We start from the raw sequence: 55,646 nt of genomic DNA on the forward strand, positions 1-55,646 counted from the left end.
GACCAGGCCAGGAAGCGGCACCTTCGTGGCCGAGCGCGCGATCGCGCCCGGCGCCGCCGACCGCAGCTGGCAGAACGCCGCGCTCGGCGAGCGCCGCGTCGACGCCTCCGGGGTCGCCCTCGGGCTGGTGCCCGTCCCCGACGGGGTCGTGCCCCTCGTCGGCGGCTACCTGCCCGAAGGGCTGCGGCCCTCCCGCGCGCTGGCGGCGGCGAGCGCACGGGCCGGGCGGCGGCCCCAGGCCTGGACGGCTCCCCCTCCCGAGGGCCTCCCCGAGCTGCGCGCCTGGTTCGCCGGCCTGACCGGCTGCGCCCCCGAGGACGTCCTCGTCTCCGGAGGCGGCCAGGCGGCCCTCTGGCTCGCGCTCCGCGCGATCGTGCCGCCCGGCGAGCCCGTCCTCGTGGAGTCGCCGACCTACCCCGGGGCCATCGCCGCGGCCCGCGCGGCGGGGCTCGCGCCCGTCCCGGTCCCGGTGGACTCCGGCGGAGTGCGCCCCGACCTCCTCGCCGAGGCCTTCGCCCGCACCGGCGCCCGCGCGTTCTTCTGCCAGCCGACCTTCCACAACCCGACCGGCGCGGTCCTGGCCGCCGACCGCAGGGCCGAGGTCCTGAAGATCGCCCGCGCGGCGGGCGCGTTCATCGTCGAGGACGACTTCGCCCGGCACCTGTCCATGGGCTCCGCCCCCGCCCCCCTCGTCGCCGGGGACGCCGCCGGAACCGTCGTGCACATCGCGTCCCTCACCAAGGCGACGGCGCCGTCCCTGCGGATCTCCGGGATCGTCGCGCGGGGCCCGGTCGCCGAGCGGATCAGGACGGCCCAGCTCGTGGAGACCTTCTTCCCGGCGAGGCCGCTCCAGGAGACCGCTCTGGAGTTCGTCTCCTCCCCCGCCTGGCCGCGCCACCTGCGGGCCGTGTCGGCGGAGCTGAGGCGCCGCCGCGACGTGCTGGCCGCCGCCCTCGCCGAGCACCTCCCGGAAGTGAAGATCCCCTTGCTGCCGTCCGGCGGGCTCTACCTGTGGGGCCGGCTCCCCGACGGCGTCGACGACGTCGCCCTCGCCGAGGCGGCCAAGGCCCACGGGGTGGCCATCGCCCCCGGCAGGCCGTACTTCCCCGCCGAGCCTCCCGCGCCGCACCTGCGCCTCAGCTTCAGCGCCGCCCCCGACATCGAGGCCCTCCCCGAGGGGGTCCGGCGGCTCGCCTCCGCCCTGCGCTCCACGCGGTAGCGTGACCGCCCATGACGGACGTCGGCGTAAGGGACACGAGACTCGGTGACACTCCAGCGGTGGCCGAGATCCAGGTGAGGGCTTGGCAGGCCGCCTACCAGGGCTTCATGCCCGCCGAACCGCTGGCGGAGATGACGGCGTCGGCGGAGGTGTGGCGGGAGCGCTGGGCCGAGGCGGTGACCTCGCCTCCCTCGGCGAGGCACCGGGTGCTCTCCGCGGTCGCGGACGGGGTCGTGGTCGGTTTCGCCGCCTATGCCCCGGCCGCGGACCCCGACCAGGACGCCGAGGCCGCCGAGCTGATCACCCTGGCCGTCGATCCGACGCGGGCCCGCGAAGGGCACGGCAGCCGCCTCCTGGCCGCCGTCGCCGACCAGTGGCGCGAGCACGGCTTCAAGACCGCCGTGACCTGGGTCTTCGCCGACGACACCGCCCAGCGCGCCTTCCTGGAGCCCGCCGGATGGGCTCCCGACGGCGCCACCCGCACCCTCGACCTCGGCCGCCCCATCACGATGCTCCGCCTGCACACGTCACTCGTGTGACGCCCCCGCGAAGCACCGTTTCCGACTCGTGACCGAAGATCTCCCGAGATCCGGGTAACGCCCGAATCGGCACGCGCGATAGCGGGATAGACGTCGTTTCGATCCGCGTACCCCCGAGCGTGGATCGAAACGGCGTCTCCTTCGCCCAGGACCTCACGCTTCCCGTGTGGGTCGCCGCGCGGGGTACGGTTCGGTGCATGGCACCCAGCACAACACCCGACGTCCCGTTCGGCCGGATGCTCACCGCGATGATCACCCCGATGCACGCCGACGGCGCCGTGGACGCCGACGGCGCCGCCGAGCTCGCCGCCCGGCTGGTCGACGAGCGCCGGCACGACGGCCTGGTGATCAACGGCACCACCGGTGAGTCCCCCACCACCGACGACGCGGAGAAAGAGCGCGTCCTGCGCGCGGTCGTGGAGGCCGTCGGAGACCGGGCGGCCATCGTGTTCGGAGCCGGGAGCAACGACACCCGCCACAGCATCCACCTGGCGAAGATGGCCGAGCGGGCCGGCGCGGACGGGCTCCTCACCGTCTGCCCGTACTACAACAAGCCTCCCCAGGAGGGCATCTACCGTCACATGACGGCGATCGCCGACTCCACCGGCCTCCCCGTGATGCTCTATGACATCCCGGGCCGGGCAGGCGTGCCCATCGCCTCCGAGACCCTGATCCGGCTGGCCGACCACCCCAGGATCGTCGCCGTCAAGGACGCCAAGGCCGACCTCTTCGCCTCGTCCCAGGTGATGGCGGCCACCGACCTCGCCTACTACTCCGGCGACGACAACCTGAACCTCGCCTGGCTGTCCCAGGGCGCGGTCGGGTTCGTCAGCGTCGTGGGGCACGTGGCGGGCACCGAACTGCATGAGATGATTGACCTCTACAGGTCCGGTGACGTCACCGGGGCGCTGGCGATCCACCGTCGGCTGCTTCCCGTCGTCGCCGCGATCATGACCAGGACACAGGGGGTCATCGCGGTCAAGGCCGCGCTCGCCCTCCAGGGATTGCCCAGCGGGACGGTGCGCGCCCCGCTGGTCGACGCAGGCGCCGAGTTCACGGCGCGACTGCGCGAAGACTTGATCACAGGGGGTATCAAAGTGGAGGCCGCTGAGTGAGTTTGACCATCTATGAGGGCGCCGTATGAGTCACCCGCATCCCGAACTGGGCCTGCCGCCCGTCCTTCCGCAGGGAGCCCTGCGGATCGTCGCGCTGGGCGGGCTCGGTGAGATCGGCCGCAACATGGCCGTCTTCGAGTACGACGGGCGCCTGCTCATCGTCGACTGCGGCGTGCTCTTCCCCGAGGAGGAGCAGCCCGGAGTCGACCTGATCCTGCCCGACTTCGACTACATCCGCGACAGGCTCGACCTGATCGAGGCCGTGGTCCTCACGCACGGGCACGAGGACCACATCGGCGCGGTCCCGTATCTGCTGCGTGAGCGGCCCGACATCCCCCTCGTCGGCTCCCGCCTGACGCTTGCGCTGGTCGAGGCCAAGCTGTCGGAGCACCGGATCAAACCGAGGCTCCAGGTCGTCGCCGACGGCGAGCGCCGCTCGCTCGGACCGTTCGACTGCGAGTTCCTCGCGGTCAACCACTCCATCCCCGACGCGATGGCGGTGGGCATCCGGACCCCGGCCGGGCTCGTGGTCCACACCGGCGACTTCAAGATGGACCAGCTCCCCCTCGACGGGCGGCTCACCGACCTCGGCTCGTTCGCGCGCCTGGGGGCCGAGGGCATCGACCTGCTGATGTCGGACTCGACCAACGCCGAGGTCCCCGGCTTCGTCACCAGCGAGCGCGACATCTCCGGCGCGATCGACAACGTGTTCCGCACCGCCCAGGAGCGGATCATCGTCGCGTGCTTCGCCTCGCACGTGCACCGCGTCCAGCAGGTCCTGAACGCCGCTGTGAAGGCCGACCGCAAGGTCGCCTTCGTGGGGCGCTCAATGGTCCGCAACATGGGCGTGGCGCGCGAACTGGGCTATCTGGAGGTCCCTGAGGGCCTCCTGGTCGACCCCAAGGCGCTCGACGAGCTGCCGCCCGAGAAGATCGTCCTGGTCTGCACGGGTTCGCAGGGCGAGCCGATGTCGGCGCTGTCCCGGATGGCCAACCGCGACCACCACCAGATCCGGATCACCGAGCGCGACACGGTGATGCTGGCGTCGTCGCTCATCCCGGGCAACGAGAACTCGGTCAACCGGGTGATCAACGGCCTCACCCGGTGGGGCGCGCGGGTCGTGCACAAGGGCAACGCCCTCGTCCACGTCTCCGGCCACTCCTCGGCGGGCGAGCTGCTGTTCCTGCTCAACCTGACCAAGCCGTCGAACTTCATGCCGGTGCACGGCGAGTGGCGGCACCTGCGGGCGCACGCGAAGCTCGCGTCGCTGACGGGCGTGCCCGACGAGAACATCGTCATCGCCGAGGACGGCGTCGTCGTCGACCTCGTCGAGGGCCACGCGCAGATCGCCGGCGCGGTCCCGGCCGGCTACGTCTACGTGGACGGCTCCAGCGTCGGCGAGATCACCGAGACCTCCCTCAAGGACCGCCGCATCCTCGGCGAGGAGGGCTTCGTCTCGGTCGTCGTGGTCGTCGACTCCTCCACCGGCAAGGTCATCGCCGGGCCGGAGATCCACGCGCGCGGCGCGGGCATCGGCGACCAGGACTTCCGGGAGGTCCTCGACCGCATCGACGCCGCGATCTCCGAGTCCGCGGCCGACGGTGTGGCCGACGTCCACCAGCTCCGGCAGAAGATGCGCCGGACGGTCGGCAAGTGGGTCAGCGAGTCCTACCGCCGCCGCCCGATGATCGTCCCGGTCGTCATCGAGGCCTGAGGCCAGGCCGGTGTTCCTTCCGGCGCCCCCGCGGGGGCGCCGGAAGGAACCCGATCCGTCACGAGATCGAACAAGCGCCCTGTCCGGGGCGCTTTCGCCTAGAGTCCCGTCCATGGGCCAATCCCTCGGACCAGAAGACCCCGCGACCCTCGGGCCCTACCGGCTCACCGCGCGCCTCGGCGCGGGCGGCATGGGCACGGTCTACCTCGCCTCCGGCCCCGCCGGGGACCGGGTCGCGCTGAAGGTGATCCACCGCGAGTCGGCGGGCGATCCCGCCTTCCGCGACAGGTTCCGGCGCGAGGTCGCCGCCGCCCGACGGGTGCGCAGGTTCTGCACCGCCCCCGTCCTCGACGCCTCGGTGGACACCGAGCCGTTCTACGTCGTCACCGAGTACGTCGCCGGGCCCACCCTCGCCGAGGCGGTCCGCGACGGAGGGCCGCTGCGCGGCGCGGACCTGGAGGGCCTCGCGGTCGGCATCGCCACCGCCCTGGGCGCCATCCACGACGCGGGCCTGGTGCACCGTGACCTCAAACCCGCGAACGTCCTGCTGTCGGCGGTCGGCCCCCGGGTGATCGACTTCGGAATCGCCCGCGCGCTCGACGCGCGCACCGGGGTGACCCACACGGGTCAGCTCATCGGCACCCCCGCCTACATGGCCCCCGAGCAGGCCACGGGAGCCGCGGTCACGCCCGCGACCGACGTGTTCGCGTGGGCCGCCGTCCTCGCCTTCGCCGCGACCGCGCGCGCCCCCTTCGAGGGCCGCACGATCCCGGAGGTCCTCTACCGCGTCGCGCACGAACCCCCGAACCTTGGCGGCGTCGACCCCGCCCTGCTGCCCCTGCTGGCCGCCGCTCTCGACAAGGACCCGGAGCGCAGGCCCACCGTCCCGGCCCTGCTCTCTGCCCTCACCGGCGGCTCCTCCCCGTCCGCCGCGGGCACGGCGCCGCTCCCTCCGCCTGCCGCAGGCCCCGTCCAGCCCCCTCCCCCCGCCGCCGGATGGTCGCCCTCGACGCAGCCCGGCGTCCGGCCCGCCAGGGGGCACTGGTACGCGGTGGCGGCCGCGCTCGCCGCCGTGGCCGCGGTGGCCGCCCTGTTCGTGCTCAGGCCCGACGGGCCCGACCGGGCCGCGCCGAACGCGACCTCGACGCCGACCGCGACGGCCACCGGAGAAGCCGCCGCCGACGGCCCCGCGGCCCCCTCCTGGACCACCGCGGGCGCATCCGTCCCCGAGGCCATGATCGGCACGTGGACGGGCGTGGTCGACCAGACCGGGGCGAAGGCCAACACCTACACCGTCACGGTCACGCTCTTCCATGGCGGCCACTCCGAGGTGGTCGGCCGCACGAGCTACAGCCTTCCGTGCGAGGGCGAACTCGTCCTGGAAGGGGTCTCCGGGCAGTCCGCCACCTTCGGCGAGACGATTCTGTCCGGCGGCTGCTCGCCCGCGTCCGACCTTGTGCTGACGCTCGTCGGCGACGGCCTCCGCCTCACCTTCGCCGACTCCGGCGGCAACGTCGGCAGGGCGCTCCTCGAACGCTGACCGGCGGCGACGGAACGCCGCCTTCGCCGCGTGGCGCGGTGGCCGCCGAAACGGTCTCGGAGGGTTACCGGAGGCCGCTCGCCCCGACGTGGCGTCGGTCACGTTCGGAGGTTGGGGGAGATCCGTTCGCTTTGCCGGGAGTCCGCGGGGTAAAGGTCTGGTCATGACCCACCCCCTGCGCCCGGACGATCCGGACACGGTCGGCCCCTACCGGCTGACCGGACGGCTGGGCGCCGGCGGCATGGGCACCGTGTACCTCGGCGCCGACGACGCGGGGCGCTCCGTCGCGGTGAAGGTGATCAATCCGGGCGCGGCGGGGGACCCGCAGTTCCGGGCGCGGTTCCGGCACGAGGTCGAGGCCGCGCGGCTGGTCCGCCGGTTCTGCACCGCTCCTGTCCTCGACGCCCAGGTGCACGACGAGCCGCTCTACATCGTCACCGAGCACGTGGCGGGGCCGACGCTGGAGGAGGCCGTCGTGCGCGGCGGCCCGCTGCGCGGAGCCGATCTGGAGGCCCTGGCCGTGGGCACCGCGACGGCCCTCGCGGCAGTCCACGACGCGGGCCTGGTGCACCGCGACCTCAAGCCGGCCAACGTGCTCCTGTCGGCGCTCGGCCCGCGCGTCATCGACTTCGGCATCGCCCGCGCGCTCGACTCCGGCGGCGGCGTCACCCGGGCTGGGCAGCTCGTCGGGACGCCCTCCTACATGGCTCCCGAGATCGTCCGCGGCGGCGAGCCCTCCCCGGCGTCGGACGTCTTCTCCTGGGGCTGCGTCATCGCCTTCGCGGGCACCGGACGAGGCCCGTTCGAGGGCGGCACCATGCCGGAGATCCTCTACCGGATCGCCCACGACCCGCCCGTGCTCGACGGCCTCGACGCCGCCCTGCTGCCGCTGGTCTCGCGCGCGCTGGCCAAGGATCCGGGCCGCAGGCCGACGGTCGGCGAGATCCTGGGCTCCTTCACGGGCGCCCCGGCCGCAGGGAGCGAGGAGACGCTCGCCTCCGCCGAAGCCGTCCCGCCGCTCGACGTCCCACCGCCTGACGTCCCCCTGGCCGCCGAACCCCTGGCCGCAGAACCGCTGCCCGCCGAACCGCCCCCGGCCCCCGCCGCAGCCATGCGCGGGTCGGACGGCTCCCCGTTCATCGCCGTCGACGAGGACGGGGCGCCGCTCATCGGCCCGGTGCCCGAGCCGCCGACGCCCCCGGCCCCGACCGTCTCCCCTTCCCGCGCGACGACCGGCGCGGGCGGCGCGACCGGCCCCGACCTGCCCGAGGAGGCGGCGACGATCCCGCCCGACGGCATCGTGGTGACGCGCGCGGGCCTGCGGGCCGGCATCGTGATCGGCGCCATCGCGAGCCTGCTGGTGGTGCCCCTGCTGGTGGGGCTGGCGTGGCTGGTGGCCGACGGCGCCGGAGCCGAAGGGGCGGACCCCGGGCCACGGCGCAGCAGCCTGCTCGCCGTGCCCGAGGGCTTCCTGGGCCAGTGGCAGGGGCGGGTCGTGCGCAGCGGGACCAAGGGCGTGGGCCGGCCGGTGACGGTCTCCCTCACCGAGGGCGGGCTCGGCGAGAAGATCGGCACGAGCGCCTACCCGGGCTGCACCAAGGACCTCACTTTGACCAGGGCGGACGCGGTGGAGCTCCTCGTCCTGGAGTCCGGGACGGGGCCGGGCTGCGCGGGCGCGGTCTCCTCGCTCACCCTCTCGCTCACCGACGAGGGGCTGGTCTACGGCCTTGAGGACGGGGGCGCCGCCGCGGTGGGCACGCTCACCAGGTGATCTCCGCCTGGCCGGAGTCGGCGAGCGCCTTGTTGGCCTTGCTGAAGGGCTGGGTGCCGAAGAAGGCGCGGGCGCTCAATGGGCTCGGGTGGGCCGACTCGTGGACCACGTGCTGCGGGTTCGTCACCAGGGCGGCCTTCTTGCGGGCGTAGGCGCCCCACAGGATGAACACGACGCGCTCGGACTTGGCGTTGAGGGCGCGGATCGCGGCGTCGGTGAACTCCTCCCAGCCCTTCTTGGCGTGCGAGCCCGCCTCGCCCGCCCGGACCGTCAGGACCGCGTTGAGCAGCAGGACTCCCTGGTCGGCCCAGCGGGTGAGGTCGCCGCTCGCCGCGGGGGCCACGTCGAGGTCGGTGGCCAGCTCCTTGTAGATGTTGCGCAGCGATGGCGGCAGCTTCACGCCTTCGCGGACGCTGAAGCTCAGCCCGTGCGCCTGGCCCGGACCGTGGTACGGGTCCTGGCCGAGGATGAGCACGCGCGCGTCGGCGAGGGTGGTGCGCCGGAAGGCGTTGAGGAGGTCCTCGCGCGGCGGGTACACGGTGGCCGCGGCGTACTCGCCCTCGACGAAGGAGCCCAGGGCGGCGGTGGCGAGGGGATCGAGGTCCATGGCGTCGCGCCAGTCCCCCGGAAGCTGCTCGATCAAGTCCATGCCCAGACCCTAACGAGCCCCGCTGACAGAACGCGGGCTTACGGCGTATCTGGCGCTACCGGACGCGAGGGGTGCTTGATCCTAATATCGTCTTGGGCATGCGCGCCCTGGTGATCGCCCTCGTGATGCTCGCGTCCACCGGGTGCGCCGCCGGCTCCGGCGGGCCGGTGACGCTGCGGGTCCTCGCGGGCTCCTCGATGACGGAGGTCCTGTCGGACCTCACCGCCGTCTACCACCAGCGCGTGCCGCACGTGCGCTTCCGGCTCGACTTCCGCGGCGCGCAGGAGCTGGCCGACGAGGTCGACCGGGCGGACGTGGTCGCGGCGGGCGACGTCGCCGCACTGGAGGACCTCCGGGACGATCTCGGCACCCCCTACATCGTCGCCGCGGACTCGCTGACCATCGCGGTCGCCCCCGGCAACCCGCTCGGCCTCACCGGCGTCCGGTCGCTGGAGCGCGCGAAGCTGCGGATCGTCCTCGGCACCTCCATCGGACCGCTCGGCCGCTACTCGCAGCAGGTCCTCACCAAGGCGGGGGTGCCGGTCGCGCTGAAGTCGGAGGAGGTCGACTCCCGCGACGTGCTGGACCTCGTCAGGTCGGGGCGGGCGGACGCGGGCCTGGTCTACCTCACCGACATGAAGACCGCCGGGGCTGCGGCGAGCAGCGTCGCCATCCCGGCGGCCTTCAACATCAAGGCCGAGTTCCCGGCCGCGCCCGTGGCCGAGTCCGACCACCTGCCGGAGGCCAAGGCCTTCGTCGAGTGGCTGGCCGGGGACGAGGCGCGGGCCCTGTTCCACAAATACGGCTTCCAGGCCCCGTAGGACGGCCCGTCAGCCGAGGTCGGAGGGAAGTCCTCCGGCGGCGACCGAGGAGCTGTCCTCGGCCTCCTGGAGCGCGCGCAGCACCGACGGGAGCGGCTCGGCGAAGACCTGGGGATAGGTCTCCTCCCCCGCTTCGGCGTCCGGGTGGTAGGCGAGGATGTCCTCCTCGGCCGAGAACCACGTGCGCAGTCCCGGGCGGTCGCCGCGCGGGTCGAGCCGGATCCAGTCGTCGCCGAGCTGCACCACGGCGAAGCCGTGCAGCACGAACCCGCCCTTGCCGTCCGACAGGCGCTGGTAGCCGAAGCCCGAAGGGATGCCGGCCAAGCGCAGCAGGGCCACGTACAGGTGGCTCTTGGCGTAGCAGAAGCCGGTGCCCTGTGCCAGGACGTCCGTGGCCCGCCAGGGCACCCGGGGGTCCTCGGCGTCCATGCAGTGGGTGATCTCGTCGCGGACGAAGTCGAAGGCCGCCTGCGCGTAGGCGAGGTCCCCGTCGGGGAACCGCGACGACAGCGCCTGGATCGACTCGTGGTCGAAGTCGACGGCCTCGGAGGCCCCGAGGAAGTCCCAGGGCTCCCCGACGAACTCCATGCCCGTCACAGGCCCAGCAGCGGTTCGAGGCCGACGGTGACGGCGTCGGGCAGGCCGGCGACCTTCCGCACGCCCAGCAGGACGCCCGGCATGAACGACTCGCGGTTCATCGAGTCGTGCCGCAGCGTGAAGATCTCGCCGTGCCCGCCGAGCAGCACCTCCTGGTGGGCCACGAGCCCGGCCAGGCGCACCGAGTGGATCCGAACGTCCTCGACGCTCGCGCCGCGGGCCCCGTCGATCTCGGTGGTGGTCGCGTCCGGCATGGCGGCGCAGCCGGCTTCGCGGCGCGCCTCGGCGATGAGCTCGGCGGTCCGGTAGGCGGTGCCGCTGGGCGCGTCGGCCTTGTTCGGGTGGTGCAGCTCGACCACCTCGACGGACTCGAAGAACGGCGCGGCCCGGCGCGCGAAGTCCATCATCAGCACCGCGCCGACGCCGAAGTTCGGGGCGATCAGCACCTTGGCCCCCGGCTGCGTCTGCCCGGCGTTCTCCGACTGCCAGCGCCGGATCTGCTCGACCCGCTCCGGCTCGAACCCGCTGGTCCCGACGACGGCGTGGATGCCGTGGCCGATCAGGTACTCCAGGTTCCCCATGACGACGCCCGGGTGGGTGAAGTCGACGACCACCTCGGCGCCCTGCAGCGCGTCCAGGGAGTCGCCCTGGTCCACGACCGCGACCAGCTCCATGTCGGCCGCCCCCTCGACCGCCTTGACGACCTCGGCGCCCATCCTGCCGCGTCCGCCCAGCACTCCGACCTTGATCATGGAACCCTCCGAGCTTTACAAATCCCTCAAAAAGTGCACACTTACTGAAGCGGGAACCGGGTCAACGCGCCGACCCGGCTCCCGCACTACCCGTCAGACGGGGAACTCCCGGTCCTCGAACGGGCCGATCACCGTCAGGGTCGGCCGCTGCTCCAGCAGCTCGGCCGCCAGGGCGTTGACCTCGTCGAGGGTGACGCCGTCGATGCGCGACAGCACCTCGTCCACCGGCATCAGCCTGTCGTAGACGAGCTCCGCCTTGCCGATCCGGCTCATCCGCGACCCGGTGTCCTCCAGGCCCAGCACGGTCGAACCGCGCAGCTGCCCCTTGCCCCGCTCCAGCTCCTCAAGGGTGAGCCCGCCAGAGGCCGCCTTGGCGAGCTCCTCCTGGCAGATCTTCAGCACCTCGTCGACCTTGGCCGGCTGGCATCCCGCGTACAGGCCGAACGAACCCGTGTCGGCGTGCTGGGAGGTGTAGCTGTAGACCGAGTAGGCCAGGCCGCGCTTCTCCCGGACCTCCTGGAAGATCCGCGAGGACATGCCGCCGCCGAACGCCGCGTTCAGAACGCCGAGCGCGAACCGCCGCTCGTCGGTGCGGGCCAGCGCCGGGACGCCCAGCACGAGGTGGGCCTGCTCGGTGTCGTCGACGATCAGCCGGGTGCCGCCGCCCAGCGTCGGGGTCGGCTCGCCGCCGATCCGCGCCGGGGTCGGCCTGTCCGCGCCGCTGAGCCGGCCCGCGAAGGCCTTCTCGACCAGCGCCACGACCTTCGCGTGGTCGACGTTCCCGGCGACCGCCACGACGAGGTTCGGCGCGTTGTAGTGCGAGTGGTAGTACCGGGCGATGCCGTCCCGCTGGAGCGCGTTGATCGTCTCGACGGTGCCGAGGATCGGCCGGCCCAGGGGCGCGTCGCCGTACAGGGCGATGGAGAACTCGTCGTGGATGAGGTCCGACGGGTCGTCGTCGCGCATCGAGATCTCTTCGAGGATGACGCCGCGCTCGGCCTCCACGTCGGCCTCCTCGATAACTGAGGAGGTCAGCATGTCGGAGACCACGTCCACCGCGAGCGGCAGGTCGGAGTCGAGCACCCGCGCGTAGTAGCAGGTGTACTCCTTGGCGGTGAAGGCGTTGAGGTCGCCGCCGACCGCGTCCATCGCCGCGGAGATCTCCAGCGCCGACCGGCGGGAGGTCCCCTTGAACAGCAGGTGCTCCAGGTAGTGGGTCGCGCCCGCGTCGGCGAGGTCCTCGTCGCGCGAGCCGATACCGGCCCAGATCCCGAACGCCACCGAGCGGACCGTCGGCATGGTCTCGGTGACGACCCGCAGCCCGCCGGGCAGCACGGTGCGCTGCACCACGCCGACCCCGTCGGCGCCGGGATGGAGGATGACGGTGCTGCCTGGCTCCTGCTCGACCGCTGGGATGCTCAACTCAGGTTCTCTTTTCCGGTCGCCGGTTGCGGATGGGCCGCGCTGGCGGCCGTGTCGGATGAGCCGCGTGAGCGGCCGGGGGGACAAGCACGAACCGACCGGTCCGCCCGAAGGCGGAACCGGTCGGTCTGCATGGCGTGTCCGATGCGGATCAGGAGTTGCGGTCGCGCTCGCCGCCGCGGTCACCGCGGTCGGACGAGGCCGGCCGGCGGGTGCGGGTGCGCCGCTGCGGACGGGAGTCGCCGCCCTCGGCGGACGCCGCGCCGTCGGCGGACTCGGCGGGGGCCTCGCCGGAAGCCGCCCCGGCGGCCTCCTTCTCGATGACCTCGACCGGGACCAGCGACAGCTTGCCGCGCGGGTCGATCTCGGTGACCTCGACCTGGATCTTCTCGCCGACCTTGATGAAGTCCTCGACGTTCTCGATCCGGACGCCGCCGTGCAGCTTGCGCAGCTGCGAGACGTGCAGGAGGCCGTCCTTGCCCGGCATGAGGGAGACGAACGCGCCGAAGGTCGTGGTCTTGACGACCGTGCCCAGGTAACGCTCACCGATCTCCGGCATGTGCGGGTTGGCGATCGAGTTGATCGCCTGGCGCGCGGCCTCGGCGGAGGGGCCGTTCGTCGCGCCGACGTAGATGGTGCCGTCGTCCTCGATGGTGATCTCGGCACCGGTGTCCGCCTGGATCGAGTTGATCATCTTGCCCTTCGGGCCGATGACCTCGCCGATCTTGTCCACGGGCACCTTGATGGTGATGATCCGCGGCGCGTACTCGCTCATCTCGGCGGTGCCCTCGATGGCGTCCTGCATGACGTCGAGGATGGCCAGGCGGGCGCCCCGGGCCTGCCGCAGCGCGGCGGCCAGGACCTCGGCGGGGATGCCGTCGAGCTTGGTGTCGAGCTGGAGCGCGGTGATGAGCTCCTTGGTGCCGGCGACCTTGAAGTCCATGTCGCCGAACGCGTCCTCGGCGCCGAGGATGTCGGTCAGGGTGACGTACTCGCCGCCCTCGTGGATGAGGCCCATCGCGATGCCCGCGACCGGCGCCTTCAGCGGCACGCCCGCGTCCAGCAGCGACATCGTGGACGCGCAGACCGAGCCCATCGAGGTCGAGCCGTTCGAGCCGAGCGCCTCGGACACCTGGCGGATCGCGTAGGGGAACTCCTCGCGGGTCGGCAGCACCGGCAGCAGGGCGCGCTCGGCGAGCGCGCCGTGGCCGATCTCGCGGCGCTTGGGCGAGCCCACGCGGCCGGTCTCACCGACCGAGTACGGCGGGAAGTTGTAGTTGTGCATGTAGCGCTTGGTGCGCTCGGGGTTGAGCGTGTCGATCGTCTGCTCCATGCGGAGCATGTTCAGCGTGGTCACGCCCAGGATCTGGGTCTCGCCGCGCTCGAACAGCGCCGAGCCGTGCACGCGCGGGACCACGTGGGCCTCGGCGGACAGCTGGCGGATGTCCTTGACGCCGCGGCCGTCGATGCGGACGCCGTCGGCGATGATACGCTCGCGGACCAGCTTCTTGGTGAGCGAGCGGATCGCGGCCGGGACCTCCTTGTCGCGGCCCTCGAAACGCTCGGCGAGCTTCTCGACGGTCCGGGCCTGGATCTCGGCGAGGCGCTCCTCGCGCTCCTGCTTGCCCGCGATGGTCAGCGCCTGCGCGAGGTCGGCGGACGCCTCGGCGGCGACGGCCTCCAGCACGTCGTCCTGGTAGTCCAGGAAGACGGGGTACTCGGCGGTCTCCTTGGCGGCCAGCTTCGCCAGCTCGACCTGGGCCCGGCACAGCTCCTTGATGAAGGGCTTGGCGGCCTCGAGGCCCTGGGCGACGGTCTCCTCCGTCGGGCCCACGGCGCCTTCGGCGACCAGGTTCAGGGTGCCGGTGGTGGACTCGGCCTCGACCATCATGATCGCGACGTCGCCGTCGGCCAGGGTACGGCCGGCGACCACCATGTCGAAGGTGGCGCGCTCCAGCTCGGGGTGGGTCGGGAACGCAACCCACTGGCCGTCGATCAGCGCGACGCGAACGCCGCCGATCGGGCCGGAGAAGGGCAGGCCCGCGAGCTGGGTGGACATCGAGGCGGCGTTGATCGCGGCGACGTCGTACAGGTGCTCGGGGTTGAGCGCCATGACGGTGACGACGACCTGGATCTCGTTGCGCAGGCCCTTGACGAAGGACGGGCGCAGCGGCCGGTCGATGAGGCGGCAGGTGAGGACGGCGTCCTCGGACGGCCGGCCTTCGCGGCGGAAGAACGAGCCGGGGATGCGGCCCGCGGCGTACATCCGCTCCTCGACGTCCACCGTCAGCGGGAAGAAGTCGAGGTTCTCCTTCGGCCGCTTGGAGGCGGACGTCGCGGAGAGGATCATGGTGTCGTCGTCCAGGTAGACGACGGCGGAGCCGCCGGCCTGGCGCGCGAGACGGCCGGTCTCGAAGCGCAGCTTGCGGACGCCGAAGGTGCCGTTGTCGATCACGGCTTCGGAGCTGTGCGCTCCGTCGATGCGGACGGCATCGGTCACAAGAAACCTCCTGGTTTCGTCGTTCCCCGCCTGAACGCGTCCCTCGCCCGAGATTCCCTGCCGGTCTTCGATCGAAGCCCGCGGATCGCTGATCCGATGGCCACTACCGAGGACCGGCCCTCGAATGCGTCAGGAGATACGTTCGCGGGCTTGTCTGTTCTTTACTTTCCGGGTGCTAGCGAAGAGGGAGTGATCCGAGCCGGATCACTCCCTCATGCGATGCTAGCGGCGCAGGCCGAGGCGCTCGATCAGCGCGCGGTAGCGGCTGATGTCCTTGTTCTGCAGGTACTTGAGCAGCCGGCGGCGGCGGCCGACCAGCAGCAGCAGCCCGCGGCGGCTGTGGTGGTCGTGCTTGTGCGCCTTGAGGTGCTCGGTCAGGTCGTTGATCCGCCGGGTCAGCAGCGCGACCTGGACCTCCGGCGATCCGGTGTCACCCTCAACGGTCGCATACTCGGCGATGATCTGGTTCTTGACGGCGGTGTCCAGGGACACGTGACTCCTTAGATTGCTCGACACCCGCAGCCTCGTTCCGGAGGCCTTATCCAAGGGCCCGGTCCGGCCGCAGAGTGCGTTCTCTGTATGGGCCCGCCGCTATGAGGGAGCAGCGAGCAGCGCCGGGACCACAGTCCCGGTGACTACTTACCGTATCACGGCGATCCGGGGGTGGATGACCCCGCGCGCGCCGCTCAGCGGGAGGTCACCTCGCGGGCCACGGCGACGTCGTGGTTCATCTCCTCGACGAGGTCGTCGATCGAGTCGAACTTGAGCATCCCGCGGATCCTCGCGACGAAGTCGACGGCGACGTGCTCGCCGTACAGGGCGAGGTCGTCGAGGTCCAGCGCGTAGGCCTCGACGGTGCGGGCCACGCCCTCGAACGTCGGGTTCGTGCCGACGGAGATCGCGGCGGGCCAGCGGGAGGCCGGGTAGCGCTCGGAGTCGCAGACCAGGAAGCCCGCGTACACGCCGTCCGCCGGGATCGCGGTGTGCGGCACCGACTCGACGTTCGCGGTCGGGAAGCCGAGCGCGCGGCCCCGCTGGTGGCCGCGGACCACGATGCCCTCCACCCGGTGCGGGCGGCCCAGCTCGTGCGCGGCGTCCTCGACGCGGCCGTCGGCCAGCGCGGCCCGGATGGCGGTGGAGGAGATCGTGTCCCCGTCTGCAAGCAAAGGAACGCCCTCCGCCTCGAAGTCGTATTTCTCGCCCAGTTCGCGCAAGAGCGGAACGTCGCCCTTGGCCTTGTGGCCGAACCTGAAGTCCTCGCCGACGATCACGTGGGAGGCGTGCAGCCTGTCCACCAGGACGGACTGGACGAACTCGTCGGGACCCATCCGGGACAGCTCAAGGGTGAACGGGAGCACCATGACCGCGTCCACGCCCAGCTCGCCGAGCAACTCGGCCCGGCGGACGCCGGAGACCAGCAGCGGCGGATGACTGCCGGGGCGCACGACCTCGTCCGGATGGGGGTCGAAGGTGATCACCACACTGGGCAGGCCGAGCTCGGCGGCGAGCCGCGCCGCCCGTCCGACGACCGCCTGGTGTCCCCGGTGGACTCCGTCGAAAACCCCGATGGTGACGACCGATCTGCCCCATTCGCGGGGGACCTCGTCAAGGCCGTACCAGCGCCGCACCTGCTCGCTCCCTCAGTCTGTTGAGCCCGTGTCCCGGACAAGCCTGCCATGGGTGGCCTGGGGGCATGCACCCCGCACCCCCCGTGACTCTACCGACCGCCGGAGCCGGGCGCGGGGCCTAGGCGCGGTAAACGACCAGCGAGACCCCCACGTAGTGGCAGATGTAGGCGGCGACGGTGAAGGCGTGGAACACCTCGTGGAAGCCGAACCAGCGCGGCGAGGGGTCGGGCCGCTTCAGCGCGTAGATGACGCCGCCCGCGCTGTACAGCGCGCCCCCGGCGACGATCAGCACGCCGACGACCGCGCCGGCGCCGGACAGGAAGTCGGGAAGCGCGATGACCGCGAACCAGCCGAGGGCGATGTAGGCGGCGGTGGACAGCCAGCGCGGCGCGCCGAGCCAGCACGTGCGGAAGATCACTCCGGCGATCGCGCCGGACCACACCCCGGCGAGGATGACGATCCGGGTCGTGCCCTCCAGGGCCAGCAGAGCGAACGGCGTGTAGGTGCCCGCGATGATCAGGAAGATGTTCGCGTGGTCGAAGCGGCGCATCGCGGCCTCGCCGCGCGGTCCGAACCGGTTGCGGTGGTAGGTGGCGGAGATCCCGAACAGCAGGCAGGACGTGACCGCGTAGATGGCGGCGCCGATGCGCGACTGAAGGGTCGGCCCGAAGGTGACCAGGACAAGGCCCCCGATGAGCGCCGCGGGAAAGGCCCCGAGGTGGAGCCAACCGCGCAGGTGCGGCTTCAGTGGCGGGACGATGCGCTCCAGCGTGGCGACCATGCTCCGTCGACCTCTCCAAGGATCAGCGCCCAGGCGGCCCGATCCACCTAAGCTACGTACCCGTAGGTTACGTGATCGTAGGTTAGGTAGGAAGCCGCCCCGGGCCCTTCACCTGGGGACCTTGGTCACTCCGCGGCCGCGGCGAGGTCACTCCGCCGCGAAAACCGCCAGGGGCTTGGCCTTCCCGGCCTTCTCCTCCACCAGGGACAGCAGGGTCCCGTCGGGCGCGAACACGCCGATGGGGCCGTCGCCCAGGCCCAGCGCCGGGAGCCTGCCCCCGTGCCGCACCAGGGCCGCCTCCTCCTCGCTGACGTCCCTGCGCGGGAACACCGCGGAGACCGCGTCGGCGATCGGCAGGATCGCGCAGTCCTCGGCGAGCTGCTCCAGGGTCCTGGCGAGGTCCAGACCGTACGGGCCGACCGCCGTGCGGCGCAGGGCCGTCAGGTGCCCTCCGACGCCCAGGGAGGCCCCCAGGTCGCGGGCCAGCGCCCTGATGTAGGTCCCCGACGAGCACGTCACCGAGACGTCCACGTCGACGAACCCGCCCTCCCGGCGGATCTCCGCGATCTCGAAGGCGTGGATCGTCACCGGACGGGCCTTCAGCTCCACGTCCTCGCCCTGGCGGGCCCGCTTGTAGGCGCGCTCGCCGTTGACCTTGATCGCGCTGACCTGCGGCGGGACCTGCTGGATCAGCCCGGTCAGCGCCTTGATCCCGACCGCGATCTCGGCGTCGGCGACGTGCCCGGCCGGGGTCGTCCCGGTGGGCTCGCCCTCGGCGTCGTCGGTGTTGGTGGTCATGCCGAGGCGGATCGTGCCGTCGTAGACCTTGCTCGTCAGGGCGAGGTGGCCGAGCAGGCGGGTCGCCTTCTCCACCCCCACGACGAGCACGCCCGTCGCCATCGGGTCGAGCGTGCCGGCGTGGCCGACCCTGCGGGTGCCCGCCAGGCGGCGCATCCGGGCGACGACGTCGTGGGACGTCCACCCGGCGGGCTTGTCGACGATGACGAGTCCGGAGACAGGGCTCACCTGCGCTCGTCCTCGTCCTCGATGTCGGCGATCGCCTCGTCGAGGTCGTCGTCGTCCTCGTCCTCAAGGTCGTCTTCGTCGAGGTCGTCCTCGTCGTCGGTCTTGTAGGGGTTGGCGTCACCCGCGTGGGTGGCCCCGACGGCCTTGGCCGCCACCTCGGCGTCCTGCTCCTTGGCCTTGGCCAGCAGCTGCTCGATGTGGTGGGCGTTCTCCATGACCCCGTCGAGCTCGAACGTCAGCGACGGCGTGTGCCGGATGCCGGTCTTGCGGCCGACCTCCGTGCGGATGACGCCCTTGGCGCTCTCCAGCGCCGCGGCCGTCCCTGCCTTCTCCTCGTCCGTCCCGTACACCGTGTAGAACACGGTCGCCTCGCGGAGGTCGTTGGTCAGCTTGGCGTCCGTGATCGTCACGAAACCCAGCCGGGGATCCTTGACCCGCCGCTCCAGCATCTCCGCCACGATCTGCTGAATCCGGTCGGCGAGCTTGCGCGCCCGCGCCGCATCCACCATGGCTTACTCCTCATCGTCGTAGATCCGCTGCCTTGCGGACAGCAGTTCGATCTCTGGGCGGCCGGCGATCAGCCGCTCGCACTGCTCCAGCACCTCCACGCAGTTCCCGGCGCTGCCGGACACCACGGCGATGCCGATCTCGGCCCTGCGGTGCAGATCCTGGTCGCCGGTCTCGGCCACGGCCACCGCCGGGAAGCGCTTGTGCACCTCGGCGATGATCGGCCGGACCACGCTCCTCTTCTCCTTCAGCGAATGCACGTCGCCGAGCAGAAGGTCCAACGTCAATGCTCCAACGAACATCAAGACCCCGGTGTCTCTAGGAACCGGCCTGCCGTCCGCAGCCCCGGGCCGCTGCCTTCAACGGTAGGCCATCGGGGGAAGGGACCCCCGACATGGGCAGGACGCCCCGGGAAGTGCTTCCCGGGGCGTCCTGCGGACCCTTACGAGCGGGGCTTCTCCCGCATCTCGAAGGTCTCGATGATGTCGTCGAGCTTCAGGTCCTGGTAGCCGATGCCGATACCGCACTCGAAGCCCTCGCGGACCTCGGTGACGTCGTCCTTCTCGCGGCGGAGCGAGGAGACGGTGAGGTTGTCGGCGATGACCACGCCCTGCCGGACGAGCCGCGCCTTGCTGTTGCGGTTGACCGTGCCGGACTGGACCATGCAACCGGCGATGTTGCCGATCTTCGGCACCTTGAAGACCGCGCGGACCTGGGCGGTGCCGAGCTGGGCCTCCTCGAACTCCGGCTTGAGCATGCCCTTGAGGGCCGCTTCGACTTCCTCGATCGCCTGGTAGATGACCGAGTAGTACCGGATGTCGATGCCTTCGCGGTCCGACAGCTCCTGCGCGTTGCGCTCGGGCCGGACGTTGAAGCCGATGATGACCGCGCCCTCGGAGGCGATCGCCAGGTTGACGTCGTCCTGCGTGATCGCGCCGACACCGCGGCGGATGATCCGCAGGTTGACCTCGTCGCCCACGTCGATCTTGAGCAGCGAGTCTTCCAGGGCCTCGACCGAACCGGACACGTCGCCCTTGAGGATGAGCAGCAGTTCCTGCCGCTCGCCCTTCTCGAGCTCCTTGAACATGTCCTCGAGCGAGAACTTCGGACGGCTGCGGAGCAGCTCGGCGTTGCGCTTGCGCGCCGCGCGCTTGTCGGCGATCTGCCGGGCCATCCGGTCGTCCTCGACGACCAGGAAGCTGTCGCCGGCACCGGGCACCGCGGTCAGACCGAGGACCAGGACCGGACGCGACGGGGTCGCCTCCTGGACGTTCTCGCCGTTCTCGTCGAGCATCGCCCGGACGCGTCCGTGCGCGCCGCCCGCGACGATCGAGTCGCCGATCCGCAGCGTGCCGCGCTGGACCAGCACGGTCGCCACGGGGCCGCGGCCCTTGTCGAGGTGCGCCTCGATCGCGACGCCCTGGGCATCCTGATCGGGGTTGGCCCGCAGGTCGAGTTCGGCGTCGGCGGTGAGGACGATGGCCTCCAGAAGGCCCTCGATGTTCAGGCCCTGCTTCGCGGACACGTCCACGAACAGGGTCTGGCCACCGAACTCCTCGGCCACCAGGCCGTACTCGGTGAGCTGGGCCCGCACCTTCGTCGGGTCCGCGCCCTCCTTGTCGATCTTGTTGACCGCCACGACGATCGGCACGCCGGCCGCCGTCGCGTGGTCGATCGCCTCGGTGGTCTGCGGCTTGACGCCGTCGTCGGCGGCGACCACCAGGACCACCAGGTCGGTGGTCTCGGCACCGCGGGCACGCATGGCGGAGAACGCCTCGTGACCCGGGGTGTCGATGAAGGTGATCTTGCGCTCGTTGCCGTCGACCTCGGTCGCGACCTGGTAGGCGCCGATGTGCTGGGTGATGCCGCCCGCTTCGCCCGCCACGACGTTGGCGTTGCGGATGGCGTCCAGCAGCTTGGTCTTACCGTGGTCGACGTGACCCATGACGGTGACGACCGGGGGCCGCGCGGCGAGTTCCTCCTCGCCGCCCTCGTCCTCGCCGAACTCGAGGTCGAACGACTCCAGCAGCTCGCGGTCCTCGTCCTCCGGGCTGACGACCTGGACGTTGAAGTCCAGCTCGGCGCCCAGCAGCTGCAGCGATTCCTCGCTGACCGACTGCGTGGCCGTGACCATCTCGCCGAGGTGCATCATGATCGCCACGAGCGACGCCGGGTTGGCGCCGATCTTCTCGGCGAAGTCCGTCAGCGTGGAGCCCTGGGCGAGGCGGATGACCCTGCCGTTGCCCCGGGGCGCGTTGACGCCGCCGATGGCGGGCGCCTGCATGTTGTCGAACTCTTGACGCCGCTGCTTCTTGGACTTGCGCCCACGGGCCGGACGACCGCCCGGGCGACCGAAGGCGCCCGCCGTGCCGCCGCGACCGCGACCGCCGGGGCCGGGACGGCCACCGCCGCCGAAGCCGCCGCCGGGACGACCGGCACCGCCGCCGCCACCGGGGCCACCGCCACCGGGACGCGCGAAGCCGCCGCCACCGCCGCCACCACCGGGACGGCCACCGCCGCCACCGGGACGGGCGAAGCCGCCGCCACCGCCGCCGCCACCGGGACGGCCACCGCCGCCACCGCCGCCGCCACCGGGACGGGGACCGCCGGGACCACCCGGACGGGCGCCCTGCTGCGGGGGACGCGAAGGCATGTTCATCGGAGAGGGACGCGGACCGCCGGGCCGCGGCGGCATGCCGCCGGGCGACGGACGCGGACCACCGGGACGGTCGCCGCCGCCCTGCGGGCCGCCGGGACGCGGCGCGGCAGGACGCGGACCACCGGGACGGTCGCCGTCACGCTGGCCGCCGCCCTGGGCGGGGCCGGCGGGCCGGGGGCCGGGACGCGGACCGGGCTTGGGCGCGCCCATGCCGGTGTTGGTGGAGCTGAACGGGTTGTTGCCGGGACGCGGACCGCCGGGGCGCTGACCGCCGCCGGGGCGCTGACCGCGCTCCTGCGGGGCCGGACGGGGACCCGGACGCGGGCCGCCGGCCGCCGGGCGCGGGCCCGGACGGGGCCCGCCGGCCGCGGGGCTCGGCGAGCCCTGCTGCGGCGCCGGGGGAACCGGCGGACGCGGGGCGGCGGGAGCCTGGGGGGCCTGCGGAACCTGCGGGACCTGCGGAACCTGCGGCGCGGGGGCGGCGGGCGCCGCCGCGGCAGGAGCCTGCGGGACCTCGGGCGCCGCCGGGCGCGGGCCCGGACGGGGCCCGGGACGCGGACCCGGACGCGGGCCGCCACCGGGCGCGCCCTGCTGCGCGGGAGCCGGACGGGGCGCACCTGCGGGCGCACCGCTGGGCGCGCCGCTCACACCGGGCTTGGGCCCGGGGCGCGGCGCGGAGGGACGGGGGCCGCCACCGCGGCCCGAGGGAGACTTACCGAACGCTTCGGTGAGCCGACGAACTACTGGCGCCTCGATGGTCGAAGACGCCGACCGGACGAACTCGCCCATTTCCTGGAGCTTGGCCATGACGACCTTGCTCTCAACACCGAACTCTTTGGCGAGTTCGTATACCCGGACCTTGGCCACTGCACTCCCAATCTGGCCCGGGGCGTGTCTCCGGGCCGTCGCTAACCAGTCATCGCCAACTGCTCATCGAGCGCTCATAGCAATCTCGACCTGCTTCCGACTAGATGTCTTACGTTTCTTCGCTTCCCTGTACGAACCGAAGCAGAACAGAACTATCGGGCAAAGCTTCCAGGCGCAAGGCCCGGGAGAACGCCCGACGACGGATCGCCTGCTCCAGGCATCCGGATTCGGGGTGCAGAGACGCACCCCTTCCCGGCAGTCGCTTGCGCGGATCGGGGACGAGAACGCCCCCCACCGCGACTACTCGCAACAAGTCCGCGCGCGCCGCACGGTCCCGGCATCCCACACACGTGCGCTTGAGACGATGATCCCGCCGACCGCCTTTGCGCCGGTCCCCACCTGCCAGGACTGCGCCTGGACCGTGCGTTCCGTGCGGGCTGCCACCCTGCAGAGTCATGCCTCGCTCGTGTCATGGATCACGGGGCCGAATGGCCGCCATCCACCAGTCTACCCCGCCGAAGCATCGGCGGGGTCTGGGGTCTCGTCGCCGGGTCCGGCCGGGGTGTCCGGACGGATGTCGATCCGCCACCCCGTGAGCCTCGCCGCGAGCCGCGCGTTCTGCCCCTCCTTGCCGATCGCCAGCGAGAGCTGGTAATCCGGGACGATGACGCGGGCGACCCGCTGTTCGGCGTCGATCACCTCGACGGCGTTAACACGCGCCGGCGACAGCGCATTCCCGACGAAGGTGGCGGGATCGTCCGACCAGTCGACGATGTCGATCTTCTCGCCGTGCAGCTCGGTCATCACGTTGCGGACCCGGCTGCCCAGCGGGCCGATGCACGCGCCCTTGGCGTTGACCCCGCTCTTGCGCGAGCGGACCGCGATCTTGGTGCGGTGCCCTGCCTCGCGCGCGATCGCCGCGATCTCGACCGTGCCGTCCAGGATCTCCGGCACCTCCAGCGCGAACAGCTTGCGCACGAGGTTCGGGTGGGTCCGGCTGAGCATGACCGACGGGCCGCGGTGGCCCTTGCGGACCTGCACGATGTAGGCCTTGATCCGCTCGCCGTGCTCGTACCTCTCCCCCGGCACCTGCTCCTGGGGCGGCAGGACCGCCTCCAGCTTGCCGAGGTCGACCTGGACGTTGCGCGGGTCCTTGCCCTGCTGGATCACGCCGGTGACGATGTCGCCCTCGCGGCCCGCGTACTCGCCGAAGGTCAGCTCGTCCTCGGCGTCCCGCAGCTTCTGCAGGATGACCTGGCGCGCGGTGGTCGCGGCGATGCGGCTGAAGTCGTCGGGGGTGTCGTCGTACTCCCGTGCGTTGCCGCTCTCCTCGTCCACCTCGGTGGCCCAGACCGTCACGTGGCCGGACTGCTTGTCCAGCTGCACGCGGGCCTTGGGGGCGGCGCCTTCGGTGCGGTGGTAGGCGATCAGGAGCGCTTCCTCGATCGCCCTGACGACCAGGTCGAAGGAGATGTCCTTCTCGCGCTCCAGGCTGCGCAGTACGTTGATGTCAATGTCCATGAGGCTCCGCGTCCCCTTCCTCGTCGTCGTGAAGCTGGTCTTCGCGGAGCTCGTCGTCCTCGGCGGCCGGGTCGTCGTCTTCCGTCTCGGCCCGGCGGAACTCCACCTGGACCTTGCCCGGTCCGAGCCCTGCCAGGGGGAACACCCGTTCCGTCCCGGCGACCTCGATCCGGACCTCCTCGTCGTCGGCGGCGATCACGCGGCCTTCGACGGACTCGCCCGCCTCCTGCTCGCCGGCCGTGTAGACGGCCTTCACGAGCCGGCCCGCGGCGCGCCGCCAGTGCCGGGGCGCGGTCAGCGGCCGGTCCACCCCCGGAGAGGTGACCTCCAGCACATACGGGCTCCCGCCCAGGACGTCGGTCTCGTCCAGCGCCGTGGACACGGCGCGGCTCACGACCGCGATGTCGTCGAGGCTCACTCCGCCGTCGGCGTCCACGACCACGCGGACCACCCGGCGCCTGCCCGCCTGGCTGACGACGACGTCCTCCAGATCATGGCCGGACTCGCCCACCACGGGCTCGAGCAGCTCGACCAGCGCGGCCTTCTGGCGGTCCCCTCGAACGCGCCCGTCGCGCGCTCCTGCGCTCACGGGACCCTCCTCGGCTCTACTTATGGGCTCTATCGGTAGCTATGCCTACGCTCTGACCAGACAAGACTATCGACAGCCGGAGCCCCGAGTGCGTATTCGCACCCGGGGACCCCCCGTGTGGCATGCTTGCAGGCACTCCAGCCGCATTTCGCGCCTTTCCCGGCGCCCTCACGAGGAGCCCGCGTGCCCGTGTCCCTGTCCCGCAGGTCGCTGCTGGCCGCCGCCGGGCTGGCGGGCGCGGGCCTGGCGACGGCGTGCGCCGCCCCGGACCTCGTCCCGGAACCGGATGTCGCCGTGCTGCTCGGCGCGATCGCCGACGAGGAGAACCTGATCTCCCTGTACGAGAAGACCGCTTCGGTGCTCGGGGACCTGCCCGAGGCGTGCACGAAGGCGCTGGCCGACCACCGCTCGCACCTCGAGGTCCTGCGCAAGCACTACCTCCCGGGCACCGGCGGCGTCACCGCGACCCCGTCGGCGACCACGTCCGCGACCGCCCCGGCCGAGCCGCCCGCGGACCGGGCCTCAGCACTCGCGCTGCTGCGCCGCACCGAGCGCGCCGCGGCGGCGACCCGCCTCAAGGACGTCCCCGCGGTCTCCCCCGGCATGTCCCAGCTCCTCGCCAGCATCGGGGCCTGCGAGACCGGCCACGCGACCGCCCTCTCCCTCGCATGAGCGCCGTCGCCGCCCTCCAGGCCGCCTTGGCCGCCGAGCACAGGGCCGTCTACGTCTACGGCGTGATCGGCGCGCGGTCCGCAGCCGCGGCCAAACCCCGCGTGACCAGGCTCTGGGAGCGCCACAAGCTCCGCCGCGACGAGCTCATCGAGCTCCTGCGCGACCGCGAGGCCACCCCCGTGACGTCCGAGCCCGCCTACCCCGTCGAGGCCGGCAGGACCCCCGCGGAACTCGGCGCGTCCGTCGAATCGGACGTCCTGACCGCCTATGTGCCCCTCTCCGGTGCTCCCGGCAAGGCCCTGCGCACGTACGCCGCCGCGGCCATGCAGGACGCGATCAACCTCCAGATCCGCTGGTCCCGCTCCCCCGCGGCGACCGCCTTCCCCGGCCTCGACCCGGCCGACCTCGACCCTGACGCCTGAGCCCGCCCCGTCCTGTCGGTGGGGCGCGGTAGAACGGGCTGCATGAACAGTGCGGAACTGGCGCGGGCGCTGCCGGAGATCGGCGAGGTGCGGCGGCGCAGCGCCGTGCTCGCGGTGCTGGAAGGCGTGCTGAGTGAGCGGTACCCCCGCCACTCCTTCGACGCCGCGTGGCGGGAGGGCGTCGCGCTCGCCTGGATGGAGAACGGCGCGGGTGACGAGTACTCGATCGTCTTCGCGCCCGAGGGCGCGTTCGTGCGCGGCTTCGACCACGAATCGGAGATGAGCCCGTACGGCAACGGCTCCTTCGCGCTCTGGCCTGGGCTGCTCGACGGCCTCCCACCCGCGCTCGCGCCGTGGGCGGCCGACCCGTGGTTCGTCGAGGACGACGTCCTGTGCGCCACCCTGTGCGTCTGGCGGGCGGCGGGCTCGGACGCCTGGAGCGCCGGCCCGGTCGACCCTCCGGAGGGAGGCGACGGCGCGGGATTCCTCTTCCGCGGCCTGCTCGACTTCTCCCCCGAGTCCTACGCCTCCTGGGCGGCGGACGTCCACGGCACGGCCCCGGACCTCGAGGCCGTCCGCGCGGTCTTCGACGGCTCGCCTCTGACGCCTTCGCTCGCCGCCCGCCTCAACCCGGTCTACGACCCGGCCCTCCTCCCCGCGCTCCTCGCCCGCACGGGCCACGGAGGACCTGCATGAACCCGGAAAAGTTGAAGCGGGCTGCGCGGGGCGCGTGGACGCCCCGCGCGACCTGCGTCACTCGTTCGCGTACTGGCAGACCGTGGTCAGGGTGATGGTGCCACCGCTGGTGGAGTTGGTGTCCCTGGCCTCGACCTTCCAGGCCGATCCGTCCGCGACGCTCGTCCGGAACACCGGACTGACGGAGTCGCCGCCCGTGGTCGTCCAGGAAGCGCCGATCGGGTAGTAGTCGGGGCGGCAGGCGCCGCCCGTGGCGGTCACCCAGCCGTCGCCGTCCGTGTCGAACGGCACGGAGGTACCCGGTCGGAATTCCGGCTGGAGAGTCGGGCCCGCGGGGCCGGTCTCGCCCTGCTCACCCTGCTCGCCCTGCTCACCCTGCTCACCCTGCTCACCCTGCTCGCCTTGCTCACCCCGGTCGCCCTTGGGGCCCGCCGCGCCCGCGGGTCCGGCCTGGCCCGCGACGCCCTGCGGCCCCGCGGGACCCGCCGCGCCCGCCGGACCCGCGGGTCCCGCCGCGCCCGCGGGACCGGCCGCCCCCGGAAAGCCGCCGAGCCAGCCGAAATTGCCGGGCCCGTAATGGTCTCCGCGGTCGTGCTCGCCGGATCCGCCCTGCTCGTGCCGCCCGCCGCCGTCGTACTCGCCGGGGCCGTCACGCCCGTCACGCCCTCCGGGACCGTCCTGCTCGTGCCGGCCTCCCTCGTCATACCCGCCCGGACCCTCGTCCCGGCCGCCCTCGCCGTTCTCTTCGTGCTCGTCATGCCCGCCGCGACCAGCGGGGCCGTCCCGCTCGTCGCGGTCGTCGCGCCCGTCGGAGTCGTCCCGGCCATCGTGCCCGTCGTGCCCGCCGCGGCCCTCCTGCCCGTGGTCGTCACGCCCGTCGTGCTCGTCGCGGTCGTGCTCATCGTGCTCGTCGGGCCACTCGAACTTGACGGCCGCGGTCTGCTTGACGGGCTTGCCGCGCTTGCCGGATTTCCCCTGCTTCGCCGACTTCCCCTGCTTCGCGGACTTGCCGTACTTGGCGGACTTGTGGCGCTTGGCGGACTTGGCGCGTCCGGCGAGCCGGTCGAGGCAGTCCTCGTCGGCGCGGTTGCACTGTCGGGGCGCGGCGTCCGCCTCGGCCGCCGCGGCGAGCCCCGACAGGGACCCGAGCGCGACGAAGGAGGCGACGGAGGCGCCCATCAGCATTTTCTTGATCATGGCGGGAGACATCACCAAGATCACCCCCGCCCAATCCGGACGCTGCGGCAACTTCCCGATCTTGACGAGCTTTTGCCGGTATCGGGATAAGCACAGGTCAGCCGGGCTTTCTGGCGATGACGATGTCGCGGAGGATGGCCTGGTCCACGCGGTGGGTGAAGTCGCGGTAGGGGCCGTCGTCCAGGGGGTCGAGTCCGGCGGAGGACAAGACGGCCAGGGCGTCTTCGCGGGAGGTCACGTGGGTGTTCCAGGCGATGCCCAGGGCGCCGCCGGGCTTGAGGAGGCGGGCCCAGCCGGGGACCGCGGCGCGCAGGAGGTCGGAGGGACTGCGCGACAGGGACGTGCTCATGTGGGAGCCGTGCTGGACGCCGTAGGGGGCGTCGGTGACGATGGCGTCGAAGGAGTTCGCGGCGTAGAACTCGGGGGCGCGGACGGTGTCGGCGTTGACGACGGTGAGGCGGCGCTTGTCGCCGGACTTGTAGTCGTCCTTGGACAGGCCGAGGGTGAGGTCGATCTTGCGGCCGACGAGCTTGCGGTCGCGTCGGACGGGCACGAGTTCGAACGTGTGCTTGAGCCGCTTGCGCTTCAGCCAGGTCTTGAGGAAGCCCGCGTAGGCCTCGAAGTCCTTGGTGTCGATGTCCATGCCGTCGGCGTTGAAGCCGTACATGAGGGCCTGGTTGAGGGTGGTGCCGCGCCCGCACATCGGGTCGAAGACGCGCAGGGTGCGGCCCCGGCCGCCTTCCCCCGTCATGTCCCGGCCGGAGGCCGACGCCCAGATCGTCACGTTGAGCAGCATCTTGGTGAACTGCTCGTTGGTCTTGCCGACGTACTTCTGGATGGTGAGCAGGTCGTCGTCGAGCCGGTCGAGGCGGTTCACCGCGACGGGGTGCAGGCCGCCGTCGTCGGCGAGGCGGAACAGCGCGTACAGGGCCGAGAGGTTCGACAGGAACGCGATCTCCCGCTCGGTCGGGTCGGGCAGCGTGAACGTCAGGTAGGGCACGCCGCCGAAGGTCTCGGCGGCCAGATCGCTGATCCGGCCGCCGAGCACCTCCCGGTCGAGGACGCCGATCTCGGCGGACATCAGGCCGACGGACGCGTCGGCGTACACACGGTTGGCGGAGGGGAGGACGAGCACCCCGTAACGCTGCTTGCTCACCGGGGAATTGTAGGGAAGGGGCTCAGCTGTCGCGGACCGTGACGAGCCCGCCGATGACCCCGACGTGGGCGGCGCCGTCGGGGGTGAGGGTGACGGGCGCCCAGTTGTTGTCGAAGAGCTTGCCGGTGCCGGTGAGGACCTTCCACGCGGTCCTGCCGGTGTGGAAGTCGATCGCCGTGAGGTACCAGGCGTCGACGCCGTCCTTGCGGGGCTCCTTGGTGTAGGCGTACACGAGCCCGCCCGGGACGCTCGCCTTGGCGACGGTGGACGGGCTGCGCTCCTTGCTCGTCCAGACGGTCTCGCAGCCTTCACCGGTGATGTCGACGCGCGTCATGCCGCCGTGGGAGGAGGCTCCGGCGGCGAGTTCGATGAAGTTCCGGTAGCCGGAGTTGTTCTCCACGATGAGGCTGCGGCCGAAGCCTATGAGGGAGTTGTCGGTGGCGCTCTTGCCGGGCTTGAACACCGGCACCTTGCACAGCCGCTTCCCGTCCCTCATGCGGTAGACGAGGACGTTCATGCGCGGCTCGGCGTTGTCGGTGATCGCGACAAGGCCGCCTTGGAGGATCGTGGGCGTGGTCCCGGAGCCCTGGTCGAGCTGGCCGGACTTGCGGCGGGTGCCTCTGTCGTAGGCCTTGCGCCACGCGGCGACGGGCTTGCCCTCGGCGTCGGCCCGGAACCTGTAGAGGGCGTGGTCGCTGACGACCGAGACGCCGTCCGTGCTCGCGGCGAACGAGTTCTGGATCTGCTCGCCCTTGAGCTTGACGACCTTGACGCGCCCGCTCCTCGGCTCGATCGTCCCGATCCTGCCCTTGCGGGTCACCCACCAGATGTTGCCCTTCCAGTCCGCCTGGACGGACGTGACGGGGTCGCAGACGCCCTTCGGCTTGGGCCTGCTCCACGTCGGGCAGTCGTGGGGGACGTACTTCTTGAGGTTCCAGTTGTCGGTCACCTTGAACTTCCAGCCCTTGCCGTCGCGTACGTGCGCGAACCTTCGGACGTGGAAGTCGGCGTCGGCGAGGACCGCCCTGTCCTTGTCGTCGAGGTAGTAGTAAGCGCCGCCGGAGGTGTCGGTGAGGACGGCGTCGAGGTCGAGGGTGGTGACGCCGGTGACGGTCGAGGGCCGCGCGGGAAGCTTGAACGTGGCGAGGTCCTGGAGCGTCTTCGGGTCGATCAGGCGGAGCGTGAAGGTGCCGACGTTGGTGCACTGGGCGACGATGAGCCGGGTGCTCCGGGCGTAGTTGACGGTCGAGCAGAGGGCGGGCAGCCCGCCGGCCTTGGCGGTGGTGACGACCTTCGGGTTCCGGCCGAGGGGGCCGAGGAACGGGTAGGTGTCGGAGGCCCAGGAGTCGGCGTGCATGGCGGCGGTGCCGGGCGCGGCCATGTGCGGGTTGGCGGGCACCGGGGAGCCCGGGATCGCCTTGGGTGTCGCGGGGGCGCCCAGGTAGGCCAGTACCGCGTTCGCGCCGGGTCCTTCGGGGATGGGGGCGGCGGACGCCGCCGTCGCGCAGAGCACCGGGATGAGCATGCCTGACATGAGCGATATCGACCGCATGGGGCAGCACCTTACCTAGTTAATCGACTCGAATAACCGGCTATCGCACTCCCCGCCGCGCGACTTGTTCGGACCGGACGGCCGCTGCTAGTCTACCAAGCGAGCGCTTGGTTAACACAAGAGAGCGGAGGCGGGGCATGACCCTTCGGATCAGCGTCGGGTACGAGCTGGAAGTGCGCGGACGCAGCCGCGAGGTCGAGAGCCGGGCCTTCCGGAACGTGCTCGACCAGGTGGTGCTCGCCGACGACCTGGGCATGGACACCGCCTGGTTCGTGGAGCACCACTTCACCCGCGGGTTCTCCCACTCCTCGGCACCCGACCTCGTGCTCGCCGCGGCGTCGCAGCGGACCAGCAACATCCACCTCGGGCTCGGCGTCGTACTGCTGCCGTTCCAGTCCCCCATCCGCACCGCCGAGCGCGTCGCCACCCTCGACGTGCTGTCCGGCGGGCGTGTGGAGTTCGGCACCGGACGGGGCGCCTCGCCGCTGGAGTACCAGGCCTTCCAACGGCCGTTCGAGCAGTCAAGGCAGCTCTGGGAGGAGTCCCTTGAGGCGGTCCTCGCGATCTGGAACGCCGACGGCAAGCCCATCACGCGCAGCTCGGAGTACTTCGAGATCCCCAACGTCTCGGTGTACCCGCGGCCCACGCAGGAGCCGCACCCTCCCGTCTGGGTGGCCTCCACTTCCCTGGAGGGCTTCCTCGCCGCGGGCAAGCAGGGCTACAACCTTCTCGGCATGACGATGCTGAAGGGCATCGACGACGTGGCCGAGGACATCGCCGCCTACAAGGCCTGCCTCGCCGAGAACGGGCACGACCCCGAGACCCGGCGGATCGCGATCATGATCCCCTGGTTCGTCGGGCAGACCCGGCAGGAGGCCGTCGAGATCGCCTCCGACCCGGTGCTCTGGTACCTGCGCCGCCAGGTCAACCTGGTCGCGCCGCCGAGCTACACCGACGCCCGGCACGCCACCCACCGCGTCCTCGGGCAGCAGGCCGTCGCCATGCCGCCGGAGGAGGCCATGGACATCCTCCGCGACAACCTGATGGTCGTCATCGACGACGTGGAGGGCTCGCGCAAGGCCGTCGAGCGCCTTGAGGCCGCGGGCGCGACCGACCTGATCCTCCAGGCCCAGGTCGGCGGCCTCGACCACGAGCACGTCACCGGCTCGATGCGGCGCTTCATGAACGAGGTGATGAAGTGAGCTGGCTGACCCGCCAGGACCTCACGGGCGGGGCGTCCGCCCGCGGCCTCCTCCTGCTCTCCCCCGACGCCGACGTGGTCGCGCCGCTCTCCCCCGAGGACAGGGCGGCCGCGCTGGCGCTGACCGCCGAGACCCTCGCCGCGGCCGGCGTGCGCTCCTCGGACCGCCTGGTCGTCGCGCTGAACAACGACGGCGAGCTCCAGGGCTCGTCGCTGGCCGAGGCGGCGCTGCCGCTCGTGTCGGCGGCGGCCTCGGTCGGGCCGCGTGGAAGGCTGCGGCTGCACCGCGCGCTTGAGCAGACCCGGGCGAACGTCCTGGTCACCACGCCGTCCGGCGCGATGGACTTCCTCGCCAGGCTCCACCTGGAGTTCCTGCTCGACCCGCTCGACCTCGAACTCGACCGGATCCTGCTCGTCGGCGAGATCCCGTCGAGGAACTGGCTGCGCCAGCTCGAGGACGAGTTCGAGGCCGACGTCGTGCAGCTGTTCGCCGACCCGCTCTTCGGGGTGCCGATCGCGCACGGGCCCGGCCTCACCCCCGTCCGGGAGGGCCTGATCGGGCTCGCGCCGCCCGCCAAGGACGAGCTGGTCGCCGACCACTCGGGGCCCGCCGAGATCGTCGTCACGCCCACCTGGCACGCGACGCTCGGCGGCGCGCACCTGCGCACCGGCTGGTTCACCGGCGGGGGCGCGGCGCAGCCCGCGCACACCGCGGGCGAGCACCTGCTCGTGCGGGGCCGGTGGCTGTCGCTGCCGCGCGTCACCGACGTGCTCTCCCGGATCGACGGCATCAGCCACTGGAACCTTGAGGTCTCCCGCGAGGGCACCCTCGACAAGGCGGTCCTGCGGGTGACGTTCGCGCGCGACAGCCTCGTGCGGAACCCGATGTGGGCGGGCCGGACCTCCCAGGCGCTCGTCGGCGTCACCCCGGTGTCGATCGAGGTGGCCGTCGCGCCCGAGGCCGTCGAGACGCCCGTGCCGCCGACCGTGACGGACCTGCGCGGCCACCACCTGGGCCGCGACCGCGCCTCCCTGTAGACCCGCGGGCCCCGGCCTCCGGGGCCCCCGCCCGTCCCACCCCCCCGGCCGGGTCCTCCTGGCGGGCTCCCGGCCCCGCGAGCCCGAGGAGCTGACATGGAAGTGGCGCCGGTACCGGACTGGGGCACGATCCCGCGCATGCTGCGCGACCGCGCGCGCACGCACGGCGCGGTGGAGGTCGTGTCCACCGAGGACGTGACGCTGACGCTGGAGGAGCTGAGGGACCGGGCCGCGCAGGTGGCCCGGAGCCTCATCGCCGTGGGCGTCGAACCCGGCGACCGGGTGGCCATCTGGGCGCCCAACAATCCCGATTGGGTCGTCACCTGCTATGGGCTGTGGGACGCGGGAGCGGCCGTCGCGCCCCTGTCCACCCGCTTCCGCGGGATCGAGGCGGCCGAGATGCTGCGCAAGACCGGGGCGAAGGCCCTGTTCGTCGCCGAGGGCTTCATGGACACGTCCTACCTGGCGATGCTCAAAGGCGAGGACCTGCCCGAGCTCAGGACCATCGTCACGTACGGCGGCGAGTCCTGGGCGGAGTTCCTTGCGCTCGGCGAGGCGGTCTCGCCGGAGGCCGCGGAAGAACGCGCGCTCGCCGTGCCGCCGGACGGCCTCGCCGAGATCATGGCCACCTCCGGGACGACGGGCGCGCCCAAGGGCGTCATGCTCCAGCACTGGCAGCTCCTGCGCGGGTACTGGGACTGGGCCGAGCTGGTGACGGTCCGCGAGGGCGACAGGTACCCGATCATCGCGCCGTTCTCGCACGGCTTCGGCATCAACGCCGGGCTGCTCGCCTGCGTGCTGCGCGCGGCCACGATGATGCCGATCGAGCTGTTCCAGCCCGACGCGCTGCTCGACCTCATCGAGACCCGCCGCGTCAGCGTCATCGCCGGGGCGCCCGCGATGTTCTTCAAGCTGCTGGACGAGCTGCCCGGCCGGGACGTCTCCTCGCTGCGCGTCGCGATCTGCGGGGCGGCCGCGGTGCCGTCGGAGCTGATCAGGCGGATGCTCGCCGAGGCGGGCGTCGAGCGGATGATCAACGCCTACGGCCTCATGGAGGGCACCGTGGTGTCGATGACCCGGCCCGGCGACCCGATCGACGTCATCGCCGGCACGACCGGGCGCGCGGTGCCCGGCGTGGAGCTGCGCATCGTCGACGACGCGGGCCGCGACCTGCCCGTCGGGGAGCGCGGCGAGATCCTCATCGGCGGCTACGGCGTCATGCCCGGCTACTGGCGGGACCCCGAGCGGACCGCCGAGGCCGTCGACGCCGACGGCTGGCTGCACTCCGGCGACATCGGCACCCTCGACGAGGCGGGCAACCTCGCCATCGTCGACCGCAAGAAGGAGATGTTCATCGCCAACGGGTTCAACGGCTACCCGGCGGAGATCGAGTCCCTGCTCCTGCGCTGCCCCGGCGTCTCCCAGGTGGCCGTCATAGGCGTCCCCGACAAGGCGATGGGCGAGGCGGCGTGCGCGTTCGTCATCGGCAGCGCCTCCGCCGACGAAGTCCGCGCCTGGGCGAAGGACAACATGTCGAACTACAAGGTGCCCCGACGGGTCGTGCCCGTCGAGGCGCTTCCGCTGAACGTCAACGGCAAGGTGGACAAGATCGCGCTGCGCGCGTCCGTCGCGTAGGCGGCCTACTCCTCGGGAGTCCACTGGACGAGGCCGTTCGCGAGGACGGCGCGCAGGCGGAGGCCGGGGGCGAGCGTCGAAGGGTCGGCGGCTGTTCCGTCCGGGTGGACGAGGTTGCCGTACATGAGGATGTCTTCGCCCTCGTCCAGCCGCACGCACACGACGGCGAAGGGCACGGGCACGTCCGGCATGAACCTCTGGTGGTTCACTATCCAGCTGTAGACGGTGCCCGTGCCCTGCGCCGAGATCCAGTCGCTGTCACGCGACCGGCACCTGTTGCACAGGGCGCGCGCGGGGAAGCGGGGCGTGCCGCAGGCGGTGCACCGCTGGAGCAGGAGCTCGCCGCGGTCGACCGCCTCCCACCAGGGGGAGGAGTCGCGGTCGGGGTCGAGCCGGTTCGCCGTCGTCATCGCTCGCCTCGCAGGATCAGGGCCGAGGTTCCGGCCAGAACGTAGCCGGGCTGGGCCGTCGAGAGGGCCACCTCGGCGCCGCCGACCTGGCGGTCGCCCGCGGTGCCGCGCAGCTGCGCGACCGCCTCGGCGACGTGGTTGATGCCGTGCACGTAGCCCTCGGACAGGAACCCTCCGTGCGTGTTGACCGCGGGCCCCTCCCCCGACTCGACGAACGGCCCGCCTTCGCCCTTCTTGCAGAAGCCGTAGTCCTCCAGCTGCACGAGGACGGAGTAGGTGAAGCAGTCGTAGAGCGAGGCCACGTCGATGTCGCCCGGACCGACTCCGGCCATCGCGTACAGCCGGGGGGCCATGCGCGCGGCCTCGGTGACCGTGAAGTCGGTGGGGACCCCGGAGAAGAACGAGTCGCCGCCTCCCCAGGCCGCCCCTGAGATGAGGACGGTCGGCTGGGCGAGGTCGCGGGCCCGCTCGGCGGAGGTGACGACGACGGCGCACGCCCCGTCGGTCTCCAGGCAGCAGTCGAGGAGCCGGAACGGCTCGGCGATCCACCGGGAGGCGAGGTAGTCGTCGAGGGTGATGGGGGTGCGCATGAGCGCGCGCGCGTTCTTGGCCGCGTAGGCGCGCTGGCGTACGGCGATCGCGCCTAGCTGCTCGTGGGTGGTGCCGTAGGCGTTCATGTGGGCGCGCGCGTACATCGCGAACTGCTGCGGCGGAGCGAAGTACCCGTACGGGGCCTGGTACTGAGCGTCGAAGATGGGCGCCGCGCCCCGGCCCGTCCCGCCCATCCGGAACTCGCTGCGCGCGTTGATGGCCCGGTAGACGACGACGGTGCGGGCGACGCCCGAGGCCACCGCCATGGCGGCCTGTCCGATGACGGAGTGCGAGACGCTGCCTCCGCCGAACTGGTCGAGGTACCAGGAGACGTTGGTGAGGCCGAGGGCCGGGGCGACGACCCAGGGCGGGGTGGAGTCTCCGACGCGGTGGGTGGCCAGGCCGTCCACGTCGTCGAGGGTGAGGCCCGCGTCGTCGAGCGCGGCGAGGACCGCCTCCATGGCGAGGGTCAGCGTGGAGACCCCCGAGTTCTTGGTGAACGGGGTGTACCCCACGCCGGCCAGGGCTGTCTTGTCGCGGAAGGTCACGCCTCCGAGGTTAACCGAGCAAGCGCTTGGCTGGCTAGTTGACAGCGGGGAGTCCCGGCTTCTACATTCGTAAGCAAGCAAGCGCTTGGCTAATAGCGTCATCTCCGACCCACCGTCATCTCCGACCGGAGGAAGCGCACGATGACCACCGCATCCGTGAGCGATCTGAACGGCCGCCGGCTCCGGGACGTCCTCGGACACTTCGCCACGGGCGTCGTCGCGATCACCGCGATCGATCCGGCCACCGGGCGCCCCACCGGCCTCGCCGCGAACTCCTTCACGTCGGTCTCCCTCGACCCCCCGCTCGTCGCGTTCTGCGTCGCGCACACGAGCTCCACCTGGCCGCTCCTGCGCACCGCCTCGCACCTGTGCATCAACGTGCTGAGCGAGCCGCAGACCGCCGTGTGCCGCCAGCTCGCGGTCAAGGGCGGCGACAAGTTCGCCGGGGTCTCCTACGGCGCCTCACCCGAGGGCACGCCCGTCCTGGACGGCGCGCTGGCCTGGCTGGAGGTCTCCGTCGAGGCCGAGCACCGCGCGGGCGACCACGACATCGTCGTCGCCCGCGTGCACAACCTCGACATCCACCACGACGGCGAACCGCTGGTCTTCTACCAGGGCCGCTACGGCCGCTTCGCGGGCTGAGGCCGATGAGCGTCCCGAACGCCGAGGACGGATTCCGCGCCGAAGTGCGCGACTTCCTCACCACGAGCCTCGAAGGCGACTACCGCGAGGCGCGCGGCCTCGGCGGGCCCGGCCGCGAGCACGAGGGCTTCGACATCAGGCTCGCCTGGGAGAAGCACCTCGGGGCGAACGGCTGGACATGCCTCGGCTGGCCGAAGGAGTACGGCGGCCGGGAGGCGACGCTCGCCGAGCAGGTCGTCTTCTTCGAGGAGTACGCCAGGGCCCACGCGCCGCACAGGCTGGGCCACATAGGCGAGGGCCTCATAGGCCCGACCATCATCGACTACGGCACCGACGAGCAGCGCGCGCGCTTCCTGCCGCCGATCGTCCGCGGCGACGAGCTGTGGTGCCAGGGCTACTCCGAGCCCAACGCCGGCTCCGACCTCGCCAACGTGCAGACGAAGGCGGTCCTGGACGGGGACGCGTGGGTCATCACCGGTCAGAAGGTCTGGACGTCGCTCGCGCACGTCGCCGACTGGTGCTTCGTCGTCTGCCGCACCGAACCCGGCTCCCAGCGCCACAAGGGCCTCTCGTACCTGCTCGTCCCCATGCGCGAGGACGGCATCGAGGTCCGCCCGATCATCCAGCCGACCGGCACCAGCGAGTTCAACGAGGTCTTCTTCGACGGCGCCCGCACCTCCGCCGCGAACATCGTCGGCAAGCCCGGCGAAGGCTGGCGGGTGGCGATGGCGACCCTCGGCTACGAGCGCGGCGCGTCCACGCTGGGCCAGCAGATCGGGTTCCGCCGCGAGTTCGAGGCCGTCGTCGCCGTCGCCCGAGCGCACGGCACGCTCCCGGAGCTGCGCGACCGCCTCGTGCGTTCGTGGTCGGAGCTGGAGCTGATGCGCCTCAACGCGCTGCGCACCATGCGCTCCCTGGGCGCGGGCGAGCCCGGCCCCGAAGTCGCCGTGGCCAAGCTCTTCTGGTCCGAATGGCACCGCCGTCTGGGCGAGATCGCCCTCGACGCCGCGGGCCCCGCCGGCCTCCTCGCCGAAGACGCGCCGTACGACCTGTCGGAACTCCAGCGCATCGGCCTGTTCAGCCGCTCCGACACCATCTACGCGGGCTCCAGCGAGATCCAGCGCAACATCATCGCCGAACGCACCCTCGGCCTGCCCCGCTGACCGTCAGCCGCCGAGCCAGAAGAGGAGCTCGGCGGCGACGGTGCAGGCGACGAGCAGGAGCAGCAGGTCGGCGAGCGCGTTGGCCCGCGAGGTGTGCGACGCGAGGTGCAGCGTCTCGACCATATGGGTGGAGAACGTGGTGAACCCGCCGCACCCGGGGTGATTGACGGGAGTCGGGCGGCGATTCGGATCTCCGCACCGGGCGGCGAGGCCTGGGATTACGCTCGGGACCGAACGGACGGTGACCGTCCGGATACCACTGAGGGGTGGTGATATGTCCCAGATATACGATATTTCGGGGCGGGTGGAAGGGCCGGACGCGGCGCAGACACTGCACTCGCACTTCGCGGACACGCTCCGGGTGCTGCGGCAGTTCAAGAAGGTCACCCAGTTGGAGGTGGCCCGCGCGATCTTCGTGGCTCGGGAGACCTATACCGGTTGGGAGAACGTGCGGGCGCTGCCCGACGACGAGAACTGCGCGGCGCTCGACGGGTACTTCGACACCGGCCTGTACCTGCGGAACCTGCGCGAGCAATGCCAGCGGGAGCACCTCGCGAGCTGGTTCCAGGCGTACGTCGAACACGAACCCACGGCGCGGGAGATGCGCACCTATCAGCCCTCGTTCATTCCCGGGGTGCTCCAGACCGAGGACTACATGCGCCTCATCGCGGACCCGGGTGCGCAGGACGAGGAGAACATCGCCAGAAGGCTCGGCCGACGCGACATCCTGACGCGCCAGGACGATCCAGCCCATCTCTTCGCGGTCATCGACGAGGCGGCGCTGGTCCGCACGCGCGAGCGACCCGACGTGATGCGCGAGCAGCTCGCCCATCTCCTCACGATGGGCGCGATGCCCCATGTGCACATTCAAGTGACACCGCTGAGCGCACCGCAGCACCCCGGTCTCGACGGCGCGCTGGTCATCCTCACCACGCCGGAGCTTAGCCGCGTCGGCTGGGTGGAGGCGCAGTTCGGCGGACGGCTCATCCAGGACCGGACCGAGACCTGGAAGCTGGCACTACGGTTTGATGAGATTCGGGGGGTCGCCCTCTCCGAGGGAGACTCGCTGGCACTCATCAAGCAGATCATGGAGACGATGCACGATGATCGAGTGGCGTAAGAGCAGCCGCAGCCAGGGCGACTTGGGCAACAGCGAATGCGTCGAGCTCTCCACGAACACCCCGAACGCCACCCTGGTCCGGGACTCCAAGAACCCAGGCGCGCACCTGACGCTGTCGGCGGGCGAGTTCGGGTCGTTCGTGGCCCGCGTCAAGGCCGGTCGCCTCGACGGCTGAGGCCGAGGGCCAGAAGAGCGGTGTTCCACCTTGTGTGTGGAACACCGCCGAGTCACTGGCCCTTGTCGGCCGAGAGCACCTGGGCGACCCTTTCCGCGGCGGCGGGCACGTCGTTGGCCTGCGCGATGCGCTCGGCCCACGACCACCAGAACCACCACCCGTCCGCGCCCTGCTCGGCAAGGATGTTCTCCGTCAGAGCCGAGGCGGCAGGGTTCATCACGTGCAGGCTCGGCTGGGTGCCGAGCGGCACCGTCAACCTCACCCGCAGTCCGCGCCCGACGAGTTCGTCGCCGAGCTTCTCCAGATAAGCGACCCGCGTCTCCGACGACGCGGGTGTCCCCGTGGTGTCAGGCATTCCCGTAGCTCACTTTCCACACAGAATCGCGTGGCCCGACGTCGCACACGATTCCGGCGGGAGCGCGAACCCGCAAGCGCCATCGCCGCATCTAGTTCACGGACCCTCCTAAGGGACTAGAAGCGGAGGGACCTGGACGGGGCTGCCGAGTGGCCGTCCCCGAGATAGGTTCTTCACGGCGACACAGACGAAGGGCGAGGCGATGGCGACCGACCCGTACGAGACCAGGAGCGACACCCCGCTCCCGCGCCAAGGGGCAGCTCCCACCCCGGAAGCGCAGGATTCCGACAAGACCGTTCCGGTGCCGCTCCCCTCATCCCCGCCGACTCCCGCCGCGCCGGAGACCTCCTTCGACGTCCAGGCGACCGTGAGCGACTCCGCGCCGGCGGAGAACACGCCACCCGCCCGAAGCGAGGCGCCTCCGGCGACGTCCTTCGACGTGCCCGTCGCGGGGTCGCCCAGGCCGCCGCAGGAGCAGGGGAAGTTCGCGCTGCCGCCGGACTCCCCGTACGCGCAGCCGACCGGACGCCCCGCCTACGGCACGCAGTTCCAGATCCCGCAGCAGCCGCAGCAGCAGCCCGCGCAAGGCCAGTCCCTGTACGAGACCCGCCAGGACGCCCCGCAGGCCGCGCCGCAGCCCCAGCAGGCTCCCCCGCAGCCGCAGGCGCCGCAGGGATGGGCGCCGCAAGCCCCCTACCCTCCTCAGCAGCCCCCACAGGGCTATCAGGCTCCTCCCGTGCCTCAGCCCTTCGCCCAGCCTCCCGCCGGAGAGGCCGCCCCCGCCCGGCCCGCCCCGGCGTCCTGGCACAGGCAGCACTACGCCGTCGCGCTCTTCCTGATCGTGTACTCGCTGGTCACCCTCGCCCTCGGGCAGGTCGGCTTCGCCGACCGCAAGCAGGAGCTCGCCGAGTACACCTCCGACGCGCTCGCCGGACCGCTGCTCATCGCCGTGAAGGCCGTCCAGGTCGGGCTGCTCATCGCCACCGCGGAAGCGATGCGGCGCAGGCGCAGCGTCCTGTTCCTGCCCGTGCTGGCGCTCTGGACGGGCTCGTTCGCCGTGCTGGCCGTCCTGGACGTCGTTTCCGGGGCGTACGGCACGCTGGTGGAGCACCTGCTCTACACGGTGCTCTTCGGGGTCGTCCTCTTCCTGTCGTACGCCTTCAGCGTCAAGGCGGGGGCCGCGGCGCAGGCCGCCGCGTCCGTCCCGGCCGGGCACCCGGCTCCGGGCGCCGCTCCCGCGCCGCAGCCCGCGCCCCAGTCCATGTCGCGCACCCAGGAGTTCGCGCTCAACACGCTCAACCGCTGGCAGCGCTGACCGTCGGCCAGGGCCGGTGCGAACTCCGGGCCCCGCTCCGGGCCCGCCGGTCTGAGGCGCGTCAGGACGTGACGAGCCAGGCGACGGCGGTCATGGTGCCGGGGGCGACCTCGGTGTAGCCGGCGTCGCGGATGTGGACGGTGGCGCGGGCCACCGCCTCGTCCCAGGGGAAGCCCAGGAAGTGGACGGGGGCGCCCGCGGCGAGCCAGGCGGCGCGCTCGGCGTCCGGGAGGGTGCGGTAGAGCAGGTGGGCGGCGTGGCCGGACTGGGCGGCGGCCTTGCCCGTGCTCATCTTGGCTTCCGGGTTGTGCACGAGCGCCGCGTAAGGGGCGGGCGGCTCCTCGGTCTCGGCGCGGTCCAGGTCGGTGCCGGCGATCTGGAGTTTGGCGATGCCGGGCGGCACCTCGGTGACCGGGCCCGGCGGGAACGCGCGGACCTCGGCCCCGCCGCGCGCGACGGTGACCCCGGCCAGCTCGCTCACCTCGCGCCAGCGCGCGCCGCGGGCGCGCCGGGTCACCTTGCGGATGCGGCCGTCCTCCCAGCGCTCCACGGCGTCGGTGAAGCGCTCGTCGGCCAGCAGGTGCACGACGGCCGAGGCCGCCGCCTCGCACACCGCCTCGTGCGACGGCGGCTCGGCCTTCTCCGCCCGGATCGCGAGCTGCATCGCCCAGGGGGGCTCGCCTTCGGGATCGTCGTGCACGACGGGCGGGTGATCGCTCATCCCCCGAGGTTATAGGGCAGGATGGGACGGATGCGGACGACGAGCACCCGTGAGATCTACCGGAACGCGTGGATGAGCCTGCGCGAGGACGGCGTCGTCCACCCCGACGGCTCCCCCGGCGTCTACTCGGTCGTCGACAAGCCGACGGCGGCGTGCGTGATCGCCGTCGAGGGCGGCGGCTTCCACCTCGTCGAGCAGTTCCGCTACCCGCTCGGCCGCCGCTCGTGGGAGTTCGTGCAGGGCACCTGGCCGCACGACGGCCCGCCCGGCGTGGAGCTGGCCCGCGCCGAACTCGCCGAGGAGACGGGCCTGCGCGCCGCCTCCATGGAGCACCTGGGCCGCATCGCGATCGCCCCCGGCCTCACCAGCCAGGAATGCGACGTCTTCGTCGCCCGCGACCTCACCCCCGGCCCACCCGCCCGCGAGCTCACCGAGCAGGAGATGGACCACCGCCTCTTCCCCTCCGACGACCTCGAGAAGATGCTCCGCGAGGGCGTCATCACCGACTCCGTCACCCTCGCCGCCTACACCCTCTACCTGCTCCGCACCCGCTAGCGCCTCCCGCCGCACCCGCAGGCCGCACCACGACCCTCCCGGCCCGCGACGCAGGCGACCGTCGTGCTCGCGCGGGCGGCTTCGGCTGGAACCGTCTCAGGGATGCTTCGGCGGGGTGCTGGTGGGCCGGGTGGGGCGGGTGCATCGGGAGGGAGTGGGAGGCGGGTTCGCGGGGAAGGATTCGGGGTTTTGGGGTCATAGATCGTGGGGGCGTGGGTAGATGAGGCGTTGACGCCGGTTTGGGGGGCGAGGGCATCGGGAGGGCGGGGTGGCCGGAGAGATTCCCGGGACGGGGACGTTCTTCGTCGGAATCGACGTGCAGGCCGGGCGGTACCGGTGCAGCGACGGCAAGGGCGGGTGGTGGGTGCTGTTCGGGGGGCCGTCGGGGGACGAGCCTTCGGGGGCGTGGCCGCTGGAGCCGGGACCGGCGGAGGTGGAGATCTCGCCGGACGACTTCGCTTTCGAGACGCATGTGCCGTCGACCTGGGTGCGGGTGTCCCCGGTCCAGGCCGAGCGCGCCGAGCGGGCCAGGCCGCGGCCGGTGGCCGATCCTGACCTGCGCGATGAGCTCGACGCGGTGGTGGCGCGGCGCGGCCTCGTCGCGCGGGGCGCCCCGTTCGTCCTCGCACTGTTCGGCGTGGGCGTGTGCCTGCTGTTCTCGGGCGAGCAGTGGCTGCTGGGCCTGCCGCTCATCTTCATGGCGTTCGGCATCCGCCGGCTGATCGACGAGGTGCGGCGCGACGGAGCCCTGCGCGTCCGCGGCGACAAGTACCTCACCGAGGACGATTTCGACTCCGAGGCCGCGGCGCTTCTCGTCCGCGCCCAGCGGGCCGCCGAGACCGTCAAGGACGCGCTCGTCGTGCGCGAGGGGCTCCTCGAGGAGCGCGACCCGGCGCTGGAGCTGCCCCGCCAGGAGTGGGAGATCGCCCAGGTGCTGGCCCGGCAGACCCGCCTGCGCCGCGACGCGACGGCGCTCTCGACCGCCTCGGAGGTCGCCGAGGTCGCGGCGCTCCAGGCGGCGCTGGAGCCGCAGCAGGCCAAGCTGGCGCTCTCGGTGGCCGCGGTGACGCGCCGGGTGGAGGCGCTGGAGCGGTACGCCGCGCGCACCCGCGAGGCCGACGCGGCGCTGCGCGCCTGCCGCAGGCTGGAGGACCTCGGCGCGCACGCCCGCGAGTACGACGACCTGCTCGCCGACACCGTGCGCGATGAGCTCGCCGTCCCGACGATCGACAGGCTCACCGCGCAGAGCGATGAGTTGCTGCGCACGCTGCACGCGCGCCTTGAGGAGGCCTCAGCCTGCGCCGTAGACGGCTTCGGGCATGGCGGCCTCGGCGAGGAGCCCGTCGACGGCCGCGCCGACCTCGGCGGGCTCCCAGCGGGCGCCGCGGTCGAGCCGGGGGCCGTGCCGCCAGCCGTCGGCGACGCCGATCATGCCGCCCTCGACCTCGAAGACCCGCCCCGAGACGTGCGCTGACGCGGCGCTGCCGAGCCAGACGACGAGCGGCGAGACATTTCCGGGGTGCATGGCGTCGAAGCCGCTGTCGGGCTTGGCCATCATGTCGACGAACACGTCCTCGGTCATCCGGGTGCGCGCGGCGGGGGCGATGGCGTTGACGGTGACGCCGTAGCGGGCCATCTCGGAGGCGGCGATGAGGGTCAGGGTGGCGATGCCGCCCTTGGCCGCGCCGTAGTTGCCCTGCCCGACGGAGCCGAGAAGTCCGGCCCCGGAGGAGGTGTTGATGACGCGCGCGTCGGGCTGCCTGCCCGCCTTGGATTCCTCACGCCAGTAGGCTCCGGCATGCCTGAGCGGGGCGAAGTGGCCCTTGAGGTGGACGCGGACGACGTCGTCCCATTCGGTCTCGCTCATCGAGACCAGCATCCTGTCGCGGACGAATCCGGCGTTGTTCACCAGGACGTCGAGGCCGCCGAAGGTCTCCACGGCGGTGCGGATCAGCCCCGCGGCGCCGTCCCAGCTCGCGATGTCGTCGCCGTTGGCGACGGCCTCGCCGCCGAGGTCCTTGATCTCGGCCACGACCGCTTCGGCGACGTCGCTGGCGCGCCCGCCGCCGGCGAGGGTGGTGCCGAGGTCGTTGACGACGACCTTGGCGCCCTGCCGCGCGAACTCCAGGGCGTGTTCGCGGCCGATCCCGCGTCCGGCCCCGGTGACGATGACGACCCGGCCTTCACAGAGCATGGGTGCGCTCTCCTTCGTACTCGATGCTGGTGCTGGTGCTGTCAGGACCCGGCGTTCTGGACGAGGTGCTGCCAGGCGGCCTGTTCGCCGCCGCCGTCGAGCGTCAGGGTGCTTCCCGTGACGTGCGGGGCGGAGGCGAGGTAAAGACAGGCGGCGGCGACGTCGGCGGGAGTGGCGAGGCGTCCGGCGGGCACGGTGGCCCGGATGGCGCGCAGGACCTCTTCGCCGCCGTAGTGCTCGGCCTGGTCGTCGCCGCTCTCGGCGAGCCCGACGACGACGGTGTTGACGCGCACCTTGGGCGCCCACTCGGCGGCGAGGCACGCGGCGAGGTGGTGCAGCCCCGCCTTGGCCGCCCCGTACGCCGACGTGCCCGGCGACGGCCTGGTCCCGCTGACGCTGCCGACCATGACGATCGCGCCTTCGTCCATCAGGGGGTGGGCGGCCTGCGCGACGTACAGGGGCCCGAGGAGGTTGAGTTCGATGACGCGCTGGAGAAGGCGGGGCGGCGCCTCCGCGACGGGTGCGTAGGGCCCGCCTCCCGCGTTGTTCACCACGACGTCCAGCCGCCCGTACTCGGCGCGGATGTCCTCCATGAGCCTCGCGACGTCTTCGGGGTCGCGTACGTCGCACGGAAGGAAGTGCCCGGGGGCTTTCTCGCCCTCGACCCTCCCGGCGGCTTTGCGGGCGCAGACGACGACGCGTGCTCCGGCCTCCTGGAAGGCCCGCGCGATGCCCGCGCCGAGCCCCCGCGTACCCCCGGTGACCAGCGCCACCCGGCCCGTGTAGTCGTGGACAAGCGTGCCGACGCTCAACTGACCCTCCTCGTTCGCCGCGTGCTACGGTACCAAGCAAGCGTTAGGTAAAACAGAGTGCCCCGCCCCGGCGCCCTGCCGGCGGCCCGTACCGCAGAGGATGTGCATGGGGATCACGCAAGCGACGCCCGCGCCCGGGGTGGCCGAGGTCGTCATGGACGCGCCGCCGGTGAACGCGCTGACCGTCAAGGGCTGGTACGAGCTGGCCGACGCGATCACCGCCGCCGGGCGGGACCCGCAGATCAGCGCGGTGGTCCTGCGCGCCGAAGGCCGCGGCTTCAACGCGGGCGTGGACATCAAGGAGATGCAGCGCACCGAGGGCTTCGAGGCGCTGCTGGGCGCCAACCGCGGCTGCTACGCCGCGTTCGCCGCGGTCTACGAGTGCGAGGTGCCGGTCATCGCCGCCGTGCACGGCTTCTGCCTCGGCGGCGGCATCGGCCTCGTCGGCAACGCCGACGTCATCGTCGCCTCCGACGATGCCACCTTCGGCCTTCCCGAGGTCAACCAGGGCGCGCTCGGCGCGGCCACCCACCTGGCCCGCCTCGTGCCGCAGCATCTGATGCGCGCGATGGTCTACACGGCCCGCACCGCGACCGCCCAGCAGCTGCACGCCTTCGGCTCGGTGCACACCGTGGTGCCGCGCGAGGCGCTGCGCGACGCCGCGCTGGAGATCGCCGGGCAGATCGCCGAGAAGGACCCGTTCGTCATCCGGCGGGCCAAGGAGTCGCTGAACGGCATCGACCCGGTGGACGTCAAGCGGTCCTACCGGTTCGAGCAGGGCTTCACCTTCGAACTGAACCTCGCCGGCGCGGGCGACAAGCACCGCGACGCCTTCGTCTCCCGGGAGCGCTGATGGGACGGCAGATGACGGTCGAGGAGATCGTCGGCTCGGTGGAGAGCGGGATGACCCTCGGCATCGGCGGCTGGGGTTCGCGCCGCAAGCCCATGGCTCTGATCCGAGCCTTGTGCAACTCCCCAGTGCGCGACCTTACGGTCATCTCCTACGGCGGCGCGGACGTCGGCCTCCTCTGCGCGGCCGGGAAGATCCGCAAGCTGGTCGCCCCGTTCGTCACGCTCGACTCGATCGCGCTGGAGCCGCACTTCAGGCAGGCCCGCCAGAGCGGCTCCATAGAGTTCGAGGAGTATGACGAGGGCATGTTCATGTTCGGCCTGTACGCCGCGGCGCACGGGCTGCCCTTCCTGCCCACCCCCGCGGGCCTCGGCTCGGACGTCCTGGCGACCAACCCCGGGCTCAAGACGGTGGCCGACCCCTACGGCGGCCAGGAGCTCATCGCCGTGCCCGCCCTGAAGATGGACGTCTCCTTCGTCCACCTCCAGCGGGCCGACTCCCGGGGCAACGCCCTGTACCTCGGCGGCGACCCCTACTTCGACGATCTGTACGCCAAGGCCGCCGACCGCGCGTACGTGAGCTGCGAGAAGCTCGTCGACACCGCCGACCTGCTCAAGGAGGGGCCCGTCCAGGCGCTCCTGGTGAGCCGGGCGCAGGTCGAGGGCGTCGTGGAGACGCCGAACGGGTCGCACTTCACCACCGGCGACGACGACCGCCGCGACGAGGCGTTCCAGCGCCACTACGTCGAGGCCGCCGGGTCGCCGGAGGGCTGGGCGGCGTTCCGCGCCCGCTTCCTCGACGGCGACGAGGCCGCCTACCAGGCCGCCGTCCGCGCCTGGCGTGAAGAGCAGTGACGGGAGAGGAGAGGGCGATGAGCGAAGCGACCTTGTCGGAGACGAGCGCGGCGACCCGCGCCGAAGTGTGCGCGGCGGCCTGCGCCGACCTGTTCCGCGGCGACGGCGAGATCGTGGCAGCGGCGGTCGCGGGCATGACCCCGGCGCTCGGCGCGCGCCTGGCGCGCGCCACGTTCGAGCCGGGGCTGCTCACCACCGACGGCGGCCCCTACCTGACGGCCGAGCCGGTGCCGCTGGGCGCGCCCGCGGGCGACGTCGAGGGCTGGCTGCCGTTCCGCGAGCACCTGTGGCTGGTGCTGAACGGGCGGCGGCACGTGTGGCTCGGCCCGTCCCAGATGGACCGTTTCGGCAACTGCAACATCAGCCACATCGGCCCGCACGACCGGCCGAAGTCGCAGCTCCTCGGCTCGCGCGGCGCGCCCGGCAACACCCGGCTGAACCCGACGAGCTTCTGGGTGCCGCGCCACTCCACCCGCGTCTTCGTGGACAAGGTGGACTATGTCTCCGGTGTCGGGAACGACCGGGGCGCGTTCCGGCTCCGCGGGGTGGTGACGAACCTGGCGGTCTTGGACTTCGCGACCCCCGACGGCTCGCTGCGGCTGCGCTCGGTCCACCCGGGCGTGACCGTGGACGACGTGGTGGCCGCGACCGGCTTCGCGCTGGCGATCCCCGACGACGTCCCCGAGACCCGCACGCCGACGGTCGAGGAGCTCCGCCTCATGCGCGAGGTCCTCGACCCCAAGGGCATCCGGGAGCGGGAGGTCAAGGCTTGAAGACCGCGCTGACGGAACTCACCGGCATCAAGTACCCGATCGTGCAGACCGGCATGGGGTACGTCGCCGGAGCGCGCTTGGCCGCCGCCACCTCGGCGGCCGGAGGGCTCGGCATCATCGCGGCCTCCACGCTGAACCTGGAGGAGACCGCCAAGGCGATCCACACCGTCAAGGAGCGCACGGACGCGCCGTTCGGCGTGAACATCCGCTCCGACGCCGACGACGCGGCCGAGCGGGTCAAGCTGATGATCCACGAAGGGGTGAAGGTCGCGTCGTTCGCGCTGGCCCCGTCCCAGAAGCTCATCGGCACGCTGAAGGACGCGGGCGTCGTCGTCATCCCCTCGATCGGGGCGCGGCGGCACGCCGAGAAGGTCGCGGCGTGGGGCGCGGACGCGGTCATCGTGCAGGGCGGCGAGGGCGGCGGCCACACAGGGCCCGTCCCGACCACGGTGCTGCTGCCCGATGTCGTCGACGCGGTGGACATCCCGGTCATCGCGGCGGGCGGCTTCTTCGACGGGCGCGGCCTGGTCGCCGCCCTGTCGTACGGCGCGGCCGGGGTCGCGATGGGCACAAGGTTCCTGCTCACCTCCGACTCGCCCGTCGCGCAGGAGGTCAAGGACGTCTACCTCGGCAAGGGCGTGCGCGACACCGTCGTCACGACGCGGGTCGACGGGATGCCGCACCGGGTGCTGAGCTCCGATCTGGTCGCCCGGCTGGAGTCGGCAGGGCCCGTCACCGGGCTGCTGCGCGCGGTCGCCAACGCCGCGCGCTTCAAGCGCCTGTCGGGTCTGTCGTGGGCGGCGATGATCCGCGAGGGGCAGCGGATGAAGCACGGCAGGGAGCTGACCTGGGCGCAGGTGCTCATGGCCGCCAACACGCCGATGCTGCTCAAGGCGGCGATGGTCGACGGCCGCGCGGACCTCGGCGTGATGGCGTCCGGCCAGGTCGTCGGGCTCATCGACGACCTGCCGTCGTGCGCGGAGCTCATCGACAGGGTGATGAAGGAGGCCGGGGACGTCCTCGGCAGGCTGCCGCGCTGACCTCGGCGAACACTGGACCCGGCGGTTCGGAGAACAGTACGGTGTCGCTCTCCGAACTTCCGGGCATCTCCGGGTGAATTCCCGTGGCCAGGCGTACATGAGGTGACACGAGTTGTGGAAACCTCCTAATGAGAGATCACTCTCGCCGGACATCTCGGGCGAATAGCCACTGTTGCCCAAGGCTGGGGCGAAGCATTCTGGCGCGGGAGATCTCCCCCGCCTCCGATGCCCCCAAGGAGATTCCGTGGCAACCCCTCACGCGACGTCCCACAGGACGTCCCGTTTCGGCTGGCTGCTCGCGACCGCGAGCCTGCCCGTCGCCCTGGCGTTCGCGCCCCCCGCGCAGGCCGCGTCCGCGGACCTGCTCATCGCCGAGGTGTACGGCGGCGGAGGCAACTCCGGCTCGGTCCTGAAGAGCGACTTCATCGAACTCGCGAACAAGGGGACCGCGCCGTTCGACCTCACCGGCTACAGCCTCCAGTACGCGCCCGCGAGCCCGAGCGCCAGCACCCAGTGGCAGGTCACGCCCCTCAGCGGGAGCGTCGCCGCGGGCAAGCGCTTCCTCGTCAAGGAGGCCGACGGCGGCTCGGCCACCGCCGTGGCGCTGCCCGCCCCCGACGTGACGGGGACCATCCCGATGGCGGCCGGCAGCGGCGTCGTCGCGCTGGTCCAGGGCACCGCGCCGCTCACCTGCAAGACCCTCATCGACTGCGCCGCGGTCACCACCATCAAGGACCTCGTCGGCTACGGCACGGCAGTCATACGTGAAACGTCGGCGACGGGCACGCTCGCGAACAACGCCTCGGCCGGCCGCAGGGAAGGGCTGCCCGACACCGACGACAACTCGGCCGATTTCCTCGTCCAACTCCCGAACCCGACCAACGCGGCGGGCCAGATGCTCCAGGTGACGCCCGGCGGCGGCACCGAGGAGCCCCCCACCGAGCCGGGCGACAAGCGCATCCACGACGTGCAGGGCGCCGGACGCGTCTCGCCCGTCAAGGACCAGAAGGTCACCGGCGTGCCCGGCGTGGTCACCGCCGTCACCTCCGACGGGTTCTGGATCCAGGACACCGCGCCCGACTCCGACCCCGCGACCAGCGAGGGCGTGTTCGTCTACACGGGGAACTACGCGCCTTCAGTGGCCGTCGGCGACGCCGTACTGGTGACCGGAGTGGTCAAGGAGTACTACCCGACCACCTCCGCCAACCAGACGCTCACCGAGGTGACCGCCCCGGTCTACACCCGCGTCTCTTCCGGCAACCCCGTGCCCGCGGCCGCTCCGGTCGAGATGCCGGAGGAGTACAGCGTCGACGGGTACCTCGACGACCTCGCCGTCGATCCTTCGGCCACCGCCCTCGACTGGCTGGAGGCGCACGAGGGCATGGTCGTGTCCGTCACCGACGTGCCCGTCGTCTCGGCCACCGCCCACAACGAGATCTGGGTGCAGACCCGCGCCGACCAGAACCCGTCCCCGCGCGGCGGCACCGTCTACACCGGCTACGACGACCCCAACAGCGGCCGCATCCAGCTCCACGCGATCGGCGTCGCGCCCTCCGTCGACGTCGGCGACACCCTCACCGGCACCTCCTCGGGCCCGCTGCACTACCAGAACTACGGCGGCTACTCGATCCACGCGTCGGTCTTCGGCGCCGAGCAGGACGGCGGCGTCCAGCGCCAGGTCGTCGAGCCGCTCCCGGCCGGGAGCAAGGAGATCGGCATCGCCACCTACAACGTCGAGAACCTCTCGGCGAAGGACGGGGCCGCCAAGTTCGCGCAGCTCGCCGAAGGAATCGTTGGGAACCTCGGCTCGCCCGACATCGTCGCCCTGGAGGAGATCCAGGACAACAGCGGCACCGCGGGCGGAACCGACGACATGACCGTCGCCGCCGACGAGACCCTCCAGAAGTTCACCGCGGCGATCCAGGCCGCGGGCGGCCCCGCCTACGAGTGGCGCCAGATCGACCCCGTCGCGCACAAGGACGGCGGCGCGGAGGGCGGCAACATCCGCCAGGTGTTCCTGTTCAACCCGGCGCGCGGCGTCGAGTTCGTCGACAGGGCCGGCGGCGACTCCACGACGGCGGTCTCGGTCGTCGAGGGCAAGGGCAACAAGGTCTCGCTGTCGGTCTCCCCCGGCCGCATCGACCCGACCAGCGACGCGTGGGAGGACAGCCGCAAGCCGCTCGTCGGCGAGTTCACGTTCGGCAACCGGCAGATCTTCGTCGTCGCCAACCACTTCAACAGCAAGGGCGGCGACCAGCCGCTGCACGGCCGCACCCAGCCGCCCGTGCGCTCCTCGGAGGTGCAGCGCCTCAAGCAGGCCGCCGAGGTCAACGCCTTCGTCGGCGACCTGGACCGGCTCAGCAAGGGCAAGGCCGAGGTCGTCGTGCTCGGCGACATCAACGACTACCAGTTCTCGCCCGTCATGGACGCCCTCACCGGCGGCGGCGAGGCGCTGCAGCCGCTGATCGACACGCTGCCGGAGAACGAGCGCTACAGCTACATCTACGACGGCAACTCCCAGGTGCTCGACCACATCCTGGTCAGCCCGTCGATCCGCAGCTTCCGCTACGGCGTCGTCCACATCAACGTCGAGTTCGCCGAGAAGGCCAGCGACCACGACCCGCAGCTCGTCCGCATCCCGCAGGGCGGCAAGCCCGGCAACAACGGCCTGCCGTACCGGGTGAAGTAGCCCACGCGGCGGCCGGGCGACACGTCTGATTCCTTCAAGACGGGCGCCCGGCCGCCGCCTAGCGTGGGCGGTATGAAAGCTCACCTCGATCTCATCGGCCTCGTCGTCGCCGACATGGCGGCGTCGCTGGCCTTCTACCGGCGGCTCGGGCTCGACCTTCCGGCCGAGGCCGACGCCGCGCCGCACGTCGAGGCGGTCCTGCCGGGCGGGCTGCGGCTCGCCTGGGACACCGTCGAGACGATCAGGGGCTTCGCCCCGGAGTGGACGGCCCCGCAGGGCTCGCCTCGGGTGAGCCTCGCGTTCGCGTTCGACTCGCCCGCCGAGGTCGACGCCGCCTACCGGGAGCTGGAGGCGGCGGGCCACCACGGCAAGGAGCCTTGGGACGCGCCCTGGGGCCAGCGGTACGCGATCGTCCATGATCCGGATGGCAACGGCGTCGACCTCTTCAGCCCGCTCTAGCGTCAGCCCGCTCCAGCGTCAGCCCGCTCCAGCGTCAGCCGGCTCTTGGCGGACGGAAGGCCGACGGGGGAAGGCCGGTCATCTGCTTGGCCTCGCGCGCGAGGTGGGCCTGATCGGCGTAGCCGCACCGCGCGGCGGCCTCGGCGGGCGGCGACCCGGCGCGCAGGAGGCCGAGCGCGCCGCTGAGGCGGCGGATGCGCGCCAGCGTCTTCGGGCCGTAGCCGAAGGAGGCGAGGGCGCGTCGGTGCAACTGGCGCTCGCTCAGCCCCAGCCGGTCGGCGAGTGCGGCGACGGGCGCGAGCGGACCGGCGAACAGCTCGGCGGCGACGGGGTCCGGCGCGGCCCCGGCCAGCCGTTGGGCGGCGAGCGAAGCCAGCACCCTTCCGGGCGCGGGCGCCTCGGCGAGGCGTTCGGCCCAACGCCGCGCCTCGCCTTCTCCCCACAGGTCCGCGAGGGGGACGACCCGGTCCGTCAGCGCCGAGGCGGGCAGCCCGAGGACGGCGGGTCCCGCGCCGTGTGTGAACCGCAGCCCCGTGACGGGCCCGCCCCCTTCCGGCACGAGCCGGAAGCGGGTGTCCGGACCGGCGACGGCCAGGGCGTCACCGGTCCACAGCAGGTCGAGGCAGCCGTCCGGCAGCACACGATGGGGCCCGGGGAGTCCGTTGCGCCACAGGACTCCCCCGGGCGCCGCGCGCTCCCGGTACTCCACCCTCCCAGTGTCAGCCCTCCGCGTCGTCCAGGTGAAGGCGGGAGGCCGCGGGGCGGCGGTAGGTGAACTTGCGCTTGAGCTCGACGGCCTGGCGCTTGCGGATCTCGCCGGAGCGGCGGCTGCGGATCTTGCGGAGCTTGCGCAGCTTCTCGGCGTCCGGGGCCGCGCCGAGGGGGGCGGCGAGGTCGTAGCCGTGCTTGGTCAGGATCGGGCCGGCGACGTGGTCGATGAACGCGAGGTCCTCGGCCGTCAGCTCCTTCTCCCAGGTGCGCATCGCGTCGGTGTTGACGGGCTTGGCGACCTCGGTGAAGGGCGTTCCGGTGGGGATGTCCTTCGCCTCGTGGTGGTGCAGCATCGCGTCGGTGCCCGCGGGGTCGAGCCCGAGGAAGGCGACGAGCTGCGCGACGACGACCTCGGGGGACGTCACCAGGTCCTCGTAGTAGATGTTCATGTACTGGTCCGGGCCGAGGCGGCGGCGCCAGGTGTCGGCGGACTCGATCGAGCGGGTCCACATGTCGGTGGCCGACGGCAGGCCGCCCCAGCTCCAGCCGATCCGCTTCATCGAGGAGATCGCGCCGCGCGGGTCGCGGATGATGTTGACGAACTGGGCGTTGGGGAACAGCCCGTAGACCGCGCTCATGTTGGTGATGTAGGACGGGCGCTTGTCGCCCCAGCGCGGCTTGCCCTGCTTCTCGGCCGACGCGGCGAAGGCGGCGGCCATCAGGGAGCCGATGGTGGGCGGTGCGGCGGCGAGGGCGTCCGACAGCTCGTCCTCGGTCAGCGAGAGCCTGGCGTAGCGGGTCTTGGGGGTGTCCACGATCCACTGGGCGACCGCGCGGCGCTCGGCCTCCACGGTCAGGTCACCGAAGGCGTCGCGGCGACGCCAGGCCGGGACCACGAAGTACGTCTCGTGGGGGATGGCCAGCTCGGGGTGGCTGTTCAGCATGCTGCGCAGAAGGGTGGTGCCGGACCTCGGGCACCCCCCGACGAAAACGGGCCGCCGCGCCTCGCTCACGTGTCCGGACACCTGAGCTTGACCGAAGGTTGCACGAGAGGCGGAGGATTCTTGGAACATGTCAGGCGAGGATAGGCGTAAATTCGGGCAAACCCAAGAAGATCCTGATGAAGTTTTGCTAAAAGGGAAAGTCCATATGTCAAGTAGGGATTGTCCATAAACCGCCTCAGCTGGACTCCCGCACCACAAGGTAGGTGTCCAGGATCACGACATGGGACGAGATCTCCTTGCCCTGGATCCGCGCGAGGAGCAACTCCGCCATCGCCCGGCCCATCTCCTCCACAGGTTGGTGCACCGACGTCAGCGGAGGCGCCGTGAAGCGCGCGGACGCCGAGTCGTCGAACCCGACCACCGCCACGTCCTCGGGCACCGACCGGCCCGACAGGCGCAGCTCGCGCATCGCGCCGATCGCCATCGGGTCGGAGGCCGCGTAGACCGCATCGAGGTCCGGCACGCGTGCGAGGAGGTCGCGCATGGCCGCCGCGCCGCCCTCCTCGGAGAAGTCCCCATAGGCGACATGGCCTTCGCCGCCCAGCGCCTCGCGGTAGCCCGCGAGACGGTCCACGCCCACGCCCATGTCCTGAGGTCCGGCGATGGTGACGATCCGGGACCTTCCGCGGCCGAGGAGGTGCTCCACCGCGAGCCGGGCGCCGCCGGTGTTGTCGGCGTCCACGTACGACCCCGAGGAGTCGCCCGGGGCCGTGCCGGCCCGGACCGTCGGCAGGCCGTGCTCCTCCAGCCTGCGCGGCAGCGGGTCGTCGCCGTGCAGTGAGAGCAGCAGCGCGCCGTCGACGTGCTGGCCCGTCAGGTAGCGGGTGAGCCGTTCGCGGTCGGCCTCGGACTGGGACATCGCCAGCAGGAGCTGGAACCCGGTCTCGGCGAGGCCGCCGCTGATGCCGCGGATGATCCCGGCGAAGAACGGCTCCCCCCAGATCCGCTCCTCCGACTCCGACACCACGAGGGCGACGGTGTCGGTCCGGCGGGTGACGAGGGTCCTGGCGGCCGGGTTGGGCACGTAGCCCAGTTCCTCGATCGCCTTCAGGACCGCCTCACGAGCCTGTGGGCTGACCTTGGGAGAGCCGTTGACCACCCTGGAGACGGTGCCGCGCCCGACGCCGGCGCGCGCGGCCACCGCCTCCAGGGTGGGACGCTGGTTGTTCACGACAGACCATTGTGCCGGGCCACCCGGCCGTACCAGTGCGCGCTCGACTTCGGAATACGGACCTGAGTGTCGTAATCGACATAAACCATGCCAAAACGCTTGCCGTAACCCCAGCCCCACTCGAAGTTGTCGAGGAAGGACCACGCGAAGTAGCCCTTCAGCGGGACCCCGTCGGCGATCGCGTCGTGGCAGGCCGCGAGGTGCGCCTCGATGTACTCCAGCCGCTCGCCGTCATCGACCGTTCCATCGACGACCTCGTCGACGTAGGCGGCGCCGTTCTCCGTGATGTACAGCGGGACCGACGGGTACTCCTTGGCCACGCGGGTGAGGATCTCGTGGAGCCCGCCCGGGTCCACCTCCCACCCCATGTCGGTCACCGGACGGCCCGCGCTGACGAACGCGACGTTCTCGGCGCCCGGCCACGGCGAGGCCGAGGCGAACGGCGACGTGGCCACCATGCCCGCGGCGTCGGGGTCGGCCGACACCGTGTGCCGCGAGTAGTAGTTGATCCCGAGGAAGTCGACCTTGCCCCCGATCAGGTCGAGGTCACCGGGCTGGACGGCGTCGGCGAACCCGAAGGGCGCGAGGTCCTCGACCACGTCCTGCGGGTAGGAGCCGCGCAGGAGCGCGTCCAGGAAGAAGCGGTTCTGCAGGCCGTCGATCCGGCGGGCCGCGTCGGCGTCGGCCTCGGAGTCCGAGGCCGGGGACACCGCGTACAGGTTCGGCGCGGCGCCCACAAGGCAGTCGTTGCCCTTGAGCAGCGGAGCGGAGAGCCCGTGCGCGAGCAGCAGGTGATGCGCCGCCCGCACCGCCTTGGCCGAGGAGCGGATGCCCGGGGCGTGGTCGCCCGAGCCGTAGCCGAGGAAGGCCGCGCACCAGGGCTCGTTCACCGTCATCCAGTGCTTCACCCGGTCCGACAGCGCCTCGTGCGCGATCTGCGCGTACTCGGCGAAGCGGTAGGCGGTGTCGCGCTCGGGCCAGCCGCCCGCGTCCTCGATCTCCTGGGGAAGATCCCAGTGGTAGAGCGTCGCGTAGGGGGTGATCCCCTGCTCCAGCAGTGCGTCGACGAGCCGCTTGTAGAAGTCCAGGCCGGCGCCGTTCACCCCGCGGCCGCCGGGCTGGATCCGCGGCCACGACAGGGAGAAGCGGTAGGCGTTCAGCCCGAGCGACCCCATGAGCGCCACGTCGTCGGCGTAGCGGTGGTAGTGGTCGACCGCGACGTCGCCGCTCTCCCCGTTCATGACCTTGCCGGGCGTGTGCGCGAACGTGTCCCAGATGGACGCGCCGCGGCCGTCGGCCGTCACGGAGCCCTCGATCTGGTACGCCGCGGTAGCCGCGCCCCAGGCGAAGCCTTCAGGGAACCCCCGAGTAGCCATTACTTGACGGCTCCTTCCATGATGCCGCCGACGATCTGGCGGCCGAACGCGATGAAGATGACGATCAGCGGGAGCGTCGCCAGGGCGGTGCCGGTGAAGACCAGCGTGTAGTCCTGGAAGTGCGCTCCGTTGAGGTTGGACAGCGACAGCTGCACCGTCGGGTTGGACTGGGTGAGCACGGCCATCGGCCAGATGAACTCGTTCCAGGTCTGCATGAAGGTGAGCAGGCCGAGGACCGCGATGGCCGGGCGCAGCGCCGGAAGCACGATGCTCCAGTAGATCCGCAGGGTCGAGCAGCCGTCGACGCGCGCGGCCTCGATCAGCTCGTCCGG

55 protein-coding genes (2 of these 55 cut by a window edge) are annotated in these 55,646 nt (G+C 71.9%); 25 read left to right on the forward strand and 30 right to left on the reverse strand.

Going from position 1 to position 55,646, the window contains the following annotated elements:
• The 6 genes from ACYVOM_RS00455 to ACYVOM_RS00480 all read left to right on the forward strand — a co-directional run.
• On the forward strand, window positions 1-1,219 hold the 3' portion of the coding sequence (locus tag ACYVOM_RS00455) for an aminotransferase-like domain-containing protein (protein ID WP_460301153.1). Its footprint begins 173 nt before the window's first position; only the last 1,219 of its 1,392 coding nucleotides appear in the window; its start codon lies beyond the left edge, outside the window; the stop codon is at window positions 1,217-1,219.
• 59 nt (window positions 1,220-1,278) lie between these two features.
• Complete coding sequence (locus ACYVOM_RS00460) at window positions 1,279-1,758, forward strand: GNAT family N-acetyltransferase (protein ID WP_460301154.1); 480 nt, start codon at window positions 1,279-1,281, stop codon at window positions 1,756-1,758.
• Window positions 1,759-1,955: 197 nt separating this feature from the next.
• A complete protein-coding gene (dapA, locus tag ACYVOM_RS00465; protein WP_460301155.1) occupies window positions 1,956-2,873 on the forward strand; it encodes a 4-hydroxy-tetrahydrodipicolinate synthase in 918 nt (305 codons plus the stop codon).
• A 25-nt stretch (window positions 2,874-2,898) separates the two neighbouring features.
• Window positions 2,899-4,587, forward strand: coding sequence for a ribonuclease J (locus ACYVOM_RS00470; protein WP_460301156.1), 1,689 nt, complete (start codon window positions 2,899-2,901; stop codon window positions 4,585-4,587).
• A gap of 112 nt (window positions 4,588-4,699) precedes the next feature.
• Window positions 4,700-6,127 (forward strand): serine/threonine-protein kinase, encoded by a 1,428-nt coding sequence (locus ACYVOM_RS00475; RefSeq protein WP_460301157.1) that lies wholly within the window; start codon window positions 4,700-4,702, stop codon window positions 6,125-6,127.
• A 163-nt stretch (window positions 6,128-6,290) separates the two neighbouring features.
• Entirely contained in the window at window positions 6,291-7,898 is a 1,608-nt protein-coding gene (locus tag ACYVOM_RS00480) for a serine/threonine-protein kinase (protein ID WP_460301158.1), read from the forward strand.
• On the opposite strand, the gene ung is transcribed toward ACYVOM_RS00480, so the two are convergent.
• Window positions 7,888-8,547: a uracil-DNA glycosylase gene (ung, locus tag ACYVOM_RS00485; protein WP_460301159.1), complete on the reverse strand. Its 660-nt coding sequence runs from the start codon at window positions 8,545-8,547 to the stop codon at window positions 7,888-7,890. The two genes, ACYVOM_RS00480 and ung, sit on opposite strands and share 11 nt — an antisense overlap.
• Window positions 8,548-8,645: 98 nt before the next feature.
• Here ung and modA point away from each other — a divergent pair, with 98 nt between their 5' ends.
• Window positions 8,646-9,368 carry a molybdate ABC transporter substrate-binding protein gene (gene modA, locus ACYVOM_RS00490; RefSeq protein WP_460301160.1) on the forward strand — a complete coding sequence of 241 codons (723 nt, stop codon included), beginning with the start codon at window positions 8,646-8,648 and terminating at the stop codon, window positions 9,366-9,368.
• A gap of 9 nt (window positions 9,369-9,377) precedes the next feature.
• Here modA and ACYVOM_RS00495 read toward each other — a convergent pair whose 3' ends face one another.
• From ACYVOM_RS00495 to rimP, 14 genes are all read right to left on the reverse strand, one after another.
• The gene (locus tag ACYVOM_RS00495) at window positions 9,378-9,956 is read right to left on the reverse strand and encodes a transglutaminase-like domain-containing protein (protein ID WP_460301161.1); all 579 of its coding nucleotides are present in this window, start codon (window positions 9,954-9,956) and stop codon (window positions 9,378-9,380) included.
• Between the two features lie 5 nt (window positions 9,957-9,961).
• Window positions 9,962-10,717 (reverse strand): 4-hydroxy-tetrahydrodipicolinate reductase, encoded by a 756-nt coding sequence (gene dapB, locus ACYVOM_RS00500; RefSeq protein WP_460301162.1) that lies wholly within the window; start codon window positions 10,715-10,717, stop codon window positions 9,962-9,964.
• 93 nt (window positions 10,718-10,810) lie between these two features.
• Window positions 10,811-12,139, reverse strand: a complete 1,329-nt coding sequence (locus tag ACYVOM_RS00505) for a M16 family metallopeptidase (protein ID WP_460301163.1) — start codon at window positions 12,137-12,139, stop codon at window positions 10,811-10,813.
• A gap of 151 nt (window positions 12,140-12,290) precedes the next feature.
• Window positions 12,291-14,621 carry a polyribonucleotide nucleotidyltransferase gene (locus ACYVOM_RS00510; protein ID WP_460302324.1) on the reverse strand — a complete coding sequence of 777 codons (2,331 nt, stop codon included), beginning with the start codon at window positions 14,619-14,621 and terminating at the stop codon, window positions 12,291-12,293.
• Between the two features lie 240 nt (window positions 14,622-14,861).
• Entirely contained in the window at window positions 14,862-15,131 is a 270-nt protein-coding gene (gene rpsO / locus ACYVOM_RS00515) for a 30S ribosomal protein S15 (RefSeq protein ID WP_123662814.1), read from the reverse strand.
• 194 nt (window positions 15,132-15,325) lie between these two features.
• Window positions 15,326-16,267: a bifunctional riboflavin kinase/FAD synthetase gene (locus ACYVOM_RS00520; protein ID WP_460301164.1), complete on the reverse strand. Its 942-nt coding sequence runs from the start codon at window positions 16,265-16,267 to the stop codon at window positions 15,326-15,328.
• A gap of 118 nt (window positions 16,268-16,385) precedes the next feature.
• A complete protein-coding gene (gene trhA, locus ACYVOM_RS00525) occupies window positions 16,386-17,048 on the reverse strand; it encodes a PAQR family membrane homeostasis protein TrhA (protein WP_460301165.1) in 663 nt (220 codons plus the stop codon).
• Between the two features lie 147 nt (window positions 17,049-17,195).
• A complete protein-coding gene (gene truB / locus ACYVOM_RS00530) occupies window positions 17,196-18,074 on the reverse strand; it encodes a tRNA pseudouridine(55) synthase TruB (RefSeq protein WP_460301166.1) in 879 nt (292 codons plus the stop codon).
• The gene (rbfA, locus tag ACYVOM_RS00535; protein WP_460301167.1) at window positions 18,071-18,583 is read right to left on the reverse strand and encodes a 30S ribosome-binding factor RbfA; all 513 of its coding nucleotides are present in this window, start codon (window positions 18,581-18,583) and stop codon (window positions 18,071-18,073) included. The genes truB and rbfA overlap by 4 nt, the downstream gene beginning before the upstream one ends.
• Before the next feature lie 3 nt (window positions 18,584-18,586).
• On the reverse strand, window positions 18,587-18,883 hold the full coding sequence (locus tag ACYVOM_RS00540; protein WP_460301168.1) for a DUF503 domain-containing protein: 297 nt from the start codon (window positions 18,881-18,883) through the stop codon (window positions 18,587-18,589).
• Between the two features lie 140 nt (window positions 18,884-19,023).
• Window positions 19,024-22,107 (reverse strand): translation initiation factor IF-2, encoded by a 3,084-nt coding sequence (infB, locus tag ACYVOM_RS00545; RefSeq protein WP_460301169.1) that lies wholly within the window; start codon window positions 22,105-22,107, stop codon window positions 19,024-19,026.
• Between the two features lie 109 nt (window positions 22,108-22,216).
• Window positions 22,217-22,564 carry a YlxR family protein gene (locus tag ACYVOM_RS00550; protein ID WP_460301170.1) on the reverse strand — a complete coding sequence of 116 codons (348 nt, stop codon included), beginning with the start codon at window positions 22,562-22,564 and terminating at the stop codon, window positions 22,217-22,219.
• Between the two features lie 50 nt (window positions 22,565-22,614).
• On the reverse strand, window positions 22,615-23,628 hold the full coding sequence (gene nusA / locus ACYVOM_RS00555) for a transcription termination factor NusA (RefSeq protein WP_460301171.1): 1,014 nt from the start codon (window positions 23,626-23,628) through the stop codon (window positions 22,615-22,617).
• A complete protein-coding gene (gene rimP, locus ACYVOM_RS00560) occupies window positions 23,618-24,217 on the reverse strand; it encodes a ribosome maturation factor RimP (protein ID WP_460301172.1) in 600 nt (199 codons plus the stop codon). The genes nusA and rimP overlap by 11 nt, the downstream gene beginning before the upstream one ends.
• A 183-nt stretch (window positions 24,218-24,400) precedes the next feature.
• Here rimP and ACYVOM_RS00565 point away from each other — a divergent pair, with 183 nt between their 5' ends.
• From ACYVOM_RS00565 to ACYVOM_RS00575, 3 genes are read left to right on the forward strand one after another with little or no spacing between them, the layout of a single operon-like run.
• Window positions 24,401-24,889, forward strand: coding sequence for a ferritin-like domain-containing protein (locus ACYVOM_RS00565; protein WP_460301173.1), 489 nt, complete (start codon window positions 24,401-24,403; stop codon window positions 24,887-24,889).
• Window positions 24,886-25,311, forward strand: coding sequence for a ferritin-like domain-containing protein (locus tag ACYVOM_RS00570; protein ID WP_460301174.1), 426 nt, complete (start codon window positions 24,886-24,888; stop codon window positions 25,309-25,311). The genes ACYVOM_RS00565 and ACYVOM_RS00570 overlap by 4 nt, the downstream gene beginning before the upstream one ends.
• Window positions 25,312-25,353: 42 nt before the next feature.
• A complete protein-coding gene (locus ACYVOM_RS00575; protein ID WP_460301175.1) occupies window positions 25,354-26,007 on the forward strand; it encodes a hypothetical protein in 654 nt (217 codons plus the stop codon).
• 57 nt (window positions 26,008-26,064) lie between these two features.
• Here ACYVOM_RS00575 and ACYVOM_RS00580 read toward each other — a convergent pair whose 3' ends face one another.
• The 3 genes from ACYVOM_RS00580 to ACYVOM_RS00590 all read right to left on the reverse strand — a co-directional run bounded on the left by ACYVOM_RS00580 (window position 26,065) and on the right by ACYVOM_RS00590 (window position 29,912).
• Entirely contained in the window at window positions 26,065-27,204 is a 1,140-nt protein-coding gene (locus ACYVOM_RS00580; protein WP_460301176.1) for a hypothetical protein, read from the reverse strand.
• Between the two features lie 97 nt (window positions 27,205-27,301).
• Window positions 27,302-28,360, reverse strand: a complete 1,059-nt coding sequence (locus tag ACYVOM_RS00585; protein WP_460301177.1) for a TRM11 family SAM-dependent methyltransferase — start codon at window positions 28,358-28,360, stop codon at window positions 27,302-27,304.
• Window positions 28,361-28,382: 22 nt separating this feature from the next.
• A complete protein-coding gene (locus ACYVOM_RS00590) occupies window positions 28,383-29,912 on the reverse strand; it encodes a hypothetical protein (RefSeq protein WP_460301178.1) in 1,530 nt (509 codons plus the stop codon).
• Between the two features lie 137 nt (window positions 29,913-30,049).
• Between ACYVOM_RS00590 and ACYVOM_RS00595 the strand changes: the two genes are divergently transcribed.
• The 3 genes from ACYVOM_RS00595 (at window position 30,050) to ACYVOM_RS00605 (ending at window position 33,786) form a co-directional block, all read left to right on the forward strand.
• Entirely contained in the window at window positions 30,050-31,114 is a 1,065-nt protein-coding gene (locus tag ACYVOM_RS00595; protein WP_460301179.1) for an LLM class flavin-dependent oxidoreductase, read from the forward strand.
• Window positions 31,111-32,151: a hypothetical protein gene (locus ACYVOM_RS00600; RefSeq protein ID WP_460301180.1), complete on the forward strand. Its 1,041-nt coding sequence runs from the start codon at window positions 31,111-31,113 to the stop codon at window positions 32,149-32,151. Before ACYVOM_RS00595 ends, ACYVOM_RS00600 begins: the two co-directional genes overlap by 4 nt.
• Before the next feature lie 96 nt (window positions 32,152-32,247).
• Window positions 32,248-33,786: an AMP-binding protein gene (locus tag ACYVOM_RS00605; RefSeq protein WP_460301181.1), complete on the forward strand. Its 1,539-nt coding sequence runs from the start codon at window positions 32,248-32,250 to the stop codon at window positions 33,784-33,786.
• A gap of 5 nt (window positions 33,787-33,791) precedes the next feature.
• On the opposite strand, the gene ACYVOM_RS00610 is transcribed toward ACYVOM_RS00605, so the two are convergent.
• Together ACYVOM_RS00610 and ACYVOM_RS00615 are read right to left on the reverse strand one after the other, a co-directional pair.
• Window positions 33,792-34,196 carry a Zn-ribbon domain-containing OB-fold protein gene (locus ACYVOM_RS00610; protein WP_460301182.1) on the reverse strand — a complete coding sequence of 135 codons (405 nt, stop codon included), beginning with the start codon at window positions 34,194-34,196 and terminating at the stop codon, window positions 33,792-33,794.
• Complete coding sequence (locus ACYVOM_RS00615) at window positions 34,193-35,335, reverse strand: thiolase C-terminal domain-containing protein (protein ID WP_460301183.1); 1,143 nt, start codon at window positions 35,333-35,335, stop codon at window positions 34,193-34,195. The genes ACYVOM_RS00610 and ACYVOM_RS00615 overlap by 4 nt, the downstream gene beginning before the upstream one ends.
• 141 nt (window positions 35,336-35,476) lie before the next feature.
• Between ACYVOM_RS00615 and ACYVOM_RS00620 the strand changes: the two genes are divergently transcribed.
• Together ACYVOM_RS00620 and ACYVOM_RS00625 are read left to right on the forward strand one after the other, a co-directional pair.
• Window positions 35,477-35,977, forward strand: a complete 501-nt coding sequence (locus ACYVOM_RS00620) for a flavin reductase family protein (RefSeq protein WP_460301184.1) — start codon at window positions 35,477-35,479, stop codon at window positions 35,975-35,977.
• A gap of 5 nt (window positions 35,978-35,982) precedes the next feature.
• Window positions 35,983-37,140, forward strand: a complete 1,158-nt coding sequence (locus ACYVOM_RS00625; RefSeq protein WP_460301185.1) for an acyl-CoA dehydrogenase family protein — start codon at window positions 35,983-35,985, stop codon at window positions 37,138-37,140.
• A gap of 3 nt (window positions 37,141-37,143) precedes the next feature.
• Here ACYVOM_RS00625 and ACYVOM_RS00630 read toward each other — a convergent pair whose 3' ends face one another.
• A complete protein-coding gene (locus ACYVOM_RS00630) occupies window positions 37,144-37,527 on the reverse strand; it encodes a CrcB family protein (RefSeq protein ID WP_460301186.1) in 384 nt (127 codons plus the stop codon).
• Here ACYVOM_RS00630 and ACYVOM_RS00635 point away from each other — a divergent pair.
• Both ACYVOM_RS00635 and ACYVOM_RS00640 read left to right on the forward strand, forming a co-directional pair.
• Window positions 37,445-38,260, forward strand: coding sequence for a helix-turn-helix domain-containing protein (locus ACYVOM_RS00635; RefSeq protein WP_460301187.1), 816 nt, complete (start codon window positions 37,445-37,447; stop codon window positions 38,258-38,260). The genes ACYVOM_RS00630 and ACYVOM_RS00635 overlap by 83 nt on opposite strands.
• Window positions 38,244-38,435: a DUF397 domain-containing protein gene (locus tag ACYVOM_RS00640; RefSeq protein WP_460301188.1), complete on the forward strand. Its 192-nt coding sequence runs from the start codon at window positions 38,244-38,246 to the stop codon at window positions 38,433-38,435. The genes ACYVOM_RS00635 and ACYVOM_RS00640 overlap by 17 nt, the downstream gene beginning before the upstream one ends.
• A 52-nt stretch (window positions 38,436-38,487) precedes the next feature.
• Here the strand turns inward: ACYVOM_RS00640 and ACYVOM_RS00645 are convergent, their stop codons facing one another.
• Complete coding sequence (locus ACYVOM_RS00645) at window positions 38,488-38,790, reverse strand: hypothetical protein (RefSeq protein ID WP_460301189.1); 303 nt, start codon at window positions 38,788-38,790, stop codon at window positions 38,488-38,490.
• Between the two features lie 202 nt (window positions 38,791-38,992).
• Here ACYVOM_RS00645 and ACYVOM_RS00650 point away from each other — a divergent pair, with 202 nt between their 5' ends.
• Window positions 38,993-40,105, forward strand: coding sequence for a hypothetical protein (locus ACYVOM_RS00650; RefSeq protein ID WP_460301190.1), 1,113 nt, complete (start codon window positions 38,993-38,995; stop codon window positions 40,103-40,105).
• 61 nt (window positions 40,106-40,166) lie between these two features.
• On the opposite strand, the gene ACYVOM_RS00655 is transcribed toward ACYVOM_RS00650, so the two are convergent.
• Window positions 40,167-40,826, reverse strand: coding sequence for a peptidyl-tRNA hydrolase (locus ACYVOM_RS00655; protein ID WP_460301191.1), 660 nt, complete (start codon window positions 40,824-40,826; stop codon window positions 40,167-40,169).
• 30 nt (window positions 40,827-40,856) lie between these two features.
• Here ACYVOM_RS00655 and ACYVOM_RS00660 point away from each other — a divergent pair, with 30 nt between their 5' ends.
• Window positions 40,857-41,381, forward strand: a complete 525-nt coding sequence (locus ACYVOM_RS00660) for an NUDIX domain-containing protein (protein WP_460301192.1) — start codon at window positions 40,857-40,859, stop codon at window positions 41,379-41,381.
• 1,291 nt (window positions 41,382-42,672) lie between these two features.
• Here the strand turns inward: ACYVOM_RS00660 and ACYVOM_RS00665 are convergent.
• Window positions 42,673-43,575 (reverse strand): SDR family oxidoreductase, encoded by a 903-nt coding sequence (locus ACYVOM_RS00665; RefSeq protein ID WP_460301193.1) that lies wholly within the window; start codon window positions 43,573-43,575, stop codon window positions 42,673-42,675.
• A gap of 41 nt (window positions 43,576-43,616) precedes the next feature.
• Entirely contained in the window at window positions 43,617-44,387 is a 771-nt protein-coding gene (locus ACYVOM_RS00670; protein ID WP_460301194.1) for an SDR family oxidoreductase, read from the reverse strand.
• Window positions 44,388-44,493: 106 nt separating this feature from the next.
• Between ACYVOM_RS00670 and ACYVOM_RS00675 the strand changes: the two genes are divergently transcribed.
• The 6 genes from ACYVOM_RS00675 (at window position 44,494) to ACYVOM_RS00700 (ending at window position 51,052) form a co-directional block, all read left to right on the forward strand.
• Window positions 44,494-45,240, forward strand: coding sequence for an enoyl-CoA hydratase family protein (locus ACYVOM_RS00675; RefSeq protein ID WP_460301195.1), 747 nt, complete (start codon window positions 44,494-44,496; stop codon window positions 45,238-45,240).
• Entirely contained in the window at window positions 45,240-46,091 is an 852-nt protein-coding gene (locus ACYVOM_RS00680; protein ID WP_460301196.1) for a CoA transferase subunit A, read from the forward strand. The genes ACYVOM_RS00675 and ACYVOM_RS00680 overlap by 1 nt, the downstream gene beginning before the upstream one ends.
• 17 nt (window positions 46,092-46,108) lie before the next feature.
• Window positions 46,109-46,864: a CoA-transferase subunit beta gene (locus ACYVOM_RS00685; protein ID WP_460301197.1), complete on the forward strand. Its 756-nt coding sequence runs from the start codon at window positions 46,109-46,111 to the stop codon at window positions 46,862-46,864.
• Entirely contained in the window at window positions 46,861-47,904 is a 1,044-nt protein-coding gene (locus ACYVOM_RS00690; protein WP_460301198.1) for an NAD(P)H-dependent flavin oxidoreductase, read from the forward strand. Before ACYVOM_RS00685 ends, ACYVOM_RS00690 begins: the two co-directional genes overlap by 4 nt.
• A 244-nt stretch (window positions 47,905-48,148) precedes the next feature.
• Complete coding sequence (locus ACYVOM_RS00695) at window positions 48,149-50,593, forward strand: lamin tail domain-containing protein (protein ID WP_460301199.1); 2,445 nt, start codon at window positions 48,149-48,151, stop codon at window positions 50,591-50,593.
• 72 nt (window positions 50,594-50,665) lie between these two features.
• Window positions 50,666-51,052 carry a VOC family protein gene (locus tag ACYVOM_RS00700; protein WP_460301200.1) on the forward strand — a complete coding sequence of 129 codons (387 nt, stop codon included), beginning with the start codon at window positions 50,666-50,668 and terminating at the stop codon, window positions 51,050-51,052.
• A 34-nt stretch (window positions 51,053-51,086) separates the two neighbouring features.
• Here ACYVOM_RS00700 and ACYVOM_RS00705 read toward each other — a convergent pair whose 3' ends face one another.
• The 5 genes from ACYVOM_RS00705 to ACYVOM_RS00725 form a co-directional block, all read right to left on the reverse strand.
• Window positions 51,087-51,761: a helix-turn-helix transcriptional regulator gene (locus ACYVOM_RS00705; RefSeq protein WP_460301201.1), complete on the reverse strand. Its 675-nt coding sequence runs from the start codon at window positions 51,759-51,761 to the stop codon at window positions 51,087-51,089.
• A gap of 10 nt (window positions 51,762-51,771) precedes the next feature.
• The gene (locus ACYVOM_RS00710; protein ID WP_460301202.1) at window positions 51,772-52,836 is read right to left on the reverse strand and encodes a sulfotransferase family protein; all 1,065 of its coding nucleotides are present in this window, start codon (window positions 52,834-52,836) and stop codon (window positions 51,772-51,774) included.
• Window positions 52,837-52,942: 106 nt separating this feature from the next.
• Window positions 52,943-53,938: a LacI family DNA-binding transcriptional regulator gene (locus tag ACYVOM_RS00715; RefSeq protein ID WP_460301203.1), complete on the reverse strand. Its 996-nt coding sequence runs from the start codon at window positions 53,936-53,938 to the stop codon at window positions 52,943-52,945.
• Entirely contained in the window at window positions 53,935-55,314 is a 1,380-nt protein-coding gene (locus ACYVOM_RS00720) for a GH1 family beta-glucosidase (protein WP_460301204.1), read from the reverse strand. Before ACYVOM_RS00720 ends, ACYVOM_RS00715 begins: the two co-directional genes overlap by 4 nt.
• A protein-coding gene (locus ACYVOM_RS00725) for a carbohydrate ABC transporter permease (protein WP_460301205.1) crosses the window boundary here: on the reverse strand, window positions 55,314-55,646 show its 3' end. It continues 501 nt past the right edge of the window; 333 of the gene's 834 nt are visible here — the last part of the coding sequence; its start codon lies off the right edge, out of view; the stop codon is at window positions 55,314-55,316. The genes ACYVOM_RS00720 and ACYVOM_RS00725 overlap by 1 nt, the downstream gene beginning before the upstream one ends.

It is taken from the genome of Actinocorallia aurea (genome assembly GCF_054783995.1).

Excerpts from the sequence above, each read along its gene's own strand:
- dapA (WP_460301155.1), top strand. The coding sequence starts at position 1,956 with ATGGCACCCAGCACAACACCCGACGTCCCGTTCGGCCGGATGCTCACC.
- ACYVOM_RS00470 (WP_460301156.1), top strand. The coding sequence starts at position 2,899 with ATGAGTCACCCGCATCCCGAACTGGGCCTGCCGCCCGTCCTTCCGCAG.
- ACYVOM_RS00475 (WP_460301157.1), top strand. The coding sequence starts at position 4,700 with ATGGGCCAATCCCTCGGACCAGAAGACCCCGCGACCCTCGGGCCCTAC.
- ACYVOM_RS00480 (WP_460301158.1), top strand. The coding sequence starts at position 6,291 with ATGACCCACCCCCTGCGCCCGGACGATCCGGACACGGTCGGCCCCTAC.
- ung (WP_460301159.1), bottom strand. The coding sequence starts at position 8,547 with ATGGACTTGATCGAGCAGCTTCCGGGGGACTGGCGCGACGCCATGGAC.
- modA (WP_460301160.1), top strand. The coding sequence starts at position 8,646 with ATGCGCGCCCTGGTGATCGCCCTCGTGATGCTCGCGTCCACCGGGTGC.
- ACYVOM_RS00495 (WP_460301161.1), bottom strand. The coding sequence starts at position 9,956 with ATGGAGTTCGTCGGGGAGCCCTGGGACTTCCTCGGGGCCTCCGAGGCC.
- dapB (WP_460301162.1), bottom strand. The coding sequence starts at position 10,717 with ATGATCAAGGTCGGAGTGCTGGGCGGACGCGGCAGGATGGGCGCCGAG.
- trhA (WP_460301165.1), bottom strand. The coding sequence starts at position 17,048 with ATGGTCGCCACGCTGGAGCGCATCGTCCCGCCACTGAAGCCGCACCTG.
- rbfA (WP_460301167.1), bottom strand. The coding sequence starts at position 18,583 with ATGGTGGATGCGGCGCGGGCGCGCAAGCTCGCCGACCGGATTCAGCAG.
- ACYVOM_RS00540 (WP_460301168.1), bottom strand. The coding sequence starts at position 18,883 with ATGTTCGTTGGAGCATTGACGTTGGACCTTCTGCTCGGCGACGTGCAT.
- ACYVOM_RS00550 (WP_460301170.1), bottom strand. The coding sequence starts at position 22,564 with ATGACTCTGCAGGGTGGCAGCCCGCACGGAACGCACGGTCCAGGCGCA.
- nusA (WP_460301171.1), bottom strand. The coding sequence starts at position 23,628 with ATGGACATTGACATCAACGTACTGCGCAGCCTGGAGCGCGAGAAGGAC.
- ACYVOM_RS00570 (WP_460301174.1), top strand. The coding sequence starts at position 24,886 with ATGAGCGCCGTCGCCGCCCTCCAGGCCGCCTTGGCCGCCGAGCACAGG.
- ACYVOM_RS00575 (WP_460301175.1), top strand. The coding sequence starts at position 25,354 with ATGAACAGTGCGGAACTGGCGCGGGCGCTGCCGGAGATCGGCGAGGTG.
- ACYVOM_RS00580 (WP_460301176.1), bottom strand. The coding sequence starts at position 27,204 with ATGATCAAGAAAATGCTGATGGGCGCCTCCGTCGCCTCCTTCGTCGCG.
- ACYVOM_RS00590 (WP_460301178.1), bottom strand. The coding sequence starts at position 29,912 with ATGCGGTCGATATCGCTCATGTCAGGCATGCTCATCCCGGTGCTCTGC.
- ACYVOM_RS00595 (WP_460301179.1), top strand. The coding sequence starts at position 30,050 with ATGACCCTTCGGATCAGCGTCGGGTACGAGCTGGAAGTGCGCGGACGC.
- ACYVOM_RS00605 (WP_460301181.1), top strand. The coding sequence starts at position 32,248 with ATGGAAGTGGCGCCGGTACCGGACTGGGGCACGATCCCGCGCATGCTG.
- ACYVOM_RS00610 (WP_460301182.1), bottom strand. The coding sequence starts at position 34,196 with ATGACGACGGCGAACCGGCTCGACCCCGACCGCGACTCCTCCCCCTGG.
- ACYVOM_RS00620 (WP_460301184.1), top strand. The coding sequence starts at position 35,477 with ATGACCACCGCATCCGTGAGCGATCTGAACGGCCGCCGGCTCCGGGAC.
- ACYVOM_RS00625 (WP_460301185.1), top strand. The coding sequence starts at position 35,983 with ATGAGCGTCCCGAACGCCGAGGACGGATTCCGCGCCGAAGTGCGCGAC.
- ACYVOM_RS00640 (WP_460301188.1), top strand. The coding sequence starts at position 38,244 with ATGATCGAGTGGCGTAAGAGCAGCCGCAGCCAGGGCGACTTGGGCAAC.
- ACYVOM_RS00645 (WP_460301189.1), bottom strand. The coding sequence starts at position 38,790 with ATGCCTGACACCACGGGGACACCCGCGTCGTCGGAGACGCGGGTCGCT.
- ACYVOM_RS00650 (WP_460301190.1), top strand. The coding sequence starts at position 38,993 with ATGGCGACCGACCCGTACGAGACCAGGAGCGACACCCCGCTCCCGCGC.
- ACYVOM_RS00655 (WP_460301191.1), bottom strand. The coding sequence starts at position 40,826 with ATGAGCGATCACCCGCCCGTCGTGCACGACGATCCCGAAGGCGAGCCC.
- ACYVOM_RS00660 (WP_460301192.1), top strand. The coding sequence starts at position 40,857 with ATGCGGACGACGAGCACCCGTGAGATCTACCGGAACGCGTGGATGAGC.
- ACYVOM_RS00665 (WP_460301193.1), bottom strand. The coding sequence starts at position 43,575 with ATGCTCTGTGAAGGCCGGGTCGTCATCGTCACCGGGGCCGGACGCGGG.
- ACYVOM_RS00675 (WP_460301195.1), top strand. The coding sequence starts at position 44,494 with ATGGGGATCACGCAAGCGACGCCCGCGCCCGGGGTGGCCGAGGTCGTC.
- ACYVOM_RS00680 (WP_460301196.1), top strand. The coding sequence starts at position 45,240 with ATGGGACGGCAGATGACGGTCGAGGAGATCGTCGGCTCGGTGGAGAGC.
- ACYVOM_RS00685 (WP_460301197.1), top strand. The coding sequence starts at position 46,109 with ATGAGCGAAGCGACCTTGTCGGAGACGAGCGCGGCGACCCGCGCCGAA.
- ACYVOM_RS00700 (WP_460301200.1), top strand. The coding sequence starts at position 50,666 with ATGAAAGCTCACCTCGATCTCATCGGCCTCGTCGTCGCCGACATGGCG.
- ACYVOM_RS00710 (WP_460301202.1), bottom strand. The coding sequence starts at position 52,836 with ATGTTCCAAGAATCCTCCGCCTCTCGTGCAACCTTCGGTCAAGCTCAG.
- ACYVOM_RS00720 (WP_460301204.1), bottom strand. The coding sequence starts at position 55,314 with ATGGCTACTCGGGGGTTCCCTGAAGGCTTCGCCTGGGGCGCGGCTACC.